This is a genomic window from Shinella sp. G-2 (assembly GCF_050172695.1).
Lineage (GTDB): Bacteria > Pseudomonadota > Alphaproteobacteria > Rhizobiales > Rhizobiaceae > Shinella.
In genome coordinates this window covers 445,488-499,649 of the sequence record NZ_JBBEYH010000002.1, presented here as the reverse complement: position 1 = coordinate 499,649, position 54,162 = coordinate 445,488, and the positions used below count along the sequence as shown (strand labels likewise).

At 65.3% G+C, this 54,162-nt stretch carries 59 protein-coding genes and 1 tRNA gene (2 of these 60 running past the window's edge); 33 read left to right on the top strand and 27 right to left on the bottom strand.

The window, feature by feature from the left end:
• Both nrdE and nrdF read left to right on the top strand, forming a co-directional pair.
• Positions 1-27, top strand: partial view of a class 1b ribonucleoside-diphosphate reductase subunit alpha gene (nrdE, locus tag V8U06_RS06400; protein ID WP_427139949.1) — the 3' portion only. The gene continues 2,127 nt to the left of window position 1, outside the view; the window shows 27 of its 2,154 coding nt (coding positions 2,128-2,154); the start codon falls outside the window, past its left edge; the stop codon is at positions 25-27.
• A 16-nt stretch (positions 28-43) separates the two neighbouring features.
• Positions 44-1,033, top strand: a complete 990-nt coding sequence (gene nrdF / locus V8U06_RS06395) for a class 1b ribonucleoside-diphosphate reductase subunit beta (protein WP_427139948.1) — start codon at positions 44-46, stop codon at positions 1,031-1,033.
• A 284-nt stretch (positions 1,034-1,317) separates the two neighbouring features.
• Here the strand turns inward: nrdF and V8U06_RS06390 are convergent.
• Positions 1,318-1,407: transfer RNA gene (locus V8U06_RS06390), tRNA-Ser, on the bottom strand.
• 343 nt (positions 1,408-1,750) lie between these two features.
• Here V8U06_RS06390 and V8U06_RS06385 point away from each other — a divergent pair.
• Positions 1,751-2,047 (top strand): hypothetical protein, encoded by a 297-nt coding sequence (locus V8U06_RS06385; RefSeq protein ID WP_427139947.1) that lies wholly within the window; start codon positions 1,751-1,753, stop codon positions 2,045-2,047.
• A gap of 83 nt (positions 2,048-2,130) precedes the next feature.
• Here the strand turns inward: V8U06_RS06385 and V8U06_RS06380 are convergent, their stop codons facing one another.
• The 3 genes from V8U06_RS06380 to V8U06_RS06370 form a co-directional block, all read right to left on the bottom strand.
• Positions 2,131-2,391 carry a hypothetical protein gene (locus tag V8U06_RS06380; RefSeq protein ID WP_427139946.1) on the bottom strand — a complete coding sequence of 87 codons (261 nt, stop codon included), beginning with the start codon at positions 2,389-2,391 and terminating at the stop codon, positions 2,131-2,133.
• A gap of 147 nt (positions 2,392-2,538) precedes the next feature.
• Positions 2,539-3,441, bottom strand: a complete 903-nt coding sequence (locus V8U06_RS06375) for a tyrosine-type recombinase/integrase (protein WP_427139945.1) — start codon at positions 3,439-3,441, stop codon at positions 2,539-2,541.
• A gap of 147 nt (positions 3,442-3,588) precedes the next feature.
• Positions 3,589-4,590, bottom strand: a complete 1,002-nt coding sequence (locus V8U06_RS06370) for a porin (protein WP_427139944.1) — start codon at positions 4,588-4,590, stop codon at positions 3,589-3,591.
• Between the two features lie 617 nt (positions 4,591-5,207).
• Between V8U06_RS06370 and V8U06_RS06365 the strand changes: the two genes are divergently transcribed.
• Positions 5,208-6,212 carry a porin gene (locus tag V8U06_RS06365; RefSeq protein WP_427139943.1) on the top strand — a complete coding sequence of 335 codons (1,005 nt, stop codon included), beginning with the start codon at positions 5,208-5,210 and terminating at the stop codon, positions 6,210-6,212.
• Positions 6,213-6,387: 175 nt separating this feature from the next.
• Here the strand turns inward: V8U06_RS06365 and V8U06_RS06360 are convergent, their stop codons facing one another.
• Positions 6,388-7,263, bottom strand: coding sequence for an alpha/beta fold hydrolase (locus tag V8U06_RS06360; protein ID WP_427139942.1), 876 nt, complete (start codon positions 7,261-7,263; stop codon positions 6,388-6,390).
• A gap of 160 nt (positions 7,264-7,423) precedes the next feature.
• Positions 7,424-9,493, bottom strand: a complete 2,070-nt coding sequence (locus V8U06_RS06355; protein WP_427139941.1) for a transglycosylase SLT domain-containing protein — start codon at positions 9,491-9,493, stop codon at positions 7,424-7,426.
• A 325-nt stretch (positions 9,494-9,818) separates the two neighbouring features.
• Here V8U06_RS06355 and dapA point away from each other — a divergent pair, with 325 nt between their 5' ends.
• Both dapA and smpB read left to right on the top strand, forming a co-directional pair.
• Positions 9,819-10,703 (top strand): 4-hydroxy-tetrahydrodipicolinate synthase, encoded by an 885-nt coding sequence (dapA, locus tag V8U06_RS06350; protein ID WP_427139940.1) that lies wholly within the window; start codon positions 9,819-9,821, stop codon positions 10,701-10,703.
• Position 10,704: 1 nt separating this feature from the next.
• Positions 10,705-11,184 carry an SsrA-binding protein SmpB gene (smpB, locus tag V8U06_RS06345; RefSeq protein ID WP_226919834.1) on the top strand — a complete coding sequence of 160 codons (480 nt, stop codon included), beginning with the start codon at positions 10,705-10,707 and terminating at the stop codon, positions 11,182-11,184.
• Between the two features lie 132 nt (positions 11,185-11,316).
• Here the strand turns inward: smpB and V8U06_RS06340 are convergent, their stop codons facing one another.
• The 4 genes from V8U06_RS06340 to V8U06_RS06325 form a co-directional block, all read right to left on the bottom strand.
• Positions 11,317-12,399 carry a MerR family transcriptional regulator gene (locus V8U06_RS06340; RefSeq protein ID WP_427139939.1) on the bottom strand — a complete coding sequence of 361 codons (1,083 nt, stop codon included), beginning with the start codon at positions 12,397-12,399 and terminating at the stop codon, positions 11,317-11,319.
• 228 nt (positions 12,400-12,627) lie between these two features.
• Positions 12,628-13,104 carry a hypothetical protein gene (locus V8U06_RS06335; RefSeq protein ID WP_427139938.1) on the bottom strand — a complete coding sequence of 159 codons (477 nt, stop codon included), beginning with the start codon at positions 13,102-13,104 and terminating at the stop codon, positions 12,628-12,630.
• Positions 13,105-13,273: 169 nt separating this feature from the next.
• Entirely contained in the window at positions 13,274-13,843 is a 570-nt protein-coding gene (locus V8U06_RS06330) for a GNAT family N-acetyltransferase (RefSeq protein WP_427139937.1), read from the bottom strand.
• 30 nt (positions 13,844-13,873) lie between these two features.
• Positions 13,874-14,449 carry an NYN domain-containing protein gene (locus V8U06_RS06325; protein WP_226919830.1) on the bottom strand — a complete coding sequence of 192 codons (576 nt, stop codon included), beginning with the start codon at positions 14,447-14,449 and terminating at the stop codon, positions 13,874-13,876.
• A gap of 432 nt (positions 14,450-14,881) precedes the next feature.
• On the opposite strand from V8U06_RS06325, the gene rpoZ reads away from it, so the two are divergent.
• From rpoZ to era, 8 genes are all read left to right on the top strand, one after another.
• On the top strand, positions 14,882-15,283 hold the full coding sequence (rpoZ, locus tag V8U06_RS06320) for a DNA-directed RNA polymerase subunit omega (RefSeq protein ID WP_226919829.1): 402 nt from the start codon (positions 14,882-14,884) through the stop codon (positions 15,281-15,283).
• 109 nt (positions 15,284-15,392) lie between these two features.
• The gene (locus tag V8U06_RS06315) at positions 15,393-17,621 is read left to right on the top strand and encodes a RelA/SpoT family protein (protein ID WP_427139936.1); all 2,229 of its coding nucleotides are present in this window, start codon (positions 15,393-15,395) and stop codon (positions 17,619-17,621) included.
• A gap of 185 nt (positions 17,622-17,806) precedes the next feature.
• Positions 17,807-17,959, top strand: a complete 153-nt coding sequence (locus V8U06_RS06310) for a DUF3563 domain-containing protein (protein WP_226919827.1) — start codon at positions 17,807-17,809, stop codon at positions 17,957-17,959.
• 174 nt (positions 17,960-18,133) lie between these two features.
• Positions 18,134-18,724, top strand: coding sequence for a DUF2062 domain-containing protein (locus V8U06_RS06305; RefSeq protein WP_427139985.1), 591 nt, complete (start codon positions 18,134-18,136; stop codon positions 18,722-18,724).
• Complete coding sequence (acpS, locus tag V8U06_RS06300; protein WP_226919825.1) at positions 18,721-19,131, top strand: holo-ACP synthase; 411 nt, start codon at positions 18,721-18,723, stop codon at positions 19,129-19,131. Before V8U06_RS06305 ends, acpS begins: the two co-directional genes overlap by 4 nt.
• Positions 19,132-19,225: 94 nt before the next feature.
• The gene (gene lepB / locus V8U06_RS06295; RefSeq protein ID WP_226919824.1) at positions 19,226-19,969 is read left to right on the top strand and encodes a signal peptidase I; all 744 of its coding nucleotides are present in this window, start codon (positions 19,226-19,228) and stop codon (positions 19,967-19,969) included.
• Entirely contained in the window at positions 19,966-20,679 is a 714-nt protein-coding gene (gene rnc / locus V8U06_RS06290; RefSeq protein WP_226919823.1) for a ribonuclease III, read from the top strand. The genes lepB and rnc overlap by 4 nt, the downstream gene beginning before the upstream one ends.
• A gap of 84 nt (positions 20,680-20,763) precedes the next feature.
• Positions 20,764-21,708, top strand: coding sequence for a GTPase Era (gene era / locus V8U06_RS06285; protein ID WP_427139935.1), 945 nt, complete (start codon positions 20,764-20,766; stop codon positions 21,706-21,708).
• An 18-nt stretch (positions 21,709-21,726) separates the two neighbouring features.
• Here era and V8U06_RS06280 read toward each other — a convergent pair whose 3' ends face one another.
• From V8U06_RS06280 to V8U06_RS06270, 3 genes are all read right to left on the bottom strand, one after another.
• Positions 21,727-22,695 carry a glycerophosphodiester phosphodiesterase family protein gene (locus tag V8U06_RS06280; RefSeq protein WP_427139934.1) on the bottom strand — a complete coding sequence of 323 codons (969 nt, stop codon included), beginning with the start codon at positions 22,693-22,695 and terminating at the stop codon, positions 21,727-21,729.
• A gap of 69 nt (positions 22,696-22,764) precedes the next feature.
• Positions 22,765-25,125, bottom strand: coding sequence for a putative bifunctional diguanylate cyclase/phosphodiesterase (locus tag V8U06_RS06275; protein ID WP_427139933.1), 2,361 nt, complete (start codon positions 25,123-25,125; stop codon positions 22,765-22,767).
• The gene (locus V8U06_RS06270) at positions 25,112-26,161 is read right to left on the bottom strand and encodes a polyamine ABC transporter substrate-binding protein (RefSeq protein WP_427139932.1); all 1,050 of its coding nucleotides are present in this window, start codon (positions 26,159-26,161) and stop codon (positions 25,112-25,114) included. The genes V8U06_RS06275 and V8U06_RS06270 overlap by 14 nt, the downstream gene beginning before the upstream one ends.
• A 243-nt stretch (positions 26,162-26,404) precedes the next feature.
• Between V8U06_RS06270 and V8U06_RS06265 the strand changes: the two genes are divergently transcribed.
• The gene (locus tag V8U06_RS06265; protein ID WP_427139931.1) at positions 26,405-28,714 is read left to right on the top strand and encodes a Tex family protein; all 2,310 of its coding nucleotides are present in this window, start codon (positions 26,405-26,407) and stop codon (positions 28,712-28,714) included.
• A 138-nt stretch (positions 28,715-28,852) separates the two neighbouring features.
• Complete coding sequence (gene bla, locus V8U06_RS06260) at positions 28,853-29,752, top strand: BKC/GPC family carbapenem-hydrolyzing class A beta-lactamase (protein ID WP_427139930.1); 900 nt, start codon at positions 28,853-28,855, stop codon at positions 29,750-29,752.
• A 30-nt stretch (positions 29,753-29,782) separates the two neighbouring features.
• Here the strand turns inward: bla and V8U06_RS06255 are convergent, their stop codons facing one another.
• Positions 29,783-30,106 carry an ArsR/SmtB family transcription factor gene (locus V8U06_RS06255; RefSeq protein WP_427139929.1) on the bottom strand — a complete coding sequence of 108 codons (324 nt, stop codon included), beginning with the start codon at positions 30,104-30,106 and terminating at the stop codon, positions 29,783-29,785.
• A gap of 72 nt (positions 30,107-30,178) precedes the next feature.
• Here V8U06_RS06255 and V8U06_RS06250 point away from each other — a divergent pair, with 72 nt between their 5' ends.
• On the top strand, positions 30,179-30,667 hold the full coding sequence (locus V8U06_RS06250) for an SRPBCC domain-containing protein (protein ID WP_427139928.1): 489 nt from the start codon (positions 30,179-30,181) through the stop codon (positions 30,665-30,667).
• A gap of 104 nt (positions 30,668-30,771) precedes the next feature.
• A complete protein-coding gene (locus tag V8U06_RS06245; RefSeq protein ID WP_427139927.1) occupies positions 30,772-31,134 on the top strand; it encodes a hypothetical protein in 363 nt (120 codons plus the stop codon).
• A 3-nt stretch (positions 31,135-31,137) separates the two neighbouring features.
• Here V8U06_RS06245 and V8U06_RS06240 read toward each other — a convergent pair whose 3' ends face one another.
• Positions 31,138-31,872 carry a L,D-transpeptidase gene (locus V8U06_RS06240; RefSeq protein ID WP_427139926.1) on the bottom strand — a complete coding sequence of 245 codons (735 nt, stop codon included), beginning with the start codon at positions 31,870-31,872 and terminating at the stop codon, positions 31,138-31,140.
• A 255-nt stretch (positions 31,873-32,127) separates the two neighbouring features.
• Here V8U06_RS06240 and recO point away from each other — a divergent pair, with 255 nt between their 5' ends.
• The 7 genes from recO to vapC all read left to right on the top strand — a co-directional run bounded on the left by recO (position 32,128) and on the right by vapC (position 38,754).
• The gene (gene recO / locus V8U06_RS06235; protein WP_427139925.1) at positions 32,128-32,892 is read left to right on the top strand and encodes a DNA repair protein RecO; all 765 of its coding nucleotides are present in this window, start codon (positions 32,128-32,130) and stop codon (positions 32,890-32,892) included.
• A complete protein-coding gene (locus V8U06_RS06230; RefSeq protein ID WP_226919811.1) occupies positions 32,889-33,398 on the top strand; it encodes a PaaI family thioesterase in 510 nt (169 codons plus the stop codon). Before recO ends, V8U06_RS06230 begins: the two co-directional genes overlap by 4 nt.
• Before the next feature lie 94 nt (positions 33,399-33,492).
• Complete coding sequence (locus tag V8U06_RS06225; RefSeq protein WP_427139924.1) at positions 33,493-36,384, top strand: DUF2339 domain-containing protein; 2,892 nt, start codon at positions 33,493-33,495, stop codon at positions 36,382-36,384.
• 38 nt (positions 36,385-36,422) lie between these two features.
• Positions 36,423-37,076 (top strand): HD domain-containing protein, encoded by a 654-nt coding sequence (locus V8U06_RS06220; protein WP_427139923.1) that lies wholly within the window; start codon positions 36,423-36,425, stop codon positions 37,074-37,076.
• 78 nt (positions 37,077-37,154) lie between these two features.
• Complete coding sequence (locus V8U06_RS06215; protein WP_427139922.1) at positions 37,155-38,000, top strand: MOSC domain-containing protein; 846 nt, start codon at positions 37,155-37,157, stop codon at positions 37,998-38,000.
• A 122-nt stretch (positions 38,001-38,122) separates the two neighbouring features.
• Positions 38,123-38,356: a type II toxin-antitoxin system VapB family antitoxin gene (vapB, locus tag V8U06_RS06210; protein ID WP_427139921.1), complete on the top strand. Its 234-nt coding sequence runs from the start codon at positions 38,123-38,125 to the stop codon at positions 38,354-38,356.
• Positions 38,356-38,754: a type II toxin-antitoxin system tRNA(fMet)-specific endonuclease VapC gene (gene vapC, locus V8U06_RS06205; RefSeq protein WP_427139920.1), complete on the top strand. Its 399-nt coding sequence runs from the start codon at positions 38,356-38,358 to the stop codon at positions 38,752-38,754. Before vapB ends, vapC begins: the two co-directional genes overlap by 1 nt.
• A 21-nt stretch (positions 38,755-38,775) precedes the next feature.
• On the opposite strand, the gene V8U06_RS06200 is transcribed toward vapC, so the two are convergent.
• Entirely contained in the window at positions 38,776-39,768 is a 993-nt protein-coding gene (locus tag V8U06_RS06200) for a magnesium transporter CorA family protein (RefSeq protein WP_427139919.1), read from the bottom strand.
• 301 nt (positions 39,769-40,069) lie between these two features.
• Between V8U06_RS06200 and V8U06_RS06195 the strand changes: the two genes are divergently transcribed.
• From V8U06_RS06195 to V8U06_RS06165, 7 genes are all read left to right on the top strand, one after another.
• A complete protein-coding gene (locus V8U06_RS06195; RefSeq protein ID WP_427139918.1) occupies positions 40,070-41,305 on the top strand; it encodes an MFS transporter in 1,236 nt (411 codons plus the stop codon).
• A 169-nt stretch (positions 41,306-41,474) separates the two neighbouring features.
• Positions 41,475-42,554, top strand: coding sequence for a quinolinate synthase NadA (gene nadA / locus V8U06_RS06190; RefSeq protein WP_226919804.1), 1,080 nt, complete (start codon positions 41,475-41,477; stop codon positions 42,552-42,554).
• A gap of 171 nt (positions 42,555-42,725) precedes the next feature.
• Positions 42,726-44,324: an L-aspartate oxidase gene (locus tag V8U06_RS06185; protein WP_427139917.1), complete on the top strand. Its 1,599-nt coding sequence runs from the start codon at positions 42,726-42,728 to the stop codon at positions 44,322-44,324.
• Positions 44,325-44,385: 61 nt separating this feature from the next.
• A complete protein-coding gene (locus V8U06_RS06180; protein WP_226919802.1) occupies positions 44,386-44,643 on the top strand; it encodes a type II toxin-antitoxin system ParD family antitoxin in 258 nt (85 codons plus the stop codon).
• Positions 44,640-45,002 (top strand): type II toxin-antitoxin system RelE/ParE family toxin, encoded by a 363-nt coding sequence (locus tag V8U06_RS06175; RefSeq protein ID WP_427139916.1) that lies wholly within the window; start codon positions 44,640-44,642, stop codon positions 45,000-45,002. The genes V8U06_RS06180 and V8U06_RS06175 overlap by 4 nt, the downstream gene beginning before the upstream one ends.
• A 4-nt stretch (positions 45,003-45,006) precedes the next feature.
• Positions 45,007-45,912, top strand: coding sequence for a carboxylating nicotinate-nucleotide diphosphorylase (gene nadC, locus V8U06_RS06170; RefSeq protein WP_427139915.1), 906 nt, complete (start codon positions 45,007-45,009; stop codon positions 45,910-45,912).
• Between the two features lie 81 nt (positions 45,913-45,993).
• Positions 45,994-46,506 (top strand): superoxide dismutase family protein, encoded by a 513-nt coding sequence (locus V8U06_RS06165; RefSeq protein WP_427139984.1) that lies wholly within the window; start codon positions 45,994-45,996, stop codon positions 46,504-46,506.
• Positions 46,507-46,509: 3 nt separating this feature from the next.
• On the opposite strand, the gene V8U06_RS06160 is transcribed toward V8U06_RS06165, so the two are convergent.
• From V8U06_RS06160 to V8U06_RS06120, 9 genes are all read right to left on the bottom strand, one after another.
• Positions 46,510-47,358 carry a mechanosensitive ion channel family protein gene (locus V8U06_RS06160; protein WP_427139914.1) on the bottom strand — a complete coding sequence of 283 codons (849 nt, stop codon included), beginning with the start codon at positions 47,356-47,358 and terminating at the stop codon, positions 46,510-46,512.
• Between the two features lie 162 nt (positions 47,359-47,520).
• Positions 47,521-48,489, bottom strand: coding sequence for an NUDIX hydrolase (locus V8U06_RS06155; protein ID WP_427139913.1), 969 nt, complete (start codon positions 48,487-48,489; stop codon positions 47,521-47,523).
• Positions 48,486-49,019, bottom strand: coding sequence for a tyrosine phosphatase family protein (locus tag V8U06_RS06150; RefSeq protein ID WP_427139912.1), 534 nt, complete (start codon positions 49,017-49,019; stop codon positions 48,486-48,488). Before V8U06_RS06150 ends, V8U06_RS06155 begins: the two co-directional genes overlap by 4 nt.
• A 2-nt stretch (positions 49,020-49,021) precedes the next feature.
• Complete coding sequence (locus tag V8U06_RS06145) at positions 49,022-49,663, bottom strand: YfbR-like 5'-deoxynucleotidase (RefSeq protein ID WP_427139911.1); 642 nt, start codon at positions 49,661-49,663, stop codon at positions 49,022-49,024.
• A gap of 223 nt (positions 49,664-49,886) precedes the next feature.
• Complete coding sequence (locus V8U06_RS06140) at positions 49,887-50,741, bottom strand: YgfZ/GcvT domain-containing protein (protein WP_427139910.1); 855 nt, start codon at positions 50,739-50,741, stop codon at positions 49,887-49,889.
• A gap of 175 nt (positions 50,742-50,916) precedes the next feature.
• Complete coding sequence (locus tag V8U06_RS06135) at positions 50,917-51,723, bottom strand: hypothetical protein (RefSeq protein ID WP_427139909.1); 807 nt, start codon at positions 51,721-51,723, stop codon at positions 50,917-50,919.
• Positions 51,724-51,739: 16 nt separating this feature from the next.
• Positions 51,740-51,997 carry a hypothetical protein gene (locus V8U06_RS06130; protein WP_226919791.1) on the bottom strand — a complete coding sequence of 86 codons (258 nt, stop codon included), beginning with the start codon at positions 51,995-51,997 and terminating at the stop codon, positions 51,740-51,742.
• A gap of 104 nt (positions 51,998-52,101) precedes the next feature.
• Complete coding sequence (locus V8U06_RS06125) at positions 52,102-52,572, bottom strand: TIGR02301 family protein (RefSeq protein ID WP_427139908.1); 471 nt, start codon at positions 52,570-52,572, stop codon at positions 52,102-52,104.
• Positions 52,569-53,003: an NUDIX domain-containing protein gene (locus V8U06_RS06120; protein ID WP_226919789.1), complete on the bottom strand. Its 435-nt coding sequence runs from the start codon at positions 53,001-53,003 to the stop codon at positions 52,569-52,571. Before V8U06_RS06120 ends, V8U06_RS06125 begins: the two co-directional genes overlap by 4 nt.
• Before the next feature lie 60 nt (positions 53,004-53,063).
• On the opposite strand from V8U06_RS06120, the gene V8U06_RS06115 reads away from it, so the two are divergent.
• Positions 53,064-53,840, top strand: coding sequence for an SOS response-associated peptidase (locus V8U06_RS06115; protein ID WP_427139907.1), 777 nt, complete (start codon positions 53,064-53,066; stop codon positions 53,838-53,840).
• A gap of 1 nt (position 53,841) precedes the next feature.
• On the opposite strand, the gene V8U06_RS06110 is transcribed toward V8U06_RS06115, so the two are convergent.
• Positions 53,842-54,027, bottom strand: coding sequence for a hypothetical protein (locus V8U06_RS06110; protein WP_226919787.1), 186 nt, complete (start codon positions 54,025-54,027; stop codon positions 53,842-53,844).
• 105 nt (positions 54,028-54,132) lie between these two features.
• Positions 54,133-54,162, bottom strand: the end of a protein-coding gene (locus V8U06_RS06105) for a hypothetical protein (protein WP_427139906.1). The gene runs 192 nt beyond the window's last position; 30 of the gene's 222 nt are visible here — the last part of the coding sequence; the start codon falls outside the window, past its right edge; the stop codon is at positions 54,133-54,135.

The following is a 54,162-nucleotide window of genomic DNA, read 5'->3' as shown; positions in this document are numbered from 1 at the left end:
CAGGGCTGCGTGTCCTGCGCGCTGTGATCCGGGGAAAACGACGATGAACATTCAGGTCAAGGCCAAGGCCCCGAAGGCCGCTGCCGCCATCCGCGCCATCAACTGGAACCGCCTCGAGGACGACAAGGACCTCGAGGTCTGGAATCGGCTCACCGGAAATTTCTGGCTGCCGGAGAAGGTGCCGCTCTCCAACGACATCCCGTCCTGGGCGACGCTGAAGCCGGAGGAGCAGAAGCTGACCATCCGCATCTTCACGGGCCTGACGCTGCTCGACACGATCCAGAACGGCGTCGGTTCGGTCAGGCTGATGGAGGATTCCATCACGCCGCATGAGGAAGCGGTGCTCTCCAACATCTCCTTCATGGAGGCGGTGCATGCACGCTCCTATTCCTCGATCTTTTCGACCCTCTGCCTGACGCCGGACGTGGACGACGCCTATCGCTGGTCGGAGGAAAACGAGTTCCTGCAGAGGAAGTCGCATCTGATCATGGAGCAATATGCCTCCGGCGATCCGCTCCGGAAGAAGGTGGCCTCCGTCTTCCTCGAAAGCTTCCTGTTCTACTCGGGCTTCTACCTGCCCATGTACTGGTCCAGCCGCGCCAAGCTGACCAACACCGCCGACATGATCCGCCTGATCATCCGCGACGAGGCCGTGCACGGTTATTACATCGGCTACAAGTTCCAGCGCGCGGTGGAGCGCCTGAGCGCGGAAAAGCAGCAGGAGATCAAGGATTTCGCCTTCGATCTCCTGCTCGAACTCTACGACAATGAGGCCAGATACACCGAGGCGCTCTACGACGGCGTCGGCCTGACCGAGGACGTCAAGAAGTTCCTGCACTACAATGCCAACAAGGCGCTGATGAATCTCGGCTACGAGGCGCTCTTCCCGCCTGAGGCGTGCAAGGTCAATCCGGCCATTCTTTCGGCACTGTCGCCGAATGCGGACGAGAATCATGACTTCTTCTCCGGATCGGGGTCGTCCTATGTCATCGGCAAGGCGGTTGCCACCGAGGACGAGGACTGGGCCTTCTAGGAAGGCCAGGCCCGCTTGCTCCTGCCGTCCTTCGAGGGCGGCCTGGGCAGGCGGGCAATGGGGGAAAACATCGCGAATCCAACCATGGAGCGACACCTGTCCGCGCATCCGCCTTTGCGGGGAGCGTTTCAGCGCCGGCGCTGTCCCTTCACGAGAAGCGAAGTTGCCGGCGTTTGCCGTCGGAAGCGATATCCGTTGCGGTGAAGAGGCAGGAAGAGTCGCAAGCCTTCGGGCGCAAACCCGAACCGCGACTTCGAAAACTCGATGGGATCAATAAGGGGAACTGGCGGAGAAGAAGGGATTCGAACCCTCGATACCGTTTCCGGTATACTCCCTTAGCAGGGGAGCGCCTTCGACCACTCGGCCACCTCTCCGCTCGCGGTTTCACTATGCGGCAGAGCTTGAGATTGCAAGGCTTTTTTGACAGCGACCATGAAATGAAATGCCTTCCCGCATTTTCAGCGCCATTTTGCCGATCCGCCTGTGAATATCGCGAAGCCGGCAGGCGCGGCGGCGCGCGTCGCGGCGCGCCGGGCAGGGCGGCCCAGCCGATTCTCACGGCAGGGCAGGGCGACACAAACACGCTGTTGATATCGCGCCAAGCGACCGTCGATCTCGGTGGCCTTAAAAGAGATATTGCGCCTGGGCATGTGAAGGGCTGGTTCGCAATGATCCTGCACGATATGGAAACGTTGGTCTCATCTTCGAAGGCACGCCATGCGCATCCTCCTCGTTCTCGGCTCCCTGATTCTGGGAAGCGTCGCAGGCATCTATCTTTTCTCGTCGATCTGGCAAAACACGGCTCCGGAGAGCAGGATGGCGATGACCGTCGGAGGCGGCACGCCGGTTGTCTTCGGCGTTCTGACATATCTCGGGGTGAAGACCGCCGACGGCGACCGGCCAAGCCTCGGCAATGCGCGGACCTGGTTCGCTATCCTGGGCATAACGGCAGCGGCAGCCGGGCTGTTTGTCCTGTTGATCGTGGCTGCGGCCGTGGTGGCGCAGCGGGGCTGACACGTCTTCGCATTCCTCTGAACCGAGACGCCAGAAAGAGCCAAGGACCGCTCTGGCTCATACGCCTCGACCGCACCGATTGATCAAGACAGCCCCAACTGCCTTATGAGGTCCGCTGGGAGAAGGGCCGTTATTTTCGCCACGTCGGCCGCGTCCATGACAATCTCGCCCTCCGACCAGATATCGTATTCCATTTCGATGCGCAGGCCATTCCGTTCGAGCACGGCCCACGAATGATCGAGGCCACCGCCCATGTCGAGAGTCCATCCCTGATCTCTCAAGGCAAATATCACCGTTCGCCATAGATCGGCGGGTATTTGAAATCGATGGATCTGCTTGTTCACCGCAATCCGCTCAGACACGCAAAACATGGCAGCCGTATTTCGACATCCGAATGAAATAGGCTGCACCTCGGTTCGAGGCAACTCCAACGCAAGCAGGCCTGCATTGCACGTCTATACGACGCCGCAAACCAGGACGCAGAGCGGAGCCTAGTTCGGCGCCGCGCGCTCCAGCACGGGCACGCAGATGTCGAGATCGCCGGAGGCGAGGTGGGCGTAGCGCATGGTCATCTGCAGCGTCTGGTGGCCGAGCCAGGTCTGGACGCGGCGGATGTCGATGCCGCCCTGGACGAGCCGGGAGGCGCAGGTGTGGCGCAGGATATGGGGCACCACGTCCGGTTCCGAACCAAGGCCGACCTCGTCCTTGGCCTCGTTCCAGGCCGCGCGGAATTTCGCCTGGACGATGCCGCTGAACGGCCCGCGCCGTGTCCTGTCGCAGGCCTGGATGGCCGCCACCGCCCGCTCGGTGAGAGGGACGGAACGGCTCTTGCCGCTCTTCGTCAGCCAGAAGGTGACGCGCTCGCCATGGATATCCTGCCAGCGCAGGCCGGTGCCTTCGCCAAGGCGCGCGCCTGTGTCGATCAGGAAGATGCAGAAGCGGCCATAGAGCTCCGACTTCTCGAAGATGGCGGCGAAGAGCCGTGTCTCCTCGTCCGGTTCGAGGAAGCGGATCCGTCCTGCCTTCTCCTTCAGCCGCTTGAACTCCGGCAGGCTCTGCACGTCGCCCATCTTGTGGGCCTTGCGCAGCAGCTTGCTGAGCGCGGCCATCTTCCGGTTGATCGTCGCATTGCTGTTGTCGCGCTGGCGTAGCGCGGCGACCAGCGTGTCCAGCATGGCATCCGTAAAATGCGAGAACGGAGCGCCGAACAGGATCTCGTCGAGTTCGCCGATGAAGGAGGACACGTTGTATTTGTGCGAACCCGGTTCCCAGAGCACGTCGACATAACGCTCGAGGAGGGAACGGAGACTGGTACTCTGGGTTGTCTTTTCGCTTATTGTTGAAAGCTGATAATCAAGTTGATAAAAACTACTTATATGGGTGTGCTTCCACATGCTGAACCCCTGCCGCGCCTCGTTAGTCGCGCCTCGGTTGCATTAAATGGTTAAAAACTGCTGCTGTTCCAGCCCCTCAAAACAGCATGAACACGAAAACCCGGCACGATGGCCGGGTCCCCGCTATATTCGAAAAGCCTGTGTGGCTTAGAAGTTACGCTGCAGACGCAGGAAGCCCGTGGTGGAGCCGTCCGTCAGGTCGTTGTCGGTGTAGTTGACGGTTGCCTTGGCAGCCAGGCCTTCGGTGATGGCGTAGTCGACCGTCAGGCCAACGCGCCACTGGTCAACACCGGCAGCGAAGGCGACATCGCTCCAGTACTGGGCGCCGGGGGTGATCGTCAGCTTGTCCGTGGCCTTGAAGGCGTAGGAAGCAGCGACAGCCCATTCGGCTTCATTGTAGTAGGCGTTGTTGTCGGAAGCCCATACGCCAGCGAGCTGGAAGGTGCCCGGGCCGACTTCAGCCGAAAGCAGAGCGCGGATGGAGCCTTCTTCGACTTCGGTGTCGTACGAGCCGAGCAGGTCGATGGAAACGCCGCCGAGAGCAGCCGTTACGAGGCCGGTGACGCCGACGCCGTTCGGATGGGTCGTCTTGTTCTCGATTTCGTCGAGCGCTACGTGAGCCGAGAACGAACCAGCTTCATAGGTGTACGAGATCGAGTTGAAGAGCGCGCCGCCCTTGATGTCGTCGGTTTCGCCGTTCAGGCCCTTGTCCCACGGGCCGTAGTACTGACCGGCCTTGAAGCCGCCGAGCTGGATGTAGGCTTCGTCAACGTAGAAAGCCTGGACGCTGCTGTTGTCGAGGTCGCCTTCGATGGCGATGTAACCCGTCAGCGTGCCGTATTCCGTGTCAGACTTGGCGTCGAACGTCAGGTAGGCCTGCGAGCCGGCATCCCACGAGGAGTGGTTGTTGTCGACGATGTCGTGGATTTCGGCGTCGTCGCCGATCTTCACTTCAAAGCGAGCATAGCCACCGATCTTGAGGCAGGTTTCGGTGCCCGGGATGTAGAAGTAGCCGGTGCCGAATGCGTCGCAAACGCGAACGTATTCCATCGGCTCGGGCTCGGCAGCAACGATAGCGTCGGCGGCCTGTGCGCCGGAAACTGCTGCGAGAGCGGCAGCGGAGCCGATGAGAAGGCTCTTGATGTTCATTTCTGACCTCCAGTCAAAAAGCACCGGGCGTGCGTTTTCCAGGTGAAGGTCAACCTGTGGAAGGCCCTCTATATCCCTCTATATAGAGAGAAGGGGGGAATGAGGGGCTCGCGAGCGGGATGCGGGGAGGCTGATTCCATCCCGGGGAGGCGCGCGGCGCGACTCGGACGCCGAATCGAACGGTTTTGAGCGCGGCGATTCTCGCTTTCCAACCCGTCTTCGGCAGCTTCCAGGATGAACCCTTGCGCGAAAAAGCCCCGTTCTGCCACCGTGAGGGGCCGGGTTTGCCCCCTTCTCGCCGGGAATGTGGCAGCGGGACGGGGTGGCTAGGAGCCGCTAAGTGCCCGCTTCATAAGGTATTTTGTTAAGAATCTTTAAACTTTTAGCGATCCGCCCTGCCATTTTGTGTCCTTTGCGCAACAGCGCGGGGCGAAGGCTGGCCCAAACCCCACCTCCTTTCAGTTTGGAGATTGCTTACGGAAGCGCGTCTTGTATTTTCAGCGTCGGAAGCAGGGGCGGTTGATCGTCCGCTTCCTGAACTTGGGGATGGGGCAGGGAACGCTGTCCTTCAGCAAAAAACCCAGACCCGTTTGAAACTTTTTGACTGGAGGTCAGAAATGAACATCAAGAGCCTTCTCATCGGCTCCGCTGCCGCTCTCGCAGCAGTTTCCGGCGCACAGGCCGCCGACGCTATCGTTGCTGCCGAGCCCGAGCCGATGGAATACGTTCGCGTTTGCGACGCATTCGGCACCGGCTACTTCTACATCCCGGGCACCGAAACCTGCCTCAAGATCGGTGGTTTCGTTCGCTTCCAGGTTAACGTCGGCGAAGGCGCTGACTTCGAAGGCGTAAGCGGCCCGCACTCGTCCGATTGGGACGCCGGCACGATGGCTTACCTTTCGTTCGACGCCAAGTCTGACACGGAATACGGCACGCTGACGGCCTTCATCGGCCTCGAAGCCGACCTCGACGGCCCGTACGCTGGCGTATACGTCGACGAAGCCTACCTGCAGCTCGGCGGCTTCAAGGCCGGTAGCTACTACGGTCCGTGGGACAAGGGCCTGAACGGCGAAACCGACGACATCAAGGGCGGTTCGATCTTCAACTCGGTATCGTACACCTATGAAGGCGGCGCCTTCTCGGCTTACGTCTCCATCGACGAACTCGAGTACCGTCCGACGACCACCAAGCCGAACGGCGTTGGCGTCACCGGCCTCGTAACGGCTGCTCTCGGCGGCGTTTCCATCGACCTGCTCGGCTCGTACGACACCGAGCGCGAAGAAGGCTCCATCCGCGCTCTGCTTTCGGCTGACGTTGGTCCGGGCACCTTCCAGGTTGCTGGTGTATGGGCTTCCGACCAGAACGCCTACTACAACGAAGCTGAGTGGACGGTTGCTGCTTCCTACGCCTTCAAGGCCACGGAAAAGCTGACGATCACCCCCGGCGCTCAGTACTGGAGCGATGTCGCCTTCGTTCAGGGCGTCGACCAGTGGCGCGTTGGCCTGACGCTCGACTACGCAATCACCGAAGGTCTGGCTGCCAAGGCAACCGTCAACTACACCGACAACGACCTGACGGACGACTCCACGAGCGGCTTCCTCCGCCTGCAGCGCAACTTCTAATCTGAAGTTGAGCTAAAGATCGACCCGCAGTCTCTCACGAGACTGCGGGTTTTTCGTTTTGGGGATTTGAAAAATGCGCCGTCCGCCCGAAGAGGGGCGAGGATTGCCGCAGATCACCCAGAAAAGGATCGCCCAAAAAGGGTGACCCCAAAAGGACCAATCCGAAAGGGCCGTCTCAGAAGCGGTCCAGGAACGCCTTTATCCGCGGCAAGAGATCCTGAAGATGCAGGAGGGGCGCGTGGCCCTGGCCCTCGGCCGTCACGGTTTCGACCATCGGGCCACCGGCGGCCATGCGTGCCAGCGTCTCAGCCGAGAACAGCCGGGAATGCGCGCCGCGCACGACCAGCAGCGGCTTTTCCTTCAGAAGGTCGAATTGCGGCCAGAGCGTCGGCAGCGGTTTGTCGAAGTCGACGGCCTGTAGCTGGTCGGCGAGTTTCGGATCGTGGTCGGCAACGATCCTTCCATCCTTCCTCACATAGATGGCCTCGGCCATATCCAGCCAGTCGCCGCGCGTCAGCGCGGGGAAGGTCGGGCCGTGCAGGCGCTCCAGCCCGTCGGCGGCATCTTCGAAGGTCGCCGGCTCCGCGCGTTTTGCGAGATAGTCCCTGATGTCCCGGAGACCCGCCGCCTCGATCTCGGGGCCGATATCGTTGAGCACGGCGGCGGCGATGAGATCCGGCTGCATCGCGATCAGGATATGCAGGATCAGCCCGCCGCGCGACGTGCCGACAAAGATCGCGCGCGCGATCCCGAGCGCCGCGCAGGCGGCAATGACATCGCGGCACTCGATGGCGACGTTGTAATTCGCCGGGTTCTCGTCATGGGCCGAAAGCCCGCGGCCGCGATAATCCAGCGCGACGACGCGGCGCGGCATGGCGGGATCGCCGGAAACGGCTTCGGCAAAGGCGTGGAAGTCGCGTGCGTTACCGCTGAGGCCCGGCAGGCAGACGACGGGGAGGCGCGTTTCGCCGCCCGGGCCGGGATCGTAATCCCGCGCATGCAGGCGCAATCCGTCGGGGGTGGGAAAGAAACGGCTGGTGAATGTCGTCATGAGGAAGCCTGCCTGTGATTTGCAGCAGACTAAAGCATGCCGCGCGAAACTGTGCAGCGGTTTTGCGCTGGCGGCGGTCGAAAAACCTCGAAGAGGCGCACGGGCCTGGGAAAGTCGTCGCCGGCTTTGGCGACGGGCCGAACGGCGAGGCGGTGCCTGACTACCGCCCCGCGCTGAGGTCGTGCACGATATCGGCCTTCTGGCCGAGGCGCGTCTTGTAGACCTGATAGTTCTCCATCACGCGCTGCACATAGCCGCGGGTCTCGGAGAAGGGAATGCGCTCGATCCAGTCGACCACCTCGTCGATCGGCTTGCCGCGCGGGTCGCCATAACGGGCGATCCACTGCGGCACGCGGCGCGGGCCGGCATTGTAGGCGATGAAGGTCAGCACATAGGAGCCGCCGAATTCGTCGATCTGCTCGCCGAGATAATGCGCGCCGAGCGTCGCATTATAGGCGGCATCCGTCGTCAGTCGCTCCTTGGAATAGGCAAGGCCGTAGCGTTTGGCCACGCCCTGCGCCGTGCCGGGCATGAGCTGGAGCAGCCCCTGCGCATTGGCGGGCGACACGGCGGCCGGGTTGAAGGCGCTTTCCTGCCGGGCGATGGCATAGGCGAGCGCCTTGCCGGAACCGGAAATGTTGGCGCCGTCGGGGATCACGCCGATGGGGAAGGCGAGGGCCGCCACATCGATGCCCCGGCCGAAGGCGATCTTGCCGATCTGCAGCGAAAGCTGGTGATTGCCGCCCTTTTCCGCGTCCGCCGACAGGAGGGCGAGTTCGCCGGGGCTCATCAGTTCGCTGGCGAGTGCGCGATAGAGACTGTCTGCCCGCCAGCCATGGCCGGCGGCCTGCAGGCGGGCGATGGCCTGTACCGCCTCGCGCTGGTGGAAGCTTGTACGCTCCTGCGCCGTCGGCGTCGGATAGGCGACGTTCAGCGTCTTGCGGCCAAGCCGCGCCGCGGCAAGCTGGCCATAGAAGGTGCCGGGGAAATTCGCCGCCTTGGCGAAATAGTCCTTCGCCTCGCCGGGGCCGCCTTTTTCCGCCGCGCGGCCGAGCCAGTACCAGGCGCGGGAGACGGAGAGCGGGCGGTCGGAGGCCTGCAGGATGCGCTGGAAATGTTTCGCCGCCGTTTTGGCCTCGCCAAGGTCCCGCAGCGCATACCAGCCGGCATGGAATTCGGCCTCGACGATGTCCGCCGCGTCGTCCGCGCCATGGCGGGCGGCGACCCGGTAGGCGTCGCGGTAGTCGCCGAGATCGGCAAGGCCGCGGCTGACGATGCGCTGCTCGTTCCACCAGGCGCCGGGATTGACGAGGCGCGCGGCATCCTCCGGCATGCCGGCAAAGAGCTTGCCGGCGGCGCGATACTCTTCCTTGTTCCGCAGATTGCGGATGCGCAGATAGGTATAGGCCGGATCCTTCTGCCAGCTTGCATCCACCGCCTTGATGAGATCGCCGGCCGTCTTGCTCTTGCGGATCACGGCGGCCCAGGCGCGATAGAGCGACTGCGCCTTGCCGAGATCGCCGAAGCGCTGCGCCTGGTCGGCGCGGTCGCGGTAGAGCAGCATTTCCATGCGCGCCTTGTGATCGGCGACGGTGAGCAGCGTGCCGAATTCCGCGAGAACCTGGCTCTCGATATCCTTCGACAGCGTCTCCTTCTGCCAGAAGAAGCGCAGCGTTTCGGCGGCGCGCGCCGTCTCCCCGCTGGCGATGAGGGCCCGGCTCAGCACGATGGCGCCTTCCGCCGTTTCGGGGCGCGTCGTGCCGAAGGCGGCGAGCACGTCGGCGACCGGCGGGTTTTCCCGCGCCAGAGCCCGTTCCGAATGGCCGCGCAGCGCCTTGAGGCCCGGCCAGCCCTTGAGTTCGTTCTGGGCGGCGGCGATTTCCCAGGACGGCACGCCGCGCTGGCCGGAAACGGCAATCGCCCAGGTCAGGATATGGCGGTCGAGGCTGTCGGCGGGCAGGCGGTTGCGGGCCGCGATGGCGGCCGCCCCGTCGCGGTTGGAGAGCGCGTCGAGCCCTTCGCGCAGCTCCGCGCTCGTTTGCGGGAGGGCGTCGGCGCGCGGAATGGCATTGGTGATGACGTCGCGCGAGGGCATGTCGGCGGCAAAGCCGAGCGGCTTGACCGCGGGCACGGCGGCATTGTCCGCCTCGACGGGCGAAGAGTGAAGGGCAAGGCCGGCGACACCGGCAAGCAGCAGGGCGCAGAGGGCGAAACTGTTTGTCGAGATCATGCTACATCCCGGATGCCTGATGGCAGGCGGCGTGTCTGACCGTCACTTTCCGCCTGTTGCTTGACAAGAATTAACCCTTTGTTGCCTTAACGAAACCTTAACCGGAGCGCTCACTAAGCCGTGAGCGCCGCCGCATTCCAAGCGACGGATCACGAGAAGCGAATATTCGTCCGCTCCGCGCATTTCCGCCTTGATCATGCATGAAAAACGCCTGCCGCGCCGCTTGCCGCATGACAGTCACATGATTATTGTGCGGCAGTTTTTAACCACGGAATACGGCCAAAGCATGTAAGCCCCCGGGCGGCTCTGGCCTCAGGAGTTCTCGATGTTCAAGGGATCCATTCCCGCTCTCGTCACCCCGTTCACGACCGCTGGCGCCGTCGACGAAGAAGCCTTTGCCGCGCATGTGGAATGGCTGATCGGCGAAGGCAGCCACGGTCTCGTACCGGTCGGCACGACAGGCGAATCGCCGACGCTGTCGCATGACGAGCACAAACGGGTGGTGGAACTCTGCATCAAGGTGGCGGCCGGCCGCGTGCCTGTCATCGCCGGCGCCGGCTCCAACAACACGAAGGAAGCGATCGACCTTGCCCAGCACGCCGAAAAGGCGGGCGCGGATGCGATCCTCGTCGTGACGCCCTATTACAATCGCCCGACCCAGAAGGGCCTCTTCGCGCATTATTCGGCAATCGCCGGGGCCGTGAAGCTGCCGATCGTCATCTACAACATTCCCGGCCGCTCGGTCGTGGACATGACGCCGGAGACGATGGGCGCGCTGCACAAGGCGCATCCCTCGATCATGGGCGTCAAGGATGCGACGGGCAAGATCGAGCGCGTTTCCGAACAGCGCATGACCTGCGGCAAGGATTTCGTCCAGCTTTCCGGCGAGGACGCGACCGCGCTCGGCTTCAACGCCCATGGCGGCGTCGGCTGCATTTCGGTCACGGCCAATGTCGCCCCGCGCCTGTGCGCCGAATTCCAGGACGCGACCCTTGCCGGCGATTATGCCAGGGCGCTCGGCTATCAGGACAAGCTGATGCCGTTGCACAAGGCGATCTTCATGGAGCCGGGCGTGTGCGGCGCGAAATATGCGCTGAGCCGCATCCGCGGCATGGACCGCACCGTTCGTTCGCCGCTGCTCTCCTCGCTGGAGCCGGCCACGGAGGCAGCCATCGACGCGGCGCTTCGCCACGCCGGTCTGCTGAACTGACATGGCCACGAAAGCACGCCCCACGACGGTCAAGAAGATCGTGGCGGAGAACCGCAAGGCCCGCTACAACTACGAGATCGTGGATACCTACGAGGCCGGTCTGGTGCTGACCGGCACGGAGGTCAAATCCCTGCGCGAGGGCAAGGCGAACATCGCGGAATCCTACGCCTCCGACGAGGACGGCGAGCTCTGGCTGATCAATTCCTACCTGCCGGAATATCTGCAGGCGAACCGCTTCAACCACGAGACCCGCCGCCGCCGCAAACTTCTCCTGTCCAAGCGCGAGATCCATCGCCTGCGCGTTGCGATCAACCGCGAGGGCATGACGCTCGTGCCGCTGAAGGTCTATTTCAACGATGTCGGCCGGGCCAAGCTCGAGCTGGCGCTCGCCAAGGGCAAGAAGCTGCACGACAAGCGCGAGAGCGAAAAAGAGCGCGACTGGAACCGCCAGAAGGGCCGCCTGCTGCGCGAGCGCGGCTGAGCGGAGGAGGGGCGCATCGGCGCCCCTCGCCAAGTTGCATGTCAGGTTCAGATTGAACCAGACATGCTCTAAATTCTTTTGTTTTCGTTTGTCTCTTCGGGAAAACCGGTTCCCACTTTTCCCTGACAAACTCTAGAGAACAGGGCGCAGATAGAGGTGGCTGATCTTGCCCCGGCGGGTCAGCGCGAAACCCCATTCCACCCTGGCATCGGCAAATTCCGCCTCATAGACATCGAGGCCCTCCGAGACGCCCTTGAAGGATAGCGCCTTCAGCGTACCGGCCTTTTCCAGTTCGCTACGGATCGTCTCCTGCTGTTCGCCGACAAGGGCCGCGAGCGGCGGCGCCATGCTGTCCGCTTGAAGCGTGCCAAGCCGGAGCTCTTCGATCAGCCGGCGCAGGAACGCTTCGCCGCCCGCCATCGGCGTCCTGTCGCGGATCCGCTGCCGGACCGCGTCTTCGAGGGCGAGAACATCCGTCAGCTCGACCCGTTCGGCGGGATCCTCGAAACCGTTCTGATGATGGACGAGGCCGACGACCGCGCCCTCGCCATCGCGGCGGAACGTCACCTGTACGGGTAGGGCCTTCATGAAGAACGCGGTGTCGCTCTCCGGAAAGATCGGCAGATCCGACTGCCCGATGATGCGGTAGAGAAGCTGGTCGTTCTGCCGCGAGACGACGGAGAGCGTGCCGTCGCCGGTTTCATAGGCGCCGGCATAGGCGTCGAGGCGGTGCGGATCGATGGCGATTTCGGTGCGCGGACGCATCTGTTCGTAGCGTCGCCAGGCGGCGGTGTCGTGGGCGGCGTCGGTCATCTTGGTTTCCCGTGCGAGATGGATGAGATCGTCGACCGACGGCGTCGTTCCGCCGTCGATCTTCGCTTGCAGGGCGTCGATGACCTGAAGGCCCCGCGCCGCCCGGTCGCGCGCCTCGATGAGGGCGTCGCGCTGGAGGGTGAGGGTCTTCGCAAGGTCGGTCGTCTGTCCCTCAAGGAGCCTTGCAATGGCGCTGAGGCTGAGGCCGAGCGTTTTCAGCGCCAGGATTTCGTTCAGCCGGGCGATCTCGCCGCTGCCGTAGAGCCGCCATTGCTTGGCGGTGCGGCGGGGCGAGATCAGGCCGTGCTGCTCGTAGAGCCGGAGCGTGCGCACCGAAAGGCCGATGCGCTCGGCGCATTCCTGGGCGGTGAGCAGGCTTTCATCGTGAGCGCGACCGTGCATCGAAAACTCCTTCGGGGAGACTGATTACGGTATGACGTTGGGTCCGGCTCAAGGGGAAATGTGCGGCCGGGGCAATTTTGATGAATGCCGCTTCGACAGCAATGCTCTGCTCTTGTGTTGGCCGCATTGTCCAACGCCGAAGCGATAGCGCTTCGGCTGGAAATGCTCGGAACGCAAAACCCCGCGGCCGGCAAGGTCCGCGGGGTAAGGAAGGAAGGCTCGTTGAGCTTAGAACTGGCTGTAGAGCTGCGCGACGACCGACTGGCGGGCGATGCGGGCGAGCTGGTCGTCGCTTTGCTGCGCCGGAACGTCGGGCGAGGGGGCCGGGTTGGCGCTCGCCGTGCGGGCGGTCAGGAACGAGGACATCAGCGAGTTGAGGTCGCCGCTGTCGATGGCAAGGCGCGCACCGGGATTGCGCTCGGCGGCAACGCGCGTGTCCGTCGTCGCCTGTGCCGGCGGCACGGCATAGGCGGGCAGGGCGGCGACGCCCGGCAGGCCGCTCGGCCCATAGAGGAAGCTGAGGTCGCCGGCCTCCTCGACCGTATCGGACGGCGCGGAAACCTGCGTGACCGGTTGCGGCAGGGCGAGGGCGGCGAGCGCCGCGACGGCGGGCCGGCTCTCGGCGGCCGGCACGGCCGACCGCGCCTCGAGCGCGTTCGATACGGACCGGTAACTGGAGCCGGAAAGCGATACTGCGTCCACCATGTGTGAAGATGCCCTGATGCGAATTGACTGTACGATAACGGGAATATCAGGAGAGTCTTGCAGAACCTTGATGCGGCGCGGGCGGATTTGATTCAATGTTTAATGAAGGATTGAAAACCCTGGATTTTCAGGCTTTCTGACGGACGTTTCGCGGAAAAATCCGTCGCTGTCACGGCTGGCGGCGGGGCCGCCGGTCCTGCCATTGCGGCCGTGCCAGTTCGTACCAGACCTCGCCCTGCTCGCTGCCGGGGATCGGATCGGCCCATTCGGCGTGATCCGTGCGGGCATGGTGGAGGCCGGCCTTTTCCATCACGCGGCGCGAGGCAAGGTTGACGGCCATGGTGGTCGCGACGATCGTCTCGTAGCCACCGGTCTCGAAACCCCAGTCGACAAGAGCTATTGCCCCTTCCGAGGCAAGGCCCTGGCCCCAGGCGGCCGAGCAAAGGCGATAGCCGAGTTCCGCGACCGCCTCGCCCTCCGGCCAGAGGCAGAACCAGCCGACGAAGGCGCCATCGGAGGTCTGTCGCGCGGTCCAGACATGGGGTTCCGTTCCCCGGGGCATGAGGAAGGTCGCGTTCGGATCGGGATGATTGCGATCGACCGCCTTGCCGCCGTTGAGGAAACGCATGACCTCGGGGTCGCGTTCGAGCGCGATGAAGTCGGCCTCGTCTTGCGGGCGGCAGGGGGTGAGGATGAGGCGTGCCGTTTCAAGGACCGCCGCCTGCGCGTGTCTGTCCATGGCTCCAGCCCCTCGGGTTGGCGGGCCGGTTCAGTCCGCGACGGTTTCCACCGGCTCCACCGCGCGCTGCGGGCGCTCGGAGGGATCGCGGCCGATTTCGGCCTTCAGCGTGCCGAGGTCGATGAAGTAGTCGGCCTGGCGGCGCAGGTCGTCGGCGATCATCGGCGGCTGGGTCTGCATGGTGGAGACGACGGAGACCTTGCGGCCCCTGCGCTGCAGAGCCTCGACCAGCGTCGTGAAATCGCCGTCGCCGGAGAAGATGACGAGATGGTCGACGGTCTCGGACTGTTCCATCGCGTCGATGGCCAGTTCGATATCCATGTTGCCCTTGATCTTGCGGCGGCCGAGCGAGTCGGTGAATTCCTTGGCCGGCTTGGTGACGACCTTGTAGCCGTTATAGTCGAGCCAGTCGATCAGCGGACGGATCGAGGAATATTCCTGGTCCTCGATGAGGGCCGTGTAGTAATAGGCGCGCAGCAGATAACCGCGCTTCTGGAAGGCTTTCAGCAGCTTCCTGTAGTCTATGTCGAAGCCGAGTGTCCTGGATGCCGCGTAGAGATTTGCACCGTCGATGAAGAGGGCGATTTTCTCGCGGGGGTCGAACATGGCGGGAAATCCTTTTAAATAGAAGTTGAGGTAAAGGGTTGAGTTTCGGCCGGGTGTGGGTGTCCCGGATGCACTATCCAGTTGAATTAACTGTTTTTCATATAATCTTCATTTAGGGCAGGGCCGCGCGCTTTCCAAGCAAACCTAGGTTGCGGCCGCCATTTTTCCGACCGGCATCGTTTCAGCAAATTCAATGGGTTCTGAATTGGGAAATAGTTCCCGCGCCTTACCCGATTTGTCCGACCTTTCGGTCTTTTGCCTCCCGTAAGGGGAGGTATCAATCAGAAGTTATATGGGCAGCCTTACGACACGTGTCCGCCCCGGCCGAACCGGCGGCGAACCGGCCTGCGGCAAGGAAAAACTTGAATTTGCCTTCCATTGCCTGTATCGGGCATGCAAACTCCTGAAATTCTCGATCACAAAGGACAGGCAATGGCCCGTGTCACCGTTGAAGATTGCATTGACAAGGTAGACAACCGCTTCGAGCTGGTTCTTCTTGCAAGCCATCGCGCCCGCCTCATCTCGCAGGGCGCCGCCATCACCATCGATCGCGACAACGACAAGAACCCCGTCGTCGCCCTGCGCGAGATCGCCGACGAAACCCTTTCGCCCGACGACCTCAAGGAAGACCTGATCCACTCGCTGCAGAAGCATGTGGAAGTGGACGAGCCCGAGCCCGATCCGGCAAGCCTGCTCGCCGACGACGCGACGACCGCGACCGCCGACGAGGACGAGGACCAGCCGGAAACCATCGCCTTCGACCGCATGTCGGAAGAAGAGCTCCTGGCGGGCATCGAAGGCCTCGTTCCGCCGGAAAAGAGCGACGATTACTGATTTCGGTAACTTACCGAAACCTTTGCTGTTGCGAATGCCGGTGCGCCCCTCTTAAGCTTGGGGCGCACTTTTTTTTGCCCTGCGGGAGCGGGGAGAAAGCCGACCGAGGATGATGCGTCAATATGAACTCGTCGAACGGGTTCAGAAATACAAGCCGGATGCCAACGAGGCCCTGCTGAACAAGGCCTATGTCTATGCGATGCAGAAGCATGGACAGCAGAAGCGGGCGAGCGGCGACCCCTATATCTCGCATCCTCTGGAAGTCGCCGCGATCCTCACCGACATGCGCCTCGACGAATCGACCGTCGCGGTGGCGCTGCTGCACGACACGATCGAGGATACCAGCGCCACGCGCGCCGAGATCGACGAACTGTTCGGCGAGGATATCGGCGCGCTGGTCGAAGGCCTCACCAAGATCAAGAAGCTCGACCTCGTCTCCAAGAAGGCCAAGCAGGCGGAAAACCTGCGCAAGCTGCTGCTCGCCATTTCGGACGACGTACGCGTGCTGCTGGTCAAGCTGGCCGACCGCCTGCACAACATGCGCACGCTCGACCATATGACGCCGGAAAAGCGCGCCCGCATCTCCGAGGAGACGATGGACATCTATGCGCCGCTCGCCGGCCGCATGGGCATGCAGGACATGCGCGAGGAGCTGGAAAACCTCTCCTTCCGCCACATCAACCCGGAAGCCTTCGAGACCGTCACGCGCAAGCTGGAAGAGCTGTCCCAGCGCAATGAAGGGCTCATCCGCAAGATCGAGGACGAGCTGCGCGAACTACTCGTCACCAACGGCCTCGACGACGCGCTCGTCAAGGGCCGGCAGAAGACGCCCTATTCGGTCTTCCGCAAGATGCAGTCGAAGTCGCTGTCCTTCGAGCAGCTGTCCGACGTCTACGCCTTCCGCATCCTCGTCGACGATATCCCCGCCTGTTATGCGGCGCTCGGCATCGTGCACACGCGCTGGCGCGTCGTGCCGGGCCGTTTCAAGGATTACATCTCGACGCCCAAGCAGAACGACTACCAGTCGATCCACACCACCATCGTCGGCCCCTCGCGCCAGCGCATCGAGCTGCAGATCCGCACCAAGCGCATGCACGAGATCGCCGAATACGGCATCGCCGCCCATTCGCTCTACAAGGACAAGGAAGCGGTGAACGGCGAGGTCGCGCGGTCGCCGCGCTCCAACGCCTATGCCATGCTGCGCCGGACCATCGAGTCGCTGGCCGAAGGCGACAATCCGGAAGAATTCCTCGAACACACCAAGCTCGAACTCTTCCAGGACCAGGTCTTCACCTTCACGCCCAAGGGGCAGCTCATCACGCTGCCGCGCGGCGCGACGCCCATCGACTTCGCCTATGCGGTGCACACCAATATCGGCGACACCTGTGTCGGCGCCAAGATCAACGGCCGCATCATGCCGCTCGTCACCCGCCTCAACAATGGCGACGAGGTGGAGATCATCCGCTCCGGCATCCAGGTGCCGCCGCCGGCCTGGGAAGAGATCGTCGTCACCGGCAAGGCGCGCGCCGCCATTCGCCGCGCCACGCGCGCGGCCGTGCGCAAGCAATATTCCGGCCTCGGCTATCGCATTCTCGAGCGCACCTTCGAGCGCGCCGGCAAGCAGTTCTCGCGCGACGGCCTGAAGCCGGTGCTGCACCGTCTCGGCCAGAAGGAGGTCGAGGACGCCATCGCCTCCGTCGGTCGCGGAGAACTCTCCTCGCTCGACGTGCTGCGCGCGGTCTTCCCGGACTATCAGGACGAGCGCGTGACGGTGAAGCCGAGCTCGGACGACGGCTGGTTCAACATGCGCAGCGCCGCCGGCATGGTCTTCAAGCTGCCCGGCAAGACCAAGGCCGCGCTCGAAGGCGCGGAAGCCGAAACCGGCCCGGAGGCGCTGCCGATCCGTGGCCTTTCCGGCAATGCCGAGGTGCATTTCTCCGTCGGCGGCGCCGTTCCCGGCGACCGCATCGTCGGCATCATGGAGAAGGACAAGGGCATCACCATCTATCCGATCCAGTCGCCCGCGCTGCAGAAGTTCGACGACGAGCCGGAACGCTGGATCGACGTGCGCTGGGACCTCGACGAGGCGAACAACACCCGCTTCATGGCGCGCATCATGATCAACGCGCTGAACGAGCCGGGCACGCTTGCCGAGGTCACCCAGACGATCGCCACCAGCGACGTCAACATCCGCTCCATGTCGATGACGCGGGTCGCGGCCGATTTCACCGAGGTCCATATCGACCTCGAGGTCTGGGACCTTCGCCAGCTCAATCAGCTCATCAGCCAGCTGAAGGAGCTGCAATGCGTGTCGACGATCAGCCGCGTGTTTACGTGATGGACCGATATCGGGCATGTTCCATGCAAAAATGCGGCAGCCTGCCTTGATTGAGGCAGGTTTGCCTAACATTTGACCAGTCGTCATGCGCGTTGCGCATGGCTGTATCGGCATAGTGTCGCTGGTGTCTTCGGGCGACGAATCCTATCTTCTGTCTCGGGAGGTCAACCGAAAGAGGTTTACCAATGCTGAAGCAGATCAAGAACTTTGCCCGCGCCCTGCGCGTTCCGAACGCCGAAGACCGCGAGATCGCCTATCTCAACGGCGCCATCGACCGTATCGACCTGGAATACCGCCAGCGTCAGATCGACCGCGGCCTTTTCCGCAAGACCTACTAAGCTCTTCCGCCATGTGGCGCACATCGTTGCGCCACGGCGCCCGTCTGGCGCGCCATGAGGGCGTCGCCATTGACGCGCTGTGAGCGCCGCCATTGACGCGCTGTGAGCGCCGCCATTGACGCGCCGTAAGCGCTGCCATTGAAATGCCACCAACGGATCGGCTATGTCTTGACCATGTTGTTCAGACGCCGAAAAAAGGCTTCCTGGCCTGAGCGGGTGCGCGAATTCTTCTGGCCGCGCAAGGGCTTGACGCGTCCGGCGCGTTACCTTGCCAAGCGAATCCTGCGCCTTTCGGCCTCGCCCCACGCGGTGGCCGCGGGGGTTGCGGCCGGCGCGTTTTCCGCCTTCACGCCGCTGCTCGGCTTTCACGTCATCCTGGCGCTGGCGCTCGCCTATCTCACGGCGGGCAATCTGCTCGCCGCCGCGCTCGCCACCACCATCGCCAATCCGCTGACCATTCCGCTCATCGCCATCGCAACCTTCCGGGTCGGGGAGGGCGTGCTCGGCATCCGCTCGGGCGAGGCGGTTTCGGCCTCCGATCTCTTCCACATGCTGGAGCATCTCGAACTGTCGGAACTCTGGCATCCCGTCCTCAAGCCGATGCTCGTCGGCGCCGGCCTGCTGGGCGCGGTGGCGGCGGCGCTTTCCTATTGCGTGACGCGTTTTGCCGTGCGCTCCTTCAAGGCGCGGCGCCATGCCCGCCTCATGGAGCGCGCCGGCCTTGCGCCCGCATCCGCCCTTTCCTCTGGAGACAAGACCCTATGATCATCGGCATCGGCAGCGACCTCATCGACATCCGCCGGGTGGAGAAGTCGCTGGAGCGTTTCGGCGAGCGTTTCACGGAGCGCTGCTTCACCGAGATCGAGCGGGCCAAGTCCGACGGGCGCAAGAACCGCGCGGCCTCCTATGCCAAGCGCTTCGCCGCCAAGGAGGCCTGTTCCAAGGCGCTCGGCACGGGGCTGGCGCAGGGCGTGTTCTGGAAGGACATGGGCGTCGTCAACCTGCCGGGCGGCAAGCCGACGATGAAGCTGACGGGCGGGGCGCTCGAGCGGCTGAAGCAGATGCTGCCGGAAGGCCACGAGCCGCGCATCCACATCACCATCACCGATGATTTTCCGCTCGCCCAGGCCTTCGTCATCATCGAGGCGCTGCCGGCCGGAACGCCCGGATAATCGGGCGCCCGCGTCTTTTTGAGCGACACGATTTCCAACAGACAACCTTTCCTCTATAGAGGGCCCCATGTTTGCAAATAAGGACAAGTCCGGCGTGGCAGAGAAGACAGAAAAGGCCGAAGGCGGCCTGTGGGAAAACGTCAAGGTCATCATCCAGGCGCTGCTACTCGCCGTGGTGATCCGCACCGTGCTCTTCCAGCCCTTCACCATCCCCTCGGGCTCGATGATGCCGACGCTGCTCGTCGGCGACTATCTCTTCGTCAACAAGTTCTCCTACGGCTATTCGAAATATTCGCTGCCGTTCTCGCCGAACCTGTTCTCCGGCCGCATCTTCGCCAGCGAGCCGAAGCGCGGCGACATCGTCGTCTTCCGCTTCCCGCCGAACCCGGACATCGACTACATCAAGCGTCTCGTCGGCCTGCCGGGCGACCGCATCCAGGTGCGCGACAGCGAACTGTACGTCAACGGCGTGGCCGTCCCGCGCGAGCACAACGGCTTCTTCCGCGCCGACGACCAGTACGATACGGGCGAGGACGTGCCGGTCTTCCGCGAAACCCTCGACAATGGCGTCGCCTATGACACGCTGGACACCCGTCCGGGCACCGTCGGCGACAACACGCGCGAGTTCATCGTGCCGGAAGGCCACTATTTCATGATGGGCGACAACCGCGACAACTCGGCCGACAGCCGCTTCGACGTCGGTTTCGTTCCCGCGGAAAACCTCATCGGCCGCGCCAGCCTGATCTTCTTCTCGCTGGGCCATGACACGTCCTTCAGCGAAATCTGGAAATGGCCGACGAACCTGCGTTGGGACCGTCTCTTCAAGGTCGTTGAATGAAGGGCGCCATTCCGCTGAACGACGCCAACCGCAAGGCCCTCGAGGACCTGATCGGCTACGTCTTCACCGACAAGGATCGCCTCGATCGGGCGATCACCCATGCCAGCGCGCGGCCCGGCAAGGGCAGCAATTACGAGCGGCTGGAATTCCTCGGCGACCGCGTGCTTGGCCTGTGCGTCGCCGAGATGCTGTTCCGCACCTTCCGCGAGGCGAAGGAGGGCGAGCTGTCGGTTCGCCTCAACCAGCTCGTCAGCGCGGAAAGCTGTGCGGCGGTCTCCGATGCGCTGGAGCTGCACCGCTTCATCCGCACCGGCGCGGACGTCAAGAAGCTCACCGGAAAAGCCATGCTGAATGTGCGGGCCGATGTGGTAGAATCGCTGATCGCCGCGATCTATCTCGACGGCGGGCTGGAAGCGGCGCGCGGCTTCATCCTCGCCAACTGGCAGGGCAGGGCCGCCCGCGCGGAAGGCGCGCGGCGCGACGCCAAGACCGAATTGCAGGAATGGGCGCATGCCAGGTTCGGCGTGACGCCGAGCTACCGGGTGGACGAGCGCTCGGGACCGGACCACGATCCGCGCTTCACCGTGACGGTGGAGATCAAGGGCGTGAAGCCGGAGACCGGCATCGACCGCTCCAAACGGGCCGCCGAACAGGTGGCCGCGACGAAGATTCTCGAACGCGAAGGCGTCTGGCCGAAGGCCGGCGCCTGACGCAATTCCGGCAAACGGACGCGGCCGCCTGCGCCCGCCCTTGCGCCGACACGAATTGCGCCCAACCAAAGATTGACGGATATCATGAGCGAAGAACACGAAAACCTTGCCGAGAGCAGCACGAACGGTGAGGGCGCGACCCGCTCGGGCTTCGTGGCGCTCATCGGCGCGACCAATGCCGGCAAGTCCACGCTGGTCAACCGCCTCGTCGGCGCCAAGGTGACCATCGTCAGCCACAAGGTGCAGACGACGCGCGCCATCGTGCGCGGCATCGCCATCCACGACAATGCCCAGATCGTCTTCATGGACACGCCCGGCATCTTCAAGCCGCGCCGCCGGCTCGACCGCGCCATGGTCACGACCGCCTGGGGCGGGGCCAAGGACGCCGACGTCATCATGTTCCTGATCGACAGCGAGCGAGGCCTCAAGGGCGACGCCGAGACGATCCTGGAGGGCCTGAAGGAGGTCCACCAGCCGAAGATCCTCGTGCTCAACAAGGTCGACCGCGTGAAGCCGGAAGACCTCCTGAAGCTGGCCGCCGCCGCCAACGAGACGGTCAAGTTCGAACGCACCTTCATGATCTCGGCCCTCAACGGTTCGGGCTGCGAGGACGTCATGAACTACCTCGCCGCCGCGCTGCCCGAGGGTCCCTGGTACTATCCGGAAGACCAGATCTCCGACCTGCCGATGCGCCAGCTCGCGGCCGAGATCACCCGCGAGAAGCTGTTCCTGCGCCTGCACCAGGAACTGCCCTATTCCTCGCATGTCGAGACGGAGAAGTGGGAAGAGCGCAAGGACGGCTCCGTGCGCATCGAGCAGGTCATCTATGTCGAGCGCGACAGCCAGAAGAAGATCGCGCTCGGCAAGAACGGCGACGCGATCAAGGCCATCTCCACCGCCTCGCGCAAGGAACTGGCGGAAATCCTCGAACAGCCCGTGCATCTCTTTCTCTTCGTGAAGGTGCGCGAGAACTGGGGCGACGACCCGGCCCGCTTCCGCGAGATGGGCCTCGATTTCCCGACCTCCTGACGCATCGGGGCCGCCTCCTTACGGCCGCGCCTTCACCGCCGGCCCGATATCGAGGATCCGGTTCGTCCAGACATGACCGGGGAAGGGGTTCGGCAGGTCCTCGACATCGGCAACGGTGTCGATGCCGGTCGATCCGGCTTCCCCGCCATAGGGGCCGAGGAGAATGACCTCGCTGCCCGCCGCCTTCATGCGCGTCAGGAAACGGTTCGGCCAGCCCCAGAGCAGGAAGGCATAGTTGCGCGGCACGGGCACCAGCGTGTTGCGGCAGGCCGCCGGCACATGGCCGATCCAGCCGGTGCCGAGATAGCGCAGCAGGCAGCCCATGGCGGATTTGCCCGTATAGCCCCGGAGGCCGGCAAGCCCGGCCAGCGCCGCCTGCGTCGGTTCCGCCCCGCCATAGACGCCGAAGACCTTCTCCCGCCAGGCCGGATTGGCCTTGAGCAGCGCGGCAAGCGCCTCGCCTTCCTCCGCCCGCCGGCTCTTGAAGTTGATCAGCAGGCGGCCCGCCGGATTGGCCGCGAAAACCTCGTCCAGCATCGGCATGAGGCCGACGCCCTTGCCGCGGAACGGATAGGTCCTGCCCCCATCCGCCGTATAGCCATAGCCGATATCGAGCCGCTTCAGCGCCGCGCTGTCGGTCTCCTCCGTCACGCCGGTTCCGTCGGTGCGGCAGTCGAGCGTCCAGTCGTGGAAGACGGCGAATTTTCCGTCGGGCGTCAGATGCACGTCGATTTCGACCACGTCGGCCCCGGCCGCGAAGGCGGCCTCCATGCCGGCAAGGGTGTTTTCCAGGAAGCCGTGAACCGGCGGGTCGATCAGCGCGGCTGTGCAGGTGTCGTTCTCGACGCCTTCATGGCCGAAGGTCTGGTGCGCGCCGCGATGGGCGAGCAGCCTGGTTTCGCCCTCCGGGGCGCTGACAAGCAGCGAACTGTTGAAGGACCAGACGAGGAGGGCAAGGCCCAGCACGAAGACCGGCACGCGTTTCATGGCATTTCTCCTGCGGCCCCGCCCAAGGCATAGGGGCGCGCGGGAGAAACGACAAGTCGTCAAAAATCGTCAGGCGGTGGCGCGCCGTCCCTGCTGGGCGCTTTCGCGCGCCTTTTCCATCAGCCGCTGCATGGCCCACACGCCGAGTTCTTCCTGGGTGAGGGGGCGGCTGATGAGATAACCCTGATAGAAATCGCAGCCGGCGGCGGCGAGCAGGGCCATCTTCTCGGTCGTGTCGACGCCTTCGGCGATCACCGACATGTCCTGCGCATGGCAGAGCGCGACGAGGGCGCGCAGGGTCGGCAGGGCGGCCGAGCGGGTGAGGCTTTCCACCAGCTCGCGGTCGAGCTTGATGGTCTCGGCCGGGTATTCGATGATCTGCTGCACCGAGGTATAGCCGGCGCCGAAATCGTCGATGGAGATGCGGAAGCCGCGGCCGCGCAGGATCTCGATGTTGCGGCGCGACTGTTCGCCGAGCTTGACGGCGAAGGTCTCGGTCAGCTCGATCTCGATCATGCGCGCATCGACGCCGTGCCGGTCGGCGCAGTCGCAGAAATGGTCGCTGATCGACTTGGTGTAGAGCTCGGCCGAGGAAATGTTGATGCAGAGGATCGTTTCCGCGCCGAACAGCTTGCGGATATGGCCGTATTCGGACATGGCGCGGTCGATCACCCACCAGTCGATCTTGCTGAACAGGCCCGTCGTCTCGGCGATGGGGATGAACTCGTCCGGCGTCACGCGGCCGAGCAGGGGAGACGTCCAGCGCAGCAGCGCCTCGCAGCCCGTCACCTTGCCGTGGCCGTCGACGATGGGCATGTAGACGAGGTGGAATTCGGCGTCCGGATCGAGGACGCGCAGTTCCTCCTCGATGCGGCGCTGGCGGTTGCGCTTCTCGTGCAGCGAACGCGAATAGCGGGCCGAACCGTTCTTGCCCTTGGATTTCGCCTGGTACATGGCGGCGTCGGCATTGGCGACGAGTTCTGGCAGGGTGCGGGCGTCCTCGGGATAGACGGCGATGCCGATGCTGGCAGTCACCGGATAGGCCTTGTCGAGAACCTCGAAACCTTCCGCGAAGAGCGCGATGATCTCGCCCGAGATTTCCGTAATCGTGCCGCCGCCCGGCTGGCAGCGCAGCATGATGGCGAATTCATCGCCGGACAGGCGGGCGAAGAGGCCATGCGGCAGGCCGCGCTCGGACGCCACGCGATCGACGATGGCGGAGATGCGGTCGGCCAGCGTCTTCAAAAGCTCGTCGCCGATCTTGTGGCCGTGTTTGTCGTTGACGAACTTGAAGTTGTCGACGTCGATGAAGAGCAGGGTGCAGCCGCTGCCTTCGACCTCCGCTTCCTCCAGGATCTGGGTGGAGCGGATGTTGAAATATTCGCGGTTGGAAATGCCGGTCAGCGTGTCGGTCCAGGAGGCGTTCTGCACGAGGTCGAAGGACTGCATGGAATGGTCGTGCAGGCGCTTGACGTTCGCCGAAAGGCGGCCGATCTCGCCCGCTTCGTTCATGTCGGGCAGCGCGCTGCGGCTGCCGGTCATCACGGCGGTGAGCTGGCGGTCGAGGCGGGCGATGGGGTTGGTGATGTAGCGGCGCACGAGCAGCAGCACGAGGCCGATGGTGAAGAGGCTGAGCGCGATGGCGCCGAGCGCCAGCAGCGTCTTAAGCGTGGAGAGACGGTTTTCAAGGAAGGCCGGGTCCGGTGTCAGGCGGGCGAAGAGCGAGGCGCTGAGCGTGGCGGTCGCCGAAAGCGCGCCCTGCGCCAGGAACTGGTGCTGCCCGATCTCGATGGTCGCGCCATATTCCTTTTCCAGCGTGCGCTTCATCTCGAGGAAGAGTTTTGGCCGCACGGCGGTCTGCACGAGGATCGCGCTGCCCTTGGCGCTGGCCACGGGGCGGTTGAAGGTCAGCGGATCGATGAACTCGGAATGCACGATCAGCGGCTCGGTGCCGGGCGCGTTGAGATAGGCCCAGGACGACAGCCGCGGGCTCTGGATAACCTGGCGGGCATGGTCGAGCTGGCTCGGCGTGATCTCGGCGAACGGATCGTCGCTGTCCTCATAATAGTAATCGACCGTCAGCGGCGGACGGATGATCGCGACGGAAATGAACTTCTTGCGGTCGTCGGAGAGCGAGGTGAGGCTCTGCTGCAGGCGCACGCCGAGCGCGGTGTTGCGGTAGCTCGCATCCGCCTCGTTGACGAAGAGACGCACGGCGTCGCCCTCGACGAGCGAATAGATCAGGCTGCGGTTCTGCGTCACCTCGTTCTGGAAGAGGGCGGTGAGCAGGCCCATCTGCTGCCAGAGGCGCGCGCGCTCCAGGCCCGTGATCGACGAGCTCTGGACATAATAGATGAGGGAGGCCGCGAGCACGTAGCCCGCCAGCACGACCGGGAAGATGAGGGCGAGGGCGCGTTTACCGAGCGTCACTGAGTTGGGCCAGACTGCTGATGATGCGGCGGCGGGCCTGAACCGATTGCACGGTCAGTTCCTCCTGAAGCTGGCTTTTGGCCAGGATTTCCGGTGCGGCATAGATTTCGGGATTGGATTGCACGTCTTTCGGCAGCAGCGCGAGGGCGGCGGCGCTCGCCGTGGGCATGTTGAGCTTCAGCGCGTTGCGCGCGCCGTTCTTCGCATTGCTGATATAGTCGACCAGTTGCAGCGCCAGGTCCTTGTTGCCGGAGCGCTGGCTGACGCTGATGCAGTCGAGCCAGGAGAGGGTGCCTTCCTTCGGCACGACATAGCGCCAGAGGCCGGGCGAGGAGACCTTGTCGTTCAGCGTGTACTGGTCGCCGCTATAGCCGAGCGCCATGTGGATGTTCGGCCCCTTGTCGGCGTTCTGGATGGAGGTGATGACGTAGTCGTAGGTCAGCACATAGGGAAGCTGCGCCTTCATCAGCTCGAAGGCGGCTTTCAGGGATTCGTTGTCGTTGGCGTTGACCGACTTGCCGAGCAGCACCAGCGGGGCGACGAAGGCCTCGGCGTGATCGTCGTACATGGCGATATGGCCGCGCAGGCTTTCGGCCGGCTTCATCATGTCCGCCCAGGAGGTCGGCGGCGTGGTGATCTTGTCGGAGCGGTAGAGGATGCCCATCGTGCCCCAGAGATAGGGCACGCCATAGCCGCCGCAGCGCTTCGTCCAGCTTTCGGCATAGTCCTTCAGCGCCGGCACGTTCTCCGCGTCCAGCGCCATGATGATGCCGCGGTTGCCGTAGAGTTTCGCGCCGTTCTCGTTGGTGACGACCACGTCGATATTGCTGTTGGGGTCGGCGAGGATCTCGTCGCGCGCATCGCCGCTGTCATAGAAGGTCTGGCGCACCGCGATGCCGGTTTCGGCGGTGAAATCGGCGAGGATCTGGGCGTCGATATAGGATTCCCAGATGAGAAGGTTGAGCGTCGCTGCGCTCGCCGGAGCGGCCGCGGCGAGGGCCGTCAATGAGACTGCTGCAAGAAATGCGCCGCGCATGCCGAAGGCCCCGTTCCCGTTACGTCGGGAAGGATAGTCGGCAAGACTTTATGAAGCGTTACAACCGCTAAGCCGGGATTAGCGTCTTTTCAACCGCAGCACGGCGTGCCGGGCGGGCGGGTTGCAGGCATGTGATATATTGTGGACGGCCCGCCTGCGGCGCGGCGCGCGGTTGGCTTGCCATCGGGGGCTCTCTATGAGCAAGTCCGAAGAAAGTTGCCGCACTGCCCGAGGAGTTTCGACATGGCCCCGACGCCGCTCAAGATCGCGAACCTGATCGCCGCCGAGATCAAGGCGACGTCCGCCCAGGTGACGTCCGCCGTGGCGCTTCTCGACGAGGGCGCGACCGTGCCCTTCATCGCGCGCTACCGCAAGGAAGTGACCGGCGGCCTCGACGACACGCAGCTGCGCGTGCTCTCCGAACGGCTGACCTATCTGCGCGAACTGGAAGCGCGCCGCGCCTCCATTCTCGAATCGATCGCCGGGCAGGGCAAGCTGACCGACGAGCTGGCCGGCAAGATCGCCGCCGTCACCACCAAGGCCGAGCTCGAGGACATCTATCTGCCCTACAAGCCCAAGCGCCGCACCAAGGCGGAAATCGCCCGCGAGCGCGGCCTCGGCCCGCTGGCCGAGCAGATTCTTGCCGACCGGGCGCGGGTGCCGGCGCAGCTCGCCGAAAGCTTCCTTTCGGCCGAGGTCACGGACGTGAAGACCGCGCTTGAGGGCGCGCGCGACATTGTCGCCGAGCAGCTCACCGAAAATGCCGATCTCCTGAAGCGCCTGCGCGACTACATGAAGGACAATGCCTTCCTGCGCTCCCGCGTCGTCGACGGCAAGAAGGAAGCCGGCGCGAAGTTTTCCGACTATTTCGACCATACCGAACGCTGGTCCGGCGTGCCGAGCCATAGGGCGCTCGCCATGCTGCGCGGCTGGAACGAGGAGTTCCTGTCGGTCGACATCGTCGTCGACCAGGACAGCACCGAGCCGGTCAAGCCCGTCGAGCGCATCATCGCCTCGTTCTACGCCATCGGCACGAAGCCGGGCGACACGTGGCTCGCCGAGGCGATCGGCTGGACCTGGCGCGTCAAGCTTTCCCTGTCGCTGTCGCTCGACCTGATGCGCGAGATGCGGGAACGCTCGGAAGAAGAGGCGATCCGCGTCTTTGCCCGCAATCTGAAGGACCTGCTGCTCGCCGCGCCCGCCGGCACGCGCGCCACGATGGGCCTCGACCCGGGCATCCGCACGGGCGTCAAGGTGGCCGTGGTCGACAATACGGGCAAGGTGGTGGAGACGACGACGGTCTATCCCTTCCCGCCGAAGAACGACGTGCGCGGCACGCAGGCCGAGCTTGCCAGCCTCATCCGCAAGCACAAGGTGGAGCTGATCGCCATCGGCAACGGCACCGGCAGCCGCGAGACGGAAAAGCTGGTCGCCGACATGCTCGCCGTGCTTCCCGCGCCCAAGCCCACCAAGGTCATCGTCTCGGAGGCCGGCGCCTCGGTCTATTCCGCCTCGGAAACGGCCGCCGCCGAATTCCCCAATCTCGACGTGTCGCTGCGCGGCGCCGTCTCCATCGCCCGCCGCCTGCAGGACCCGCTGGCCGAACTCGTCAAGATCGAGCCGAAGTCGATCGGCGTCGGCCAGTACCAGCACGATGTCGACCAGGGCAAGCTCTCCCGCTCGCTGGACGCGGTGGTGGAAGACGCCGTGAACGCCGTCGGCGTCGATCTCAACACCGCCTCCGCGCCGCTGCTCGCCCGCGTCTCCGGTCTCGGCAAGTCCTCGGCCGAGGCCATCGTGGCGCATCGCGACGCCAATGGGCCCTTCGAGAGCCGCAAGGAACTGATGAAGGTCTCGCGCCTCGGCGCGCGCACCTTCGAGCAATGCGCCGGCTTCCTGCGCATTCCCAACGGCAAGGAGCCGCTCGACGCCTCCTCGGTGCACCCGGAAGCCTATGGCGTCGCCAAGAAGATCGTCGCGGCCTGCGGGCGCGACCTGCGCGCCCTGATGGGCGACAGCGCCGCGCTGAAGCAGCTCGACCCGAAGGTCTTCGTCGACGAGCGCTTCGGCCTGCCGACGGTCAAGGATATCCTCGCCGAACTGGAAAAGCCCGGCCGCGACCCGCGTCCGGAATTCAGGACCGCGACCTTTGCCGACGGCGTCGACGACATCAAGGACCTCAAGGTCGGCATGCTGCTGGAGGGCACGGTGACGAATGTCGCCGCCTTCGGCGCCTTCGTCGATATCGGCGTGCACCAGGACGGTCTCGTGCATGTCTCCCAGCTTGCCGACCGTTTCATCAAGGACCCGCACGAGGTGGTGAAGGCGGGCGACGTGGTGAAGGTGCGCGTGACGGAGGTGGACGTGCCGCGCAAGCGCATCGGCCTCACCATGCGCAAGGACGGCGGCGCGTCCGCCGGGCGTGACGAGAGCCCGCGCAACGACCGCAATTCCGGCATGAAGCCGAAGTTCAGCCAGGCCGCGCCGAAGCAGCAGGCGCCCGCGCAGGGCGCGTTCGGCGCCGCGCTCGCCGAGGCGATGAAGCGCAAGTAGCCCTAGTTTTCCTAATGGCTGCCGGCAGAAATCGTCGTTTGTCCTGAGCCATGCCGTTGCGCATAGTCGCGGCATGGGCGGGCTCAAACGAAGCGGGGACGGGATGCGTCCCCGTCGCCGACAGACAGGAAACATCGAATGACGATCACGATTTCACGCCGGCATGCGCTTGCCGGCGCTCTCCTTGCCATTCCCGCGGTGTCCGCGCTTGCCAGCAGCGCCGGTGCCGCCAGCGCCGCCGATGGCGCGGGGCTGGAAAAGCGGCTGGCCGACCTCGAGGCGCGCCACAAGGGCCGCATCGGCGTTGCCATACATAATCTTGCGACGGGTGCACGGGTCGGCCATCGCGCCGACGAGCGCTTCCTGATGTGCAGCACCTTCAAGGCCTTGCTCGCGGCGCATATCCTCGCCCGCGTCGACCGCAAGGAAGAGACGCTCGACCGCGCCGTCAGGATCCGCAAGTCCGACCTTTCCGAATGGTCGCCGGCGGTGGAAAAGCGCGTCGGCGGCAGCATGTCGGTCGCCGAACTCTGCGAGGCGGCCGTCACGCTCAGCGACAATGGCGCGGCGAACCTGCTGCTTGCCGCCTCCGGCGGGCCGAAGGCGCTGACGGCCTTCCTGCGCGGCGCAGGCGATGACGTCACGCGCCTCGACCGCACGGAGCCGGCGCTCAACTATCACGAAACGCCGGATGACGAGCGTGACACGACGACGCCCGTCGCCATGGCCGACACGCTGCACAGGCTGATCTTCGCCGATGTGCTCTCGCCGCGCTCGAAGGCGCAGCTTGCCGCCTGGCTGGTGATGAACAAGACCGGCGACACGCGGCTGCGCGCCGGCCTGCCGGCCGGTTGGACGGTGGGCGACAAGACCGGCACCAACGGCGACAAGGCCGGCAATGCCAATGACGTGGCTATCGCCTGGTCGCCGGACCGTGGCGCGATCGTCGTGACCGCCTTCTGCGAGATCCCCGGCATTTCTGGCGACGAGCGCAATGCCGTCATCGCCGAGATCGGTCGCATCGCCGCCGAGGCCTGACCTTTCGGGGCGTCGCCGGAAGGCGGCGCCTCACCCGTCGAGATCGCCCTTGAGGGCGGCAAGCACGCTCATCGCATGACCGGCATATTGGCTGATCCAGCGGTCGGAGATCGCCTGGATCGGCAGGGCGTTGAGGTGGTTCCAGCGCTCGCGGCCCTCGCGGCGGGGAATGATAAGCTCCGCCTCTTCCAGCACCTTGAGGTGCTGCATGACCGTGCAGCGGTCCATCTCCGGAAATCGCTCGCACAGCGCGCCCGTTGTCAGCGGCGCGTCCCTGATCGCATCCAGCATCTGGCGCCGCTTCCCGTTGGCGAGGGCCTTGAAAACGGCATCCTGTTGCGATTCGCTTGACATGTTATGTTTTTATAACATATTTTCTCTAGGTACAAGACAAAGCAAGGGCGATAGCGCCCGAAGGAGGACGGCATGACGCTGGAATTCCGCGTGAACGGGCGCATCGGCAAGCCGGTGGCCGAAGTCTTCGACGCCGTGGTCAACCCTGAGAAGCTGAGCGGCTATTTCACCACCATCGGCGGCGCGAGCGCGCCGCTCGTCGAAGGCACGACGGTGACCTGGTGGGGCATGGCCCCCGTCATCGTCGACAAGGTGGAGAAGGACGCCCTCATCGTCTTTCGCTGGGATGCCATGGTCGAGGAGGGGGAGGACCCCTACAAGACGCGCGTCGAGATGCGCTTCAAGCCGCTGGACGACGGCGGCACGATGGTGACCATCGCCGAGACCGGCTGGCGCGAGGATGCGCGCGGCCAGAAGTCCTCCTACATGAACTGCGAGGGCTGGTCGCAGATGCTGGCCTGCATGAAGGCCTATGTCGAATACGGCATCAACCTGCGCGACGGCTACTATCCGAGCGAGATGAAGGGCGTCGTCACGTCCGAGCAGCAGGATTTTACCTGAGGGGGCACCGGTGAACGGTCGTTCGCCGGCGTCTCCAGCATCTTCAGTATTTTATCCGGCGCGCAAGCGGTGCCGCTTCGGTCGGTATGTCAAAGGAGTGTGCCATGACGGCGAAAATCAGCGGCGGCATCAACATCGCCATGAAGGTGCCTTCGCACCAGTACGAAGCGACCCTTGCCTTCTATCGCGACGTGGTGGGCCTACCGCCCTTCGACGAGAAGGCGCCGGCCAGGGGCTTTCTGCTGGGGCCAAACCGGCTGTGGATCGACGAGGCGCCGACCTATAGCCAGGCCGAGGTCTGGCTCGAACTCTTTGCGCCCGACCATGCCGTGGCGCTTGGCCATCTCCAAGAAAACGGCGTCGTGCGCTGCGACGCCGTCGAGGATCTGGGCGAGGGTTTTCGCGGCGGCTGGATCATGAACCCGGCCAATATCGTGCACATGGTCCGCGAGCCCGAGGCCTGGTAGGCCTCAGATGGCGGCGGGCGGGATGAGCCCGTCGCCACCCGCCATCGGCGTGGTCTGATTTGCCGCCATCGGCGTGGTTTCGCCCATCGGCGTCTGATGCTGCAGCACGACGACGCGGCTTCCCGCCGGCACGCGGCTATAGAGATCGATGATATCCTGATTGAACAGGCGCACGCAGCCGCTCGACACCGCCTTGCCGATCGACCACGGCTCGGACGTGCCGTGAATGCGGAAGAGCGTGTCCTTGCCGTCCTTGTGGAGGTAAAGCGCGCGCGGCCCGAGCGGATTGGTCAGGCCCGGCTCCATGCCACCGGCCCATTTGAGGTTCCGTTCCGGCTCGCGCTCGATCATGTTCTGCGTCGGCGTCCAGCGCGGCCATTCGGCCTTGCGGCCGATGCGCGCCGTGCCCTCGAATTCGAGCCCCGCCTTGCCGACGCCGATGCCGTAGCGCATCGCCATGCCTTCGCCCTGCACGAGGTAGAGGAAGCGGTTCTGCGTATCGATGACGATGGTGCCGGCCGGCTCCATCGTCTGATAGGCCACCTGCTGGCGGAAATATTTCGGGTTGACGCGGCTGATGTCCATCGCCGGCAGCGGGAAGCGCTCGTCCGGATGCGGCCCGTACATGGCGACATGCATCGGGTCCGGCCCTTTCTTCTTCACCGGCAGCGCGGTGGTGGCGCAGCCGGCAAGCGTTGCGGCAAGGAGGAGAAGCGAAAGGGCGCGGGACACACACATAAGGGCACCTGTATCTGGAACTGCACTGCGGCCTTTGCGGCCTTCGGCCGGGTCTTCAAAGGCAAAGGGGGCGAGGGCAGGGCGAGAAGAAAGCGAAACTGTGGCAACGGCTTAGGTGTTGCCATACGGCCACGCGCGGTTCCGTCGCAGGCGCGCGCCGTCCCTGCATCCGGCCTTCCTTCCCGTTCTCCGCCGGCGGGCCGGGCCGTGCCTGTCGCGCTTGCTCCCGCTTCGCCGACAGCGTAAGGCTTTGCCATGCAATGGAGTGATGAAGCCATCGTTCTGGGCGTTCGGCGCCATGGCGAGACGTCCGTCATCGTCGAGGTGATGACGCATGGGCGCGGGCGGCATCTCGGCATGGTGCGCGGCGGCCGCTCACGAACCATGCAGCCGGTGCTCCAGCCGGGCAATTCCGTCGACGTGACCTGGCGGGCGCGGCTCGACGAACATCTCGGCGAGTTCCGCATCGAACCCCTGGAGCTGCGCGCCGGCCGCCTGATGGAGACGGCGACCGCCGTCTATGGCGTGCAGGCCATGGCGGCGCTGCTGCGCTTCCTGCCGGAGCGCGATCCCCATCCCCATCTCTACGAGGCGCTTGCCGTCATTCTCGATCACCTGCACGAGCCGGCCGATGCGGGCGAACTGTTCATCCGCTTCGAGCTCGCCGTGCTGAACGACCTCGGCTTCGGCCTCGATCTCCTCGAATGCGTCGCCACCGGCAGCCGTCAGGATCTCTGCTACGTCTCGCCGAAATCCGGCCGCGCCGTCTCGCGCGCGGCGGGCGCGCCCTGGGCGGACAAGATGCTGGCGCTGCCGGCCTTCCTCGGCGATGAAAGCCGCCATGCCGCCGATGCCGCAGCCCTTGCCGACGGCTTCCGCCTGACGGCCTTCTTCCTCAACCGGCACGTCTGCGAGCCGCGCGGGCTGGAACTGGCCAGCGCCCGCGAGGGCTTCGTGCAGGCGGCGCTGAAGGCGCTCCATGCGTCGAAGAACGAGCAACAGAAAGAGAAGAGCGCATGACGGTCGAAATCTATCCGGGCCTGACGGTCGGCGGCATCGGCACGCTGCCGCTCGACGTGGTGAAGCGCGACGGCGGTTTGCCGGTGCTGCGGGCCATGCTGGCCAACGAACTGCCGGCCCCGTCCATGGCCAAGACGCTCACCTTCAGCATGACCGAGGTGGAGGAGGGGCGCGTCGTCTTCGCCGGCATGCCCTCCGCCGACTATCTCAATCCGCTCGGCACCGTGCATGGCGGCTGGACGGCGACGGTGATGGATTCGGCCCTCGGCTGCGCGGTGTTCTCCGTCATCAAGCCGGGTGAGGCCTATACGACCATCGAGTTCAAGCTGAACCTCGTGCGCCCCGTCCTGCCCGGCATGGGCGAGGTGTTCTGCGAGGGCAAGATCGTCCATCGCGGCCGCACCATCGCCACCTCGGAGGCCTGGCTGCGCGACGGCAAGGGCAAGCTGCTCGCCCATGGCACGGAAACCTGCGCCATCTTCCCCATCGAAAACCTGATGCGCTGACCGGCGAAGAGATCGCCGCGCCGAAACGTCCTCCAATTTGGCGTTTGGAAAAAACCGGGTAGTCTGCGCCCGGATCGTGCTGTCTGGAGTCGCAATGCTCGAAATCCTCTCCCTGATCGCCATCGGCGTGGCGCTCTACACGCTCGTTGCCGCGCGAAACAGCCACCACAAGCTCGGCGACGAGTTGATGCGCCTCAAGGGTGAGGTCGATGCGCTGAAGGCTGCCGGCATCGCGCTGCCGGCGGAGACCGTGGCGCAGGTCGGCGTGGACGCGGCGGAAACTGCCAGCGCGGAAGCCCTCGATGCGGACACCCTCAGGCAGGACCCGCCCGCGCACGGCGCCCTCGAAGAGCCGGCGCCCGAAGCCTTCGACAGCCCCTGGGCCGCGGCGAGCGAGGCGGCGAGGGGCCGCGTGATCTTCGGCGGCGCGCCTGCCGGGCCGGCCGAAGCTGCGGCCGCGACGGACGTCAGCGCCGCCAGCACGACGGCGGACGCAATCGCCGCCGCCCCCGCAAAACCCCGGGAAAGCCTGGAAAGCCGCATCGGCGCACGCTGGGCCGTCTGGGTCGGCGGCATCGCGCTGGCGCTCGGCGGCATCTTCCTCGTCAAATATTCCATCGAGGCGGGCCTCTTGAACCCGGCCGTGCGCCTGTCGCTGGCGGCTCTCTTCGGCCTCGCGCTGATGGCCGTCGGCGAGGTCCTGCGCCGCCGTACCCAGCCGCTCATCGCCAACGCCTTCCAGAACGCCATGATTCCCGGCGTGCTGACCGCCGCCGGCGCCGTCACGCTCTTCGCCGTGACCTATGTCGCCCATGAGTTCTACGGCTATCTCGGTCCGCTGACGGCCTTCGCGCTGCTGGCCGCCGTTTCGCTCGCGACCATCGGCCTGTCTCTTCTGCACGGGCAGGCGCTCGCCGGCCTCGGCCTGCTCGCCTCGCTGCTCACGCCCGCGCTCGTCTCGACCAACGATCCGAGCCCCTGGGGGCTTTTCGGCTTCCTTGGCGTCGCCTGGCTCGCCACCTTCCTCTCCGCGCGCATCTGCCGCTGGCAGGTGGTGCCGGCGCTTGCCAATGCCGGCATGGCGCTCTGGGCCGTGCTCTATCTCGCCGGCGCCGACGTAGTGGATGTCGTGCCGGTGCTGACGGCCCTTGCCGTGCTGGCGCTCGGCCATGGCTTCGTCTGGCCCGGCGGCCTCGTGGCGGAGGAACCGCCGGTTCCGGCGGAAAAGCCCATCGGCGCGCTCGACCGCCTGCTGACCCCGCCCGCCATCGCCGTGTCGATCACCGGGGCGCTCGCCATCGCTTTCCCCGCGCTGGTGCTGGCGCGCAGCGTGCCGGCCGTCGCGCTTGCGGACTACGGTTTCGTCTTCCTCGTGCTGGCGCTGGCGCTGCTTGGCGCGCTGCGCGGCTGGGCGATCTATCCCGCGCTCTTTTCCGCCATCGTGGCCATGACGGGCGCCGTCACGCTGATCGCGCTGCCGGGCGGCGGCCTCATCGATGCGCTCGGCACGCTCGCGCCGCCGACGCTGGAAGGCACCGCGCCGATTGCGGTTCTCGGCCCCGTGCCGGTCGACCTGATGCTGGCGCTTGCGGTCGTCTATGCCGCCATCGGGCTTGCGGCGGTGCGCCTGCGCGCGCCGGGTTCGCCCCTCTATGCGGCGATCTGGAGCGGGCTCGCGCCGGCCGTGCCCTTCGCGATCCTGGCCATCAGCTTCCTCAACACGGGCAATCTCAGCTTCGACCTGAAACACGGTCTGCTTTCCATCGCCTTCGGCCTCGTCTTCTTCGTCGCGGCGGAAGCCTTTTCCCGCGAACGGGGTGAGGAGGATGGCCTCTTCATTCCGCAATGGGCGCTGGCTGCCGGCGGCTTTGCCTTCCTTCTGCTGGCGCTGCACGCGCTGACGGACGGTCTTGCCACCACGCTCGGTATCGTCGCGCTCGGCACGGCGGCCGTGTTCGCGACGCGCCTGCGCCCCTGGCCGGTGCTGCCCTGGCTGATGGCGGGCGCCGCCGCGGTCGTTGCCGGCCGCATCGCCTGGGAACCGACCATCGTCGGGGCGGCGAACCTTTCGAGGACGCCGGTCTTCAACCAGCTTCTTGCCGGCTACGGCATTCCCGCCGCGCTGCTGGCGCTTTCGGCCTTCGAACTGCGCCGCTGGCCGGGCCTTCGCATCCGCAACCTCATGCAGGCGCTCGCCAGCCTCTTCCTGCTGCTGACGGCCGCCATCCTCGTGCGCCATGGCATGAATGGCGGCGTGCTCGACAGTTCCGTGCCGACGCTCGGCGAGCAGGCGACCTACACGCTGCTGGTCATCGGCGCCTCGGCCATCATGATGTCGCTCGACCTGAAGTCGCCGAGCCCGGTCTTCCGCTACGGCTCGATGGTCGTCGGGGGCCTTTCCGTCCTGTCGGTCCTGCTTGCCCATTTCATCGGCCTCAATCCGTATTTCACCGGCGAACTGCTCGGACGGTGGCCGGTGCTCGACCTGCTGCTCGTCGGCTACCTGCTGCCCGGCATCGCCTATGGCGGCCTTGCCTTGTATGCGCGCGACCGGCGGCCGTTGCCCTATGTGATCATGCTGGCGCTGGCGGGCGTCGCGCTGGTCTTCGCCTGGTTCACGCTGTCCGTGCGCCGCTACTGGCACGGCGAGAACATCGCCGACTGGAAGGGCTTCCTCCAGCCGGAGACCTATACCTATTCGGTCGTCTGGCTGCTGCTCGGCGTGCTGATGCTGGTGATCGGCTCGAGGGTCGATTCCAAGAGCCTGCGCCTTTTCTCCGCCGGCCTCGTGCTGATCACGGTCATCAAGGTCTTCCTCATCGACATGGCCAATCTGGAAGGCATCCTGCGGGCGCTCTCCTTCATCGGCCTCGGCGCGGTGCTGATCGGCATCGGCCTGTTCTACCAGAAGATCCTCTCGGGCCAGAATATCCCCTCGGGAAAGTCCGGGACGGGTGAAAAGGCGGAATTGAACGCCGAGGCGTGACGGGGTAGGTCTCGGGTGGTTTCACCTTCGGATTTCCCATGACCTTCGCCTGCCTCGCCGCCGCCTTCTCGCCCCTCGGGGACCTTGCCGAACGCCTGCTGCCCCAGGCCTTTTCGGCCGATGACGGTTCGCACGACGCCGCCCATCTCATCCGCGTGTGGAAGAACGCCCGGCGCATCCAGGCGGAGGAGGGCGGCGACGTCAGGCTGCTCGCCGCCGCCGTGCTGCTGCACGACTGTGTGGCGGTGGAGAAGAATTCGCCGCTGCGCGCCGAGGCCTCGCGCCTTGCCGCCGAAAAGGCCTCCGGCCTGCTTGCTGCCGAGGGCTGGAGCGCCGAGGACATTTCGGCCGTCGCCCATGCCATCCTGACGCACAGCTTCTCCGCCAATCTTGCGCCCGGGACGCTGGAGGCGAAGATCCTGCAGGATGCCGACCGGCTCGACGCGATCGGCATGGTGGGCGCGGCGCGCTGCTTCTACATTGCCGGGCGCATGGGCAGCGGCCTTTACGATCCCATGGACCCGCTCGGCGAGAACCGCCCGCTCGACGACAAGGCCTTCGCCATCGACCATTTCGAGGTCAAGCTGTTCAAGCTGGCGGATGGCTTCCAGACCGCGGCGGGCGCGCGCATGGCCGGGGAGCGCACGCAGCGCCTTCGCACCATCCGCGATATGCTGCTGGATGAAATCTGAAGAAAAACATGCTTTTGTGCCGCCGGATTGAATCGCTCCGGCAGGGCGTTGAATCGAACTTTCAGGAAGGGTCGTCGCATGAAGATCGAGGGGCTGAACATTCATCCGCTGAAGAGCGGCCGGGCCATTCCCGTCGAAAGCGCCACCGTGCGTCTCGACGGCCTCGCCGGCGACCGGCGCTTCATGATCGTCGAGCCGGACGGCCGCTTCATCACCCAGCGCGAACTTCAGGCGCTCGCCCGCGTCGAGGCGACGGCGGTGGGCGACAGCCTGCATCTCGAAATGGAAGGGCGCCAGCTCTTCGCCAGCTTCGAGCCGGAGGATCGGCTTGAAGTCTCCATCTGGGACACGCCCGTCAATGCCGCCGTGGCCGATGAGGCGGTGAACGAGGTGCTGTCCGACTGGTTCGCCCGGCCGGTCAAGCTGGTGCACATGGATGCGCAGGCCGCCCGCGCCGAGGGTGAGGAATGGGCCGGCACGCCGGCCCCCGTGGGTTTTGCCGATGGTTTCCCGGTGCTCGTCACCACCACCGGCTCGCTTGCCGATCTCAACCGGACGCTCGCCGAAAAGGGCCAGGAGCCGGTCGGCATGGACCGCTTCCGCACCAATATCCTTCTTTCCTGCGACGAGCCCTGGGCCGAGGACCTCTGGGAGGCCATCGAGATCAACGGCATCGTCTTCGATTTCGTCAAACCCTGCGCCCGCTGCATCATGACCACGCAGGACCAGATGACGGGCGAACGCATCGGCGGCAACCCGATCCAGGGCCTCGCCGAAAAGCGCATGTCCGCCGACCGCCGGGTGCCCGGCGTGCTCTTCGGCTGGAACGCGGTGCCGCGCGCCGAGGGCGAAATCCGCCTTGGCGATATCGTGACCGTGGTCAAGACACGTGGCGAGCGCTGGCCGATGAAGGTGCGGGGATAAGCATTTCCAGCCGAAGCGGTCTCGCTTCGGCGTCGGACAATGCGGCAGGAACATGCTGATCCTTGCAGCTTTGGGCTCTCCATACTATGTATATCCCATCGGGATATCACGGAGGATGGAGCATGGCCAATTCGACCGTATTTACCACCAATCGCAGTCAGGCGGTTCGTCTTCCCAAGGCCGTCGCCTTTCCGGAGGACGTGCATGTGGTCGATATCATCAAGGTCGGCCGCAGCCGGATCATCGTTCCGCAGGGCCACCGGTGGGACGATCTCTTCCTGAACGGGCCGCGCGTCAGCGATGATTTCATGAACGAGCGGGAGCAGCCGGCAGCGGAAGAACGCGAGTCCTTCTGATGCTGACCTACATGCTCGACACCAATATCTGCATCTACGTGATGAAGACCTATCCGCCCGCCGTGCGCGAGAAGTTCAACGCGCTGGCGGAGCAGCTTTGCATATCGAGCATCACGCTCGGCGAGTTGCACTACGGTGCAGAGAAGTCGGCGCGCCGCGCCGAAAACCTGCTCGCGATAGACCATTTCGTGGCGCGCCTGGAGGTGCTGCCCTTCGGCGACAAGGCCGCGGCGCATTACGGACAGGTTCGCGCCGAACTGGAACGGGCGGGCACGCCCTGCGGTCCGCACGACATGCAGATCGGCGGCCATGCCCGCAGCGAAGGCCTGATCGTCGTGACCAACAATCTCAGGAAGTTTGTCCGCATGCCGGGGGTAAGGACCGAAAACTGGCTGTAGCCGGCCCCTACCGAAGGGGTGTCACACCCATCCCCGCCGCTTGAAATAGAGGAAGGGCATCAGCGCCGAGATGACCATCAGGCCGACGGCATAGGGATAGCCGAGATGCCATTGCAGCTCCGGCATCACCTCGAAATTCATACCATAGGCGGAAGCCACCAGCGTCGGCGGCAGGAAGACGACCGAGGCGACGGTGAAGATCTTGATGATCTGGTTCTGCTCCAGATTGATGAGGCCGAGCGTCGCGTCGAGCAGGAAGTTGATCTTGCCCGACAGGAAGGCCGCATGGTCGCCGAGCGAGGCGGCGTCGCGCTGCACGAGCTTGACCACTTGGCGGATTTCCTTCGACGGGCGCCGCTGCGGGTTTTCCACCGCGGCATGGTAGGCGACGAGACGCGCGATGCTGACGAGGCTTTCGCGCACGCCGCTGAGGAAATCGCCCTTGCGGCCGAGCTGGTCGATCAGCGCCTCGAGGTTGCGCGTCTTCTTGCCGGACGAGCCCTTCTTGCCGCGGAAGACCTCGCGCGAAATGCCGTCGATCTCGTTGCCGATCCGCTCCAGCACGTCGGCCATGCGGTCGATGACCGACTCGATGATGCCGAGCATGACGTCTTCGCCGCTCTCGTAGGAATGGCCGTTGCCGCGCAGCGCCCGGGTGCAGAAGGTGGCGAAGGGCTTTGCATCCGCATGGCGCACCGTCACTAGCGTCGGGCCGCGCAGGATGAAGGTCACCGGCGTCTTGGCCGGCTCGTCGCCGTCGAGATTGGTCAGCGCTGTCATGGTCATGAAGGACGCGCCGTCCTCCTGGTAGAGGCGGGCGGACAGCTCGATGTCCTCCATTTCCTCCCGGGTCGGGATGGAAAGGTGCAGCGCGTCCTCCACCACCTTCACCTCGTCGGTGGCGGGCGTCAGGAGGTCGTACCAGAGGGCAGGGGAGATCGCCTGCTCGATGGCCGGGTTGGAAATTTCGCGCAGGCAAAAGCGGTCAGCCTTGCGGGCATAGATCTGCAGCATGCTTCACTCCTTGGAGGGCGTTCTCGCCGTCCGGAGCAAGGCTTGACGCTGCTACCGGACAGGTCGCTCGAAGGCTCTCGATTGTCGACTGTCGGGGTCCATTGATCTTATCCGGTTGAGGGGCGGCACCGTGTGACGCCTGACGTGGACATGCGCCTAAAATCCTGCGCCGTCAAGCACATCCGCCGGCCGCTTGAATCGGTTTGTCCCATCAACGGCGCTGATCGCCCGGTCAATTAAATTCGCTTTTGTTAATCCATCGAGCGACGTAGGTTTCGCGCACTGACTTCGGGAGATGCTCATGTCCGCCCCATCCACGATTGCGGCCCCGGCCGCGAGCCGGCCGATGCCCTGGCTCATCATTCTCGCCGGCTCGCTGATCGCCGTGCTCACCTTCGGCCCGCGCTCGGCCATGGGCTTCTTCCAGTTGCCCATGCTGCAGGACACCGGCTGGGACCGCACGACCTTCGGCCTTGCCATGGCGTTGCAGAACCTTGCCTGGGGGCTCAGCCAGCCCTTCTTCGGCGCCATCGCCGACAAGTTCGGCACCTGGCGCGTGCTGCTGATCTCGGGCCTCGTCTATGCGCTCGGCCTCTTCCTCATGTCGCTCGGCACCTCGCCGCTCTGGCTACATGTCGGCGGCGGCGTGCTGGTGGGCCTCGGCGTCGGCTCGGGCTCCTTCGGCATCCTGCTGTCCGCCTTCGCGCGCAATGTCACGCCGGAGCAGCGCTCCATGGCCTTCGGCATCTGCACGGCGGCGGGCTCGGCCGGCATGTTCCTCTTCGCGCCGCTCTCGCAGGGGCTGATCAGCGCCTATGGCTGGTCGGACAGCCTCGTCTATCTCGGCGTGCTGATGCTGATCGTGCCGCTCGTCGCCATTCCGCTGCGCGGCAATTCCTCCTCCGGCATCACCGCGGCCAGCGAATACAAGCAGACGATCGGCGAGGCGCTGAAGGAAGCGCTCGGCCATCGCAGCTATCTCCTGCTCGTCGCCGGCTTCTTCGTCTGCGGCTACCAGGTCGCCTTCATCACCGCGCATTTCCCGGCCTATCTCGGCGATATCGGCATCGATGCGCGCTATGCCGTCATCGCGCTGGCGCTGATCGGCTTCTTCAACATCATCGGCTCGCTCGCCGCCGGCTTCATCGGCCAGCGCTACTCCAAGCCCTACTTCCTCGCCTATATCTACCTTGCCCGCTCGGTCGCGGTCTCGGCCTTCATCCTGCTGCCCAAGTCGCCGGCCTCGGTCATCGCCTTCGCCATCGTCATGGGCCTGCTGTGGCTGTCCACGGTGCCGCCCACCAACGGCCTCGTCGCCATCATGTTCGGCACGAAGCATCTCGGCCTGCTTGGCGGCATCGTCTTCCTCTCGCACCAGATCGGCTCGTTCCTCGGCGTGTGGATGGGCGGTTATCTCTACGACCATTTCGGCACCTACGATCCCGTGTGGTGGCTCGGCGTGGCGCTCGGCATCTTCGCCGCCGCCGTGCACTGGCCGATCCAGGAAAAGGGCGTTGCGCGCCCGGCCATGGCCTGAATTGACGTTGCGCGCCGCCCGAAGGAAATCGGGCGGCGCGCCTTGCAAAGCGTCACAAAAGTTTCTAAATCTTAGCCACCGGCCAATGCCGGTTTTGTTTTACGGCTATTATGCTCAAGATGAGCAAAATAGCGAAGCCGCCGGGGAGGCGGTGAAAGAGGAGGGTGTCATGACCGTTCTGGCCCAGCATGCGGCGGCTGGCGAGGCCGCGCGTCCGCGCAGCGCCGCCGAGCGCTTCGGCGTCGTCGAGAGACCGGACCTCACCTTCACGCCCGAGATCGCCCGCGAGACCGAGCACCTCTACGAGAAGGTCAAGCAGTTCATCCCCGCCTTCGAATGGCCGGTCTATGCGCCCTATGTCGCCGCCATCAACCGGCTGAAGAAGGAGCGCGGCGCGGTCATTCTCGCGCACAATTACCAGACGCCGGAGATCTTTCACTGCGTCGCCGACATCGTCGGCGATTCGCTGCAACTGGCGCGCGACGCCACCCGGGTGGACGCCGAGATCATCATCCAGTGCGGCGTGCACTTCATGGCCGAGACCTCGAAGCTGCTGAACCCGGAAAAGACCGTGCTGATCCCGGATGCGAAGGCCGGCTGCTCGCTGTCGGAATCGATCACCGGCGCGGATGTGCGCCTGCTCAAGCAGCGGTATCCGGGCGTGCCCGTCGTCACCTATGTCAACACCTCGGCCGATGTGAAGGCGGAGACGGACATCTGCTGCACCTCCTCCAACGTTCTTGCCGTCGTCGAGAGCCTGGAGAGCGACACGGTGCTGTGCATTCCCGACGAATATCTCGCGATGAACGTCGCCAGGCAGACCAAGAAGAAGATCCTGACCTGGAAGGGGCATTGCGAGGTGCACGAGCGCTTCACCGCGCAGGAGCTTCTCGCCTACAAGGAATCCCATCCCGGCATCGAGATCATCGGCCATCCGGAGTGCCACCCCGACGTCATCGCCGTCTGCGATTTCGCCGGCTCCACCTCGGGCATGATCAACTATGTGAAGGACAACCGTCCCGCGCGCGTGCTGCTCGTCACCGAATGCTCCATGGCCTCCAACATCCAGGCCGAGCTGCCGGACGTCGATTTCGTCAAGCCGTGCAATCTCTGTCCGCACATGAAGCGCATCACGCTGCCGAAGATCCTCGACAGCCTGGTGAACATGACGGAGGAGGTTCTGGTCGATCCGGCAATCGCCGACCGCGCCCGCCTCGCCGTCGAGCGGATGGTGAACCTGAAGCAGTAGTCGGTGTGGCCCGTGGCCACGCCTGAAGGAGAAGGCAGCGCGACGACCGGACCGACCGGTCCTGCCGAGAGCCTGCCTCACCCGCCGGAGCCGCTTGCCGGCGACGGTGGTGAGGATGCAGGCTGGCAGGGGAGGAAGGATCGGGGCGCCGGCGCGCCGGAGGAGAGACAGATGCCCATCGACAGTTTCCGCCCGCAATCCTGGAACGGCATCGACGATATCGTCATCGTCGGCGGCGGCCTTGCCGGCCTGTTCTGCGCGCTCAAGCTCGCGCCGCGCCCCGTCACCATTCTCGCCGCCGCGCCCATCGGGCAGGGGGCGTCCTCCGCCTGGGCGCAGGGCGGCATCGCGGCGGCGATGAGCCCCGGCGACACCTTCGACAAGCATGTCGCCGACACGCTGGAGGCCGGCGCGGGCATCGTCGACGAGAAGATGGCGCGCTTCATGGTCTCGGAGGGGCCGGCCCGCATCCACGATCTTCTCGAATATGGCGTGCCCTTCGACCGCGATCTCGAAGGCAAGCTGCTGCTTTCCCGCGAGGCCGCCCATTCCGAGCGCCGCATCGTGCGCGTCAAGGGCGACATGGCCGGCAAGGCCATCATGGAGGCGCTGATCGCCGCCGTGCGCAAGACGCCGTCGATCCGCGTGCTGGAAGGCTATGTCGTCGAGGAACTGGTGCGCGAGGGCCGCTTCATCTCGGGCGTCGTGGCGCGGCCGGATGCCGGGCAGGCGAAGAACCGCGTGCATTTCCCGGCCCGCGCCGTGGTGCTCTGCTCGGGCGGCGTCGGCCATCTCTTCGCCGTCACCACCAATCCGGTGGAGGCCTGCGGCCAGGGTGTCGGCATGGCCGCGCGCGCCGGCGCGATCATCGCCGATCCCGAATTCGTGCAGTTCCACCCGACCGCCATCAATATCGGCCGCGATCCCGCCCCGCTCGCCACCGAGGCGCTGCGCGGCGATGGCGCGCATCTCGTCAATTCCGCCGGCCACCGCTTCATGCTCGACATCCATGCCGACGGCGAGCTTGCTCCGCGCGACATCGTCTCGCGCGGCGTCTTTGCCGAGGTGCAGGCCGGCCGCGGCGCCTTCCTCGATTGCACCAAGGCGGTTGGCGCGCATTTCCCAGAGATGTTCCCGACGGTCTACGCCTCCTGCAAGGCCGCCGGCATTGATCCGGTCACGCAGCCGATCCCCGTCGTGCCCGCCGTGCACTACCATATGGGCGGCGTTCTGACGGATGCGGAGGGCCGCACCTCCATCGACGGCCTGTGGGCGGCCGGTGAGGTCACCTCCACGGGCGTGCACGGCGCAAACCGCCTTGCCTCGAATTCGCTGCTCGAAGCGGTGGTTTTCGCCGCCCGCATCGCGGAGAACATCAAGGGCATGCTGCCCGAACCGAAGATCAACGACTGGGGCAAGAATGCCGGTGAGAGCGACGACCTCGTGACGCTCGAGGACAGCCCGGCGCTGACGCGCCTGCGCCGCATCATGAGCGATCATGTCGGCGTCATCAGGACCCGCGAGGGCCTGAAGGCCGCGATCCGCGAGATCGCCGTGCTGGAGCGCGAGAACAGCCGCATGCGTTTCCACAACATCGTCACCACGGCAAAGCTCATCGCCGCCGGCGCCTATCTGCGCGAGGAAAGCCGCGGCGGTCACTTCCGCTCGGATTTCCCGGAGCAGAAGGCGGCCTGGAAACACCGCACCTTCCTCACCCTCGCCGATGCCGACAGGGTGGTGGCGGAGCTTGCGGAAACGGCGGCGGCGTGAGCGATTGGCAAAAATTGACAATCGGCCGCCCGGGAGTAGACTCGGGCAAAAGGACATGGCCATGCCCACACTGAATGTCAGTCTCACACCGGAATTCGCCGACTTCATCGAGGATGCCGTCGCCAGCGGTTCCTATGTCTCGGCAAGTGAAGTCGTGCGCGATGCATTGCGGTTGATGCGTCAGGAACAGGAGAGCGAGGCGGCAAAACTCGCGATCCTGCGCAAGGCGGTCGACACGGGCCTGACGCAGTCGCAGCGGGGCGAGTTTTCCGACCGTTCCGTCAGCGACATCTTTGCTGCGGCCGTCCGCGAGGCATGATCGTCCGGCTGACGCGCGCGGCCGAGCAGGATCTCGCCGAAATCGCCCGTCATACGGTGGCGACGTTCGGTGCCGATCAGGCCATGCGCTATGCCGCGCTGATCGAGCATGCGCTCGGGCTGCTTGCAGACAATCCCTATCGCCCGGCATCGCGCGGGCGGGATGAACTGCAGCCCGGCGTGCGCTCCATGCATCTGTCGCGCGCCGCCGCCCGGCGTCACGCGGCGTCGCATGTTCTCTATTACCACCTTGCGAGCGGGGCGGGCGGCGAGCGGCACGTCGTCATCCTCCGCGTCCTGCACGAACGCATGGAGCCGCTGAAGTGGCTCGCCGATGCCAACAGCCCCGAAAAGGATTGAACCCATGACCACCCCCTATCTCCCCGTCCTTTCGCCGCTGATGGTGGAGGAGCAGGTGCGCGCGGCGCTGTCCGAGGATCTGGGGCGGGCGGGCGACATTACCAGCCAGGCGACGATCGCGCCCGAGATGACCGCGACGGCCGAGCTGAACGCGCGCGAGGATGGCGTGGTCGCGGGGCTCGACCTGGCGCGCGCCGCCTTCCGCCTGATGGATCCGGCGATCCGCTTCGAGGCCTTCGTGAAGGACGGCGACAGGCTGGCGCCCGGCACCGTCATCGCCAAGGTCTCCGGCCCGGCGCGGGCGGTGCTTTCGGCCGAGCGCGTGGCGCTGAACTTCCTCATGCATCTGTGCGGTGTCGCCACCCATACGGCGCGTTTTTCCGGGGAGATCGCCCATACGCCGGCCAGGGTCTGCTGCACGCGCAAGACCATTCCGGGCCTGCGCGCGCTGGAAAAATACGCCGTGCGCATGGGCGGCGGCTCCTCGCATCGCTACGGGCTCGACGATGCGATCCTCATCAAGGACAATCATATCGCCGTTGCCGGCGGCGTCGCGGGCGCCATCCGCGCCGCACGCGCCTTTGCCGGACACCTCGTCAAGGTCGAGGTGGAGGTGACGACGCTGGAGGAGCTGGAGGAAGCGCTGGAGGCGCAGCCCGATGTCATCCTGCTCGACAATATGGGGCCGGAACTCCTGCGCCGCGCCGTCGAGATCAACCGCGACTGCGCGGGCCTTGCCGATGACGCCTACGCCGCCGATCCCCGCCGCGTGAAGCTCGAAGCCTCGGGCAATGTCAACCTCAAGACGATCCGCGCCATCGCCGAGACGGGGGTCGACTATATCTCGACCTCCAAGATCACCATGGCCGCGCCGACGCTCGATATCGGCCTCGACGTCGTGCTGCGCTGACGGAACACCCGCAAGGGCGATGCGTTCCGGCTTATGGCCAATCCCATGGCCAAGGATACGGAAGGATGCATCATGTCGAAGATCAAAGCGCTCGCCGTCACGGCGGGCCTTCTTGCCGCGCTTGGCGCGCCGGCTCTCGCCCAGCAGTCGAAGAACACCGCCGAGGCCAATTTCGTCGACCGGTCCGGCACGGAAACCGGCCGCGCCCATCTGACGGCCGCCGATGGCGGCGTGCTCTTCGAGGTGGAAGTCTCGGGCCTGACGCCGCGCAAATGGGTGGCGCTGCACATCCACGAAACCGGCACCTGCGATCACGCGGGCGGCCATGAATCGGCCGGCGGCCATTTCAATCCGGACAAGAAGGAGCACGGTTTCGTCGCCGCCAACGGCCCGCATGCCGGCGACCTGCCCAACCAGTATGTCGCCGACGACGGCGTGCTGCGCGCGCAGATCTATTCCACCATGGTGCGCCTCGACGACCAGGAGCGCGGCATTCGCGGCCGCGCGCTGATCGTGCATGCGGGTTCGGACGACTACCGCACGAACCCGGCGGGCGGAGCCGGCGAACGGCTCGCCTGCGCCGTGATCGAATAGGGCCTATTCGGCCGGGGCCGCATCCGGCTCCGGCCTTGAAGCAAGGTTCTGGGCCGCAAGGTTTTGGCCGAAGGCGATGCGCACCCGGCGGTTCATCTCCCGCGTGGTCTTGAACCAGCTTGGCGTCGCCACCCAGTAGCGCAGGTTCAGCACGGCGGCGCTGTCTTCCAGGCTGTCGACATAGACCTGCGGGGCGGGCACGCTCTCGATCATCGGGTCCTCGCGGGCGATGGACAGCAGCCGGTCGATCTCGTCGTCGATATCCCGGTCGCTCGGCACGGTGACCTTGAGGTCATGCTTGCGGGTGCGCTCGCGGCTGAAATTGGTGACCGGCGTGTTCCAGAGCGTGGAGTTCGGCGCAAGGCGATAGAGCCCGTCGCTGGTGCGCAGCTCGGTGGCGAAGAGGCCGACCTCGGTGATGGTGCCGGTGACGTCCTTCGTCTCGATATATTCGCCGACCCGGAAAGGGCGCAGCACCAGCAGCATGATGCCGGCGGCGATGTTCTGCAGCGTGCCCTGCAAGGCAAGGCCGATGGCAAGGCCGGCGGCGCCGAGCGCCGCGATGATGGAGGCGGTCTGCACGCCGAACTGGCCGAGCACCGTGACGAAGACGAGCACCAGCATCGCATAGCGAAGGATATTGGCGAAGAAGTGCGCCAGCGTCATGTCGATGCCGCGCACATGCGACAGGCCCGTCAGCGCCCAGCGGTGCAGCAGGCGCGACAGCAGCCAGCCGAGCACGAGCAGCACCAAGGCGCCGAGAATGGAGAAGGAATATTGGACGGCGAGCGCGCTCGCTTGCGTCAGCGCGGCGCGTGTCGCCACGATCAGTTCATTGGCTTGTTGTTCCATCGGCCCTTTTCCGGATTGTCATCCTGGGGCAAATGCCGGCCATCCGGATAGGTTCCGGAATTGCTCCGGTCGCAGTGTCCGGCGGAGAAGCAACGCTTCTGCTGGAAATGTTTTGGTTTGTCGCATTCTCCAACGCAGAAGCAACGCTTCTGCTGGAAATGCTTAGCGCATGCCGACCTTGAGGCCGGGGGCGGGGCGCTCTTCCAGGATGCGGCGGCGGAAGCGGAAGAGGGCGGCGGGGCGCCCGCCGGTGGCGGCGGTGGACCCGCCGGTCGGTTCGACCAGTTCCGCGCCCTCGACGAGACGGCGGAAATTCTGCTTGTGCAGATGGCGGCCGGAAATGGCTTCGACGGTCGCCTGCAGCTCGGTCAGGGTGAATTCCGGCGCCATCAGCTCGAAGATGACGGGGCGGTATTTGATCTTGCCGCGCAGCCGCGCCATGGCGGTGGCGAGGATGCGGCGATGGTCGTGCCGCATGGCGATGCCGGGAGAGGCGTGACCGGAGGGCGCGCGGCCGTCCGTGACGGCCTCCTCGGCAAGGCCGGCCTCGTAGAGCAGCTCGTAGCGCTCCAGCACGCGTTCCTCGTCCCAGGGAAAATCATCGAGGCCAAAGGCAAGGCGCAGGCGCGTGCGCGGCGGCGGCATGGCGCTCGCCCGCTCCTCGTGCACCGTCTCGCGCGCCCAGGTCTTGAGCGCCGGCAGGATGATCTGGTCGAGCACGGGCGGGCGGCCCTGACGCCAGTCCTCCCAGGGCAGATAGGCATACCAGTCGCGCCAGGCCGCGCCCGCCTCGGCAAGGCGCGCGCTCGCCTCCGCATCGGTGCGGGTCAGCGCGAGATAGCCGACGGACACCATATGCGTGCCGGCCTCGTCCGGCAGCTTCTGCCGGCCACGGTCACCGAAGGTGTAGAGCTGCTCGATATAGCCGAGCTTCAGCGCGGTCTGCGCCTCCACGCTGGCGCGCAGGCTCGTCTCGAAGGTGCGGTGCTGCTGCGGGTCGAAGGGGCCGAAGGGCAGGACGTCGCGCCCGTCGCCGGCCGTCGCGAGGATCGAGGGGCTACGGCCGGAAATCGCGACGACCGCCGCGTTGAGGCCGATTTCGACGGGCGGGCGGGCGTGGTTCTCGCTCATGTCCCGGCCCTTTCCGGCACGGCCGAAAAGGCGAAGGGGCTGTCGCCGACATAGTCGGCGCCCCGGCCAATGGCCTTGACGGCGGCGACGAGCCGGCCTTGACGAGAGAGCACATGGTCGCCGATCTCGATCAGCCTTGCATTGGGCGTCGCCTGCACGGAGGCCTGGCGCAGGCGCTGCACCAGCACATGGTCGTCCTGGTCCGGCGCGACGGCAAGGGCGGCGATGAGGGCTGCGGCGGGCGAGCGGGAAACGCCCATCATGCAATGCACGAGCAGCGGGGCCTGCCGGTCCCAGCTCCGGGCGAAATCGACGATCGCCGAGACATGCTGGTCGCTCGGGGCGACGAGGTTGCCGGTGCCGGCAAAGGCGATGTCGTTGACGCCGAGCACGAGGTGACGCGCCGCGTCGATGACGGCCGGGCGGTGAAAGCCCTGTTTCGGCGCGACGAGGCTGAGCATTTCGCGGCAGCGGTGGCGCACGGCGAGTTCGGCGATCTTTCCCAGCGGTGCGACGACGATCGTGCCCATGGTCACACCGCCCCTGTCGCCGGCACCGTGACGGATCCGCGCTCGCGCTCCAGCGTCTCGAAGCGTTCGGCGAAGCGGCGCTGCGCCTCGACGGCGGGAAGCGGCGTGATCTCGATCATGTCGAGCGTGATGCCGCGCGGCGCGCCGAAGAATTTCGTCGCCTCGGCATGGGAGAAGCCGGCAAGCTCCGTCGCCTCGAAGAAGGCGGCGACCTGGTCGGCCTTCTTGATCTTTGCCTTCAGCGGCGCGGGCATGGCCGGCGGCAGGCCGAAGCGCAGATGCACCGCCGCCTCCAGCCGCTTCTCCACCGTCTTGTAGCCGCCGCCGACCACCGCCTTGAAGGGCGAGATCATGTCGCCGATCACATATTCCGGCGCATCGTGCAGCAGGGCCAGCAGGCATTCGCCGGCATCGCACCGGTTCTGCCGCCGGAAGATCGTCTCCACGACAAGCGAATGCTGCGCCACCGAAAAGGCATGGTCGCCATTCGTCTGGCCGTTCCAGCGGGCGACGCGGGCAAGGCCATGGGCGATGTCGGAAAGCTCGATGTCGAGCGGCGAGGGGTTGAGCAGGTCGAGCCTGCGGCCGGACAGCATGCGCTGCCAGGCGCGCGGCTCGGTCTTCGGACGGGCGGCGGCGCTCATTGCAGGACGCGACCGCGATGCGCGATCCCTCCGGTTTCGGCGGTGCCTGCGGCACCCCCCTCTGTCCTGCCGGACATCTCCCCCGCAAGGGGGGAGATCGGCAAGAGGCGAAACCCTTGCATGATCTGTGAAGCCGAAGACAGGCGAGACAGTGCCCCATCCGATCTCCCCCCTTGAGGGGGAGATGCCCGGCAGGGCAGAGGGGGGTATTGCCGTCCGCAACTCATTGCGCCGGCACCTCGGCGCTGTCGTCGGGGAAGGCAAGGCCGGTCCAGGCGGGCAGTTCGACATGCACGGGCGCGCCGTCGGCGGTGATGGGCGTGCCGCTGTTGATGGCGTCGGCCGCGCGGTCGATACGCACGATGGCAAGGCCGAGCGCGCCGCTGACGCTGCCGAGCGCGCCGATCGGCTTGCCGCCGGCAAGAAGGTCGGTGCCGGGCGCGGCAAGCGCGCCGTCACCCTTGACGATGACGGGGCGGCGGCGGGCGGTGCCGCGGTGCTGCATGCGCGAGACGACCTCCTGGCCGACATAGCAGCCCTTGCGGAAGGAGAGGCCGCTGCTGAGATCGAAGAGCGCGTCGTGCGGGAAGGCGTCGGAAAGCGCGTAGTCGCGCCCGGCTTCGGGAATGCCGGCGGAAATGCGCAGGGTATCGTAGAGCGCGGCGTCGCCATCGCCGCTATCGCCGCCATCGCCCGGGCGGCGGGAGACGTCGAGGCCGGCCCTGGCGAAGCGGGCGTCGCGCGGCGCATCGGCAGACGCGGCGTCCCAGGTGATCGTCACCGCGTCGCCCGCGACGACGGCAAGATCGACCGCGGCGCGCAGCTTGTACATGGTCAGCCGCTTGAGGAGCGCATCGCGCTGGTCTTCGCTCGTCTCGATGAGGAAGGCTTCCGCGCCGTCGCGGCGGATCAGGAAGTCGAACAGGATCTTGCCCTGCGGCGTCAGCAGCGCGCCGGGGCGAATCTCGCCGTCCGGAAGGTCGGGCAGGTTGGTGGTGATCAGCGATTGCAGGAAGGTCTCGGCGTCCTTGCCGGAAAGGCGGAGAAAGGCGCGGCCGGAAAGCGTGACGGAGGGCATGATTCGATCCAGGGTCTTCGCGCGCCGGCCGAAGCCGGGGCAGGGCGATACATCGAAACAGAGGTAGAACGCCCGGCCGGGTTTCGCAAGGTCGCGGCGATGGCGCTTCGGCTCGGGAGGCCCGACTATCGGCACGGGACGACGCGGATTTCGCGTCGCCGGAGGCGTTGGCGGCCTATTCGCCCGTCACGAAGAACTTCCACTGGCCGTCCGGCGTGATGCCGACGCGGTAGAAGTTGTAGCTGCCGAATTCCTGCATGTCGGCGAAGTCGCCGGCGGTGACGATGCGCAGCAGATCCACCTTTTCCGGCGGCGTCAGCGTCGCCAGCGGCTTTTCCGCGAAATAGGGCCAGACATACATTTCGTCCGACGTGCCCTTGCCGACATGGGCAAAGCCGGTGGCGAGCACGTCGAGCAGGATGGCGAGGACCTCGATGCCGTCGGGGTCGCCCGACTGGCCCTTCAGCGTCTCGACCGGCCCTTCCTCGCTTTCGACCATCGAGACCTGCGTCTCGGTGACGCCCTTGCCGAGCAGGGGTCGAAGGCGCTCGATATCGCCGGAGGCGGCAGCCTCCACGATGAGCTGGCGCATGCGGCGCACCGGTTCGGGCGCCTTGGCGATGTCGCTTAGGATTTCCGCCGGCACCTCCGGCGCGTCGGCCGCGTTGTCGTCGCCGTTATCGTCGGTCGCGGGGGTGCCGTCCGCCGGCTCGGTTACGGCCTGGTTCCTGCGAATCAGCGGATCGGGCATCGGCAGTTCGAGCGGGCCGGTCTCTTCCTCGACCTTCGGCTTTTCCTCGACAGGCTGCTGCGCCTTGTCGCCTTTCGCCGGCTTTTCTTCCGGCTGGGCAGGCTCCTGCTTCAACTCGCTGAGCGCGAAGGCGGGGGCGACGGGCGCGGTGAGCGCCGTCGTGCCGAACAGCACCGACAATACGATAAGGCTGCTGCGAAACAGCGTTTTGCCGTCAACGGATAGGGGCATGACCTGTCTTTCCAGCCTATTGCAGGATGCGGCCGGGAGAAAATTCTCCAGCCAGCAGGCGCTCGCGTAGCGAATCGAGCAGCGCTTCGGCGCCGCGTTCGCCCTGGACGCGAATCGTTTCGCGCAGCGCAAGCGCGATTGCGGCATCGGCGATGATCTCGGGCTCGATGCCATCCGCCATGCCGTCGGCCCAGGCCTCGTTCTGGTATTCCAGAGCGGCCTGCATCTTCTCGTGCACGATCATCTCGTCGATATCGTTGAGAGTAGGTTCCATCAATCGGTCCATGCGCGGCATTCAGTTCTTACTGCACTGTTAACGAGCTTAGCAGCCTTTTCCCAAAACGGCACTGGCTGCTGCGAAAACAGGTTAATTAAACGCTAATTTCCAAATCTCGCGGTAATTTCCGTGGCGAGTGTTGCACCTTCGTTACGGTATCTCTCTTCTGCGACAACCGCCGAGTCGGTGCAAGCCGTATAGATCGCCGCAAAGGAGCGGTATCCACGGTTGAACGCGGCCGTCAGCTTTTCCTGCCGCTTCGGCTCGTTCGCCGCCTCGAGTTCGATCAGCCGCTGCATGGAGGCGCGCCAGTTGTCCTCCGGCTTGCCGGTGCACAGATTGCGCAGGTAATGCACCGCGCCGAGGATTTCCGAGAGCCGTTCCAGCCGCTCGTCATAGGGGGCGGGCTTGGCCTCGACGGTCGGCGTGGCGGCCTCTTCCTTTGCCTTGTCGCCCTTGGCCTTGTCACCCTTCGCCTCCTGGGCAAGGGCCGGACCGGAAAGGGCAGGGCCAAGAAGCGCGGGGGCCGAAAGGGCAAGGCCGCAGAGAAGGGCGAGACGGGCAAGCCTCATGCGCTGCGCCCGAGACGTTCGGTTTCCAGCCGCACGATGCATTCGCGCACGCTGTCGGGCGCCGGCAGCTTTTCGATTTCCGCCGCGGTGAACCAGCCGAGGCCCGCCGCGTCGTCGGCGGCGACCGCGACGGCCGTCGCGTCGGCCTTCACCTTGAAGACGGAAAGAAGAAAGGAGGGGCTGCCGGGGCCGTCCTCGCGGCCGGACAGGTGATAGGTGGCAAAGAGCAGCGGCTTTTCCCCGCGAATGCCGGTTTCCTCCTCCAGTTCGCGCAGCGCCGTCTGCGCCGGCGTCTCGCCCTCTTCGCCGCGCCCGCCGGGGAAGGCATACATCGCATCCGACGGCGGCTTGCTGCGCAGCACGAGCAGGTAGCGCCCGTCGCGCTCGAGAATGGCGGAGGAGGCGGGCTGGGGCGTCTTCGATTTCTTCATCGCGGTCCGGTTCGGTTGCGCTTCATTGACCCCTTATAGGCAAAGTGCGATGACGACGCCATGTGTGGACGCTTCGCATTGCTGGCCAAGGCCGATCTCCTCAGCGAGTTCCTCGATGTCGTGAACATGGAGGATCCGCCGGCGCGCTACAATATCGCCCCGACGCAGCCCATCCTCATCGTCGTCGCCGGCGAGAAGCAGGCGCCGGGCAGCAACCTGCCGGAGCGCAGGGCCATGCTGGTGCGCTGGGGTTTCATGCCGGGCTGGGTGAAGGATCCGCGCGATTTTCCGCTGCTCATCAATGCGCGCGCCGAAACGGCGATCGAGAAGGCCTCCTTCCGCGCCGCCATGCGCCACCGGCGCATCCTCGTGCCGGCCTCCGGCTTCTTCGAATGGCGGCGGACGGAGGAAAAGGGCGCAAAGGCGCAGGCCTATTTCATTCGCCCGAAGAAGGGCGAGATCGTCGCCTTTGCCGGGCTGATGGAGACCTGGTCCTCGGCGGACGGGTCCGAGGTCGATACCGGCGCCATCCTGACCACGGCCGCCAACAACGACATCGCGCGCATCCACGACCGCATGCCGGTCGTCATCCGCCAGCAGGATTTTTCGCGCTGGCTCGATTGCAAGACGCAGGAGCCGCGCGACGTGACGGACCTGATGAGGCCCATCGACGACGGCTTCTTCGAGGCGATCCCCGTTTCCGACAGGGTCAACAAGGTTGCCAATATGGGGCCGGAGATCCTGGAGGCGGTGGAAGAACGCGCCGAGGAGGCGCCGCCGAAAAAGAACAAGGGCGCTGACGCGCCCCCTTCTTCCGATCAGCTGTCGCTCTTCTAGCCTATTCGTAGAGAGACTGAAGCACGGCCGGGATGTCGCGCTTGCGGCGCGTGTCGGCGGCCTTGATCTCGGGCTTGCACTGGGTCGCGGCGACGACGGCGCGCAGGCCGAGCGGCTTGTAGCGGGCCTGAAGGTTTTCGTTGGCGGCGGCAGGCTGCTGCTGCGGCTGTTTCTTTGCGGTGGGCATTGTCACTCTCCTGAAGTGTCTTTCATTGAGCGGCCCCGTCTGATTCCCCCGGTTGCCACCCCCAATGAGCTATGCGTTTACAGACGCCTTTCGGCCAAATTCTGCTCAAATTTTGATCGCTCTGCGGCGAAGGGT

Excerpts from the sequence above, each read along its gene's own strand:
- nrdF (WP_427139948.1), top strand. The coding sequence starts at position 44 with ATGAACATTCAGGTCAAGGCCAAGGCCCCGAAGGCCGCTGCCGCCATC.
- V8U06_RS06385 (WP_427139947.1), top strand. The coding sequence starts at position 1,751 with ATGCGCATCCTCCTCGTTCTCGGCTCCCTGATTCTGGGAAGCGTCGCA.
- V8U06_RS06375 (WP_427139945.1), bottom strand. The coding sequence starts at position 3,441 with ATGTGGAAGCACACCCATATAAGTAGTTTTTATCAACTTGATTATCAG.
- V8U06_RS06370 (WP_427139944.1), bottom strand. The coding sequence starts at position 4,590 with ATGAACATCAAGAGCCTTCTCATCGGCTCCGCTGCCGCTCTCGCAGCA.
- V8U06_RS06365 (WP_427139943.1), top strand. The coding sequence starts at position 5,208 with ATGAACATCAAGAGCCTTCTCATCGGCTCCGCTGCCGCTCTCGCAGCA.
- V8U06_RS06360 (WP_427139942.1), bottom strand. The coding sequence starts at position 7,263 with ATGACGACATTCACCAGCCGTTTCTTTCCCACCCCCGACGGATTGCGC.
- V8U06_RS06355 (WP_427139941.1), bottom strand. The coding sequence starts at position 9,493 with ATGATCTCGACAAACAGTTTCGCCCTCTGCGCCCTGCTGCTTGCCGGT.
- dapA (WP_427139940.1), top strand. The coding sequence starts at position 9,819 with ATGTTCAAGGGATCCATTCCCGCTCTCGTCACCCCGTTCACGACCGCT.
- smpB (WP_226919834.1), top strand. The coding sequence starts at position 10,705 with ATGGCCACGAAAGCACGCCCCACGACGGTCAAGAAGATCGTGGCGGAG.
- V8U06_RS06340 (WP_427139939.1), bottom strand. The coding sequence starts at position 12,399 with ATGCACGGTCGCGCTCACGATGAAAGCCTGCTCACCGCCCAGGAATGC.
- V8U06_RS06335 (WP_427139938.1), bottom strand. The coding sequence starts at position 13,104 with ATGGTGGACGCAGTATCGCTTTCCGGCTCCAGTTACCGGTCCGTATCG.
- V8U06_RS06330 (WP_427139937.1), bottom strand. The coding sequence starts at position 13,843 with ATGGACAGACACGCGCAGGCGGCGGTCCTTGAAACGGCACGCCTCATC.
- V8U06_RS06325 (WP_226919830.1), bottom strand. The coding sequence starts at position 14,449 with ATGTTCGACCCCCGCGAGAAAATCGCCCTCTTCATCGACGGTGCAAAT.
- rpoZ (WP_226919829.1), top strand. The coding sequence starts at position 14,882 with ATGGCCCGTGTCACCGTTGAAGATTGCATTGACAAGGTAGACAACCGC.
- V8U06_RS06315 (WP_427139936.1), top strand. The coding sequence starts at position 15,393 with ATGATGCGTCAATATGAACTCGTCGAACGGGTTCAGAAATACAAGCCG.
- V8U06_RS06310 (WP_226919827.1), top strand. The coding sequence starts at position 17,807 with ATGCTGAAGCAGATCAAGAACTTTGCCCGCGCCCTGCGCGTTCCGAAC.
- V8U06_RS06305 (WP_427139985.1), top strand. The coding sequence starts at position 18,134 with ATGTTGTTCAGACGCCGAAAAAAGGCTTCCTGGCCTGAGCGGGTGCGC.
- acpS (WP_226919825.1), top strand. The coding sequence starts at position 18,721 with ATGATCATCGGCATCGGCAGCGACCTCATCGACATCCGCCGGGTGGAG.
- rnc (WP_226919823.1), top strand. The coding sequence starts at position 19,966 with ATGAAGGGCGCCATTCCGCTGAACGACGCCAACCGCAAGGCCCTCGAG.
- era (WP_427139935.1), top strand. The coding sequence starts at position 20,764 with ATGAGCGAAGAACACGAAAACCTTGCCGAGAGCAGCACGAACGGTGAG.
- V8U06_RS06280 (WP_427139934.1), bottom strand. The coding sequence starts at position 22,695 with ATGAAACGCGTGCCGGTCTTCGTGCTGGGCCTTGCCCTCCTCGTCTGG.
- V8U06_RS06270 (WP_427139932.1), bottom strand. The coding sequence starts at position 26,161 with ATGCGCGGCGCATTTCTTGCAGCAGTCTCATTGACGGCCCTCGCCGCG.
- V8U06_RS06265 (WP_427139931.1), top strand. The coding sequence starts at position 26,405 with ATGGCCCCGACGCCGCTCAAGATCGCGAACCTGATCGCCGCCGAGATC.
- bla (WP_427139930.1), top strand. The coding sequence starts at position 28,853 with ATGACGATCACGATTTCACGCCGGCATGCGCTTGCCGGCGCTCTCCTT.
- V8U06_RS06255 (WP_427139929.1), bottom strand. The coding sequence starts at position 30,106 with ATGTCAAGCGAATCGCAACAGGATGCCGTTTTCAAGGCCCTCGCCAAC.
- V8U06_RS06250 (WP_427139928.1), top strand. The coding sequence starts at position 30,179 with ATGACGCTGGAATTCCGCGTGAACGGGCGCATCGGCAAGCCGGTGGCC.
- V8U06_RS06245 (WP_427139927.1), top strand. The coding sequence starts at position 30,772 with ATGACGGCGAAAATCAGCGGCGGCATCAACATCGCCATGAAGGTGCCT.
- V8U06_RS06240 (WP_427139926.1), bottom strand. The coding sequence starts at position 31,872 with ATGTGTGTGTCCCGCGCCCTTTCGCTTCTCCTCCTTGCCGCAACGCTT.
- recO (WP_427139925.1), top strand. The coding sequence starts at position 32,128 with ATGCAATGGAGTGATGAAGCCATCGTTCTGGGCGTTCGGCGCCATGGC.
- V8U06_RS06230 (WP_226919811.1), top strand. The coding sequence starts at position 32,889 with ATGACGGTCGAAATCTATCCGGGCCTGACGGTCGGCGGCATCGGCACG.
- V8U06_RS06225 (WP_427139924.1), top strand. The coding sequence starts at position 33,493 with ATGCTCGAAATCCTCTCCCTGATCGCCATCGGCGTGGCGCTCTACACG.
- V8U06_RS06220 (WP_427139923.1), top strand. The coding sequence starts at position 36,423 with ATGACCTTCGCCTGCCTCGCCGCCGCCTTCTCGCCCCTCGGGGACCTT.
- V8U06_RS06215 (WP_427139922.1), top strand. The coding sequence starts at position 37,155 with ATGAAGATCGAGGGGCTGAACATTCATCCGCTGAAGAGCGGCCGGGCC.
- vapB (WP_427139921.1), top strand. The coding sequence starts at position 38,123 with ATGGCCAATTCGACCGTATTTACCACCAATCGCAGTCAGGCGGTTCGT.
- vapC (WP_427139920.1), top strand. The coding sequence starts at position 38,356 with ATGCTGACCTACATGCTCGACACCAATATCTGCATCTACGTGATGAAG.
- V8U06_RS06200 (WP_427139919.1), bottom strand. The coding sequence starts at position 39,768 with ATGCTGCAGATCTATGCCCGCAAGGCTGACCGCTTTTGCCTGCGCGAA.
- V8U06_RS06195 (WP_427139918.1), top strand. The coding sequence starts at position 40,070 with ATGTCCGCCCCATCCACGATTGCGGCCCCGGCCGCGAGCCGGCCGATG.
- nadA (WP_226919804.1), top strand. The coding sequence starts at position 41,475 with ATGACCGTTCTGGCCCAGCATGCGGCGGCTGGCGAGGCCGCGCGTCCG.
- V8U06_RS06185 (WP_427139917.1), top strand. The coding sequence starts at position 42,726 with ATGCCCATCGACAGTTTCCGCCCGCAATCCTGGAACGGCATCGACGAT.
- V8U06_RS06180 (WP_226919802.1), top strand. The coding sequence starts at position 44,386 with ATGCCCACACTGAATGTCAGTCTCACACCGGAATTCGCCGACTTCATC.
- V8U06_RS06175 (WP_427139916.1), top strand. The coding sequence starts at position 44,640 with ATGATCGTCCGGCTGACGCGCGCGGCCGAGCAGGATCTCGCCGAAATC.
- nadC (WP_427139915.1), top strand. The coding sequence starts at position 45,007 with ATGACCACCCCCTATCTCCCCGTCCTTTCGCCGCTGATGGTGGAGGAG.
- V8U06_RS06160 (WP_427139914.1), bottom strand. The coding sequence starts at position 47,358 with ATGGAACAACAAGCCAATGAACTGATCGTGGCGACACGCGCCGCGCTG.
- V8U06_RS06155 (WP_427139913.1), bottom strand. The coding sequence starts at position 48,489 with ATGAGCGAGAACCACGCCCGCCCGCCCGTCGAAATCGGCCTCAACGCG.
- V8U06_RS06150 (WP_427139912.1), bottom strand. The coding sequence starts at position 49,019 with ATGGGCACGATCGTCGTCGCACCGCTGGGAAAGATCGCCGAACTCGCC.
- V8U06_RS06145 (WP_427139911.1), bottom strand. The coding sequence starts at position 49,663 with ATGAGCGCCGCCGCCCGTCCGAAGACCGAGCCGCGCGCCTGGCAGCGC.
- V8U06_RS06140 (WP_427139910.1), bottom strand. The coding sequence starts at position 50,741 with ATGCCCTCCGTCACGCTTTCCGGCCGCGCCTTTCTCCGCCTTTCCGGC.
- V8U06_RS06135 (WP_427139909.1), bottom strand. The coding sequence starts at position 51,723 with ATGCCCCTATCCGTTGACGGCAAAACGCTGTTTCGCAGCAGCCTTATC.
- V8U06_RS06130 (WP_226919791.1), bottom strand. The coding sequence starts at position 51,997 with ATGGAACCTACTCTCAACGATATCGACGAGATGATCGTGCACGAGAAG.
- V8U06_RS06125 (WP_427139908.1), bottom strand. The coding sequence starts at position 52,572 with ATGAGGCTTGCCCGTCTCGCCCTTCTCTGCGGCCTTGCCCTTTCGGCC.
- V8U06_RS06120 (WP_226919789.1), bottom strand. The coding sequence starts at position 53,003 with ATGAAGAAATCGAAGACGCCCCAGCCCGCCTCCTCCGCCATTCTCGAG.
- V8U06_RS06115 (WP_427139907.1), top strand. The coding sequence starts at position 53,064 with ATGTGTGGACGCTTCGCATTGCTGGCCAAGGCCGATCTCCTCAGCGAG.
- V8U06_RS06110 (WP_226919787.1), bottom strand. The coding sequence starts at position 54,027 with ATGCCCACCGCAAAGAAACAGCCGCAGCAGCAGCCTGCCGCCGCCAAC.